Origin of the sequence: Klebsiella sp. M5al (assembly GCF_002090195.1) — a bacterium.
Lineage (GTDB): Bacteria > Pseudomonadota > Gammaproteobacteria > Enterobacterales > Enterobacteriaceae > Klebsiella > Klebsiella grimontii.
Genome location: NZ_CP020657.1, coordinates 5,609,341 through 5,666,185, shown reverse-complemented (window position 1 = coordinate 5,666,185; position 56,845 = coordinate 5,609,341). Strand labels below are relative to the sequence as shown.

The following is a 56,845-nucleotide window of genomic DNA, read 5'->3' as shown; positions in this document are numbered from 1 at the left end:
CGAGATAACGTTCGTCCGTGCCGGTATCGATATCATCAGGGTCAGGAATAGCGCCGAAATCGCCTGCCCAGATAACCTCGCCCTGCGCCTGCCAGGGACGCCAGAAGGTGAGCTTGGAGGGGCCGAAAAGCGCGACCAGCGGCGTACCCAGCGCGGCAGCCATGTGCATTGGCACCGAGTCGACGCCGATAAATAGACGGGCATGATCGATGACGGAGGCCAGCTGGCGCAGGGTGAGCAGCCCGGCGAGGGAGTGCAGGCGAGCATCGGGGCAGCCCGCCATAATGGTGTCGATCATCTGCTTCTCTCTGGCGTCAGGGCCGGAGGTCAGCACGACCGGGTAGCCTGCGTCAGAAAGCGCGTTAATCAGGGCGCTCATCCGCGCTTCGCGCCAGCACTTAAAGAACCAGCGGGAGGTCGGCTGAATGACGATATAGTTATCCTGAAATTCTTCCGGCAGCAGCGCGCGGCTGGCGCGCCAGTCCTGATCGCTGTAGCCCATCTTCGCCGGCGCGTCATCAATAGCCAGCCCAAGCGGCGCCAGAATCGACAGGTTCTGCTGCACGGTATGCTGCTGGTTATGCTGCTCAGTTGAGGCGAGGGCGGTATGGCAAAAACGCCAGGCCGGATGACGACGTTTCGGGAAGTCAAAACCGATGCGGGTGGCCGCGCCGGTCAGTTTGGTGATGATCGCGCTGGGCCACTGATCGGCAAGATTGAGCACCATATCGTAGCGCTGCTGGCGGAGCGTGCGAATCAGACGCCACTCCATCTTTAGCTGATGGCCGGCGCCCTGTTTTTTCCAGCGCCGGTCAATGCCGTAAATGTGGGTGATATCGGTATTCGCTGCGAGCATATCCCGGGTTTCTTCATAAAGCAGCACATCCACGCTGGCGGCGGGATATTGCTGTTTTAGCGCGTGAATAAGCGGGGTTATCAATAGCATATCGCCATGATGGCGCAGCTTGATGACCAGGATTCGCGCCGGGTTCACGCGGCCGGAAGTGCGGGTTTCAGGCGTCATTCTCTGTTCTTCATTCAGGGTCAGGGTTCCGATTCTAGGGGATCAGATAGATTGAGAGAAGCGTTGTCTTGCTCTACCATGACCCGATACGTATGGCCTGAGGACGTTTTCGTGCACAAACCCGCATTTCTCATCACGATTGACACAGAGGGCGATAACCTCTGGCAAAAACATGACAGCATCACCACCGAGAATGCGCGTTATTTACCGCGTTTTCAGCAGCTTTGCGAAAAGTACGGTTTCAAACCGGTCTGGTTGACCAACTATGAAATGGCCATCGACCCGGTTTATATCGAATTCGCTAAGGATGCGATCGCCCGGGGAACCGCGGAAATCGGTATGCATCTGCACGCCTGGAACAGTCCGCCGACCGATCCGCTCACCGATGACGACTGGCGGCATAAACCGTACTTGATTGAGTACAGCGATGCGGCGATGCGGGCGAAAGTCGACTATATGACCCGTCTGCTGGAGGAGACCTTCCAGACCAAAATGGTCAGCCATCGCGCAGGACGCTGGGCCTTTGACGAGCGCTACGCGCGTCTGCTGATGGAGTATGGCTATCTGGTGGATTGTTCGGTTACGCCGCGGGTGAACTGGAAAACGGCGAAAGGCGCGCCGCAGGGCGACGGCGGCACCGATTACCGTCATTTCCCGCAGCACGCCTATTTCCTCGACGAGAACGATATCCGCCGTGAAGGGCAATCATCGCTGCTGGAAGTGCCGATGAGCATTCAGTACAAGCATCCCGCGTGGATGAATAGCCTGAAGCAGGGTTACGATCGCCTGCGCGGTAAAGTGCGCTCGCCGTCCGTTCACTGGCTGCGTCCGATGGGCGGCAACGTCGAGACGATGAAAAAAGTGGTGGAACAAACGTTGACTCAGGGCAATGACTACGTCGAATATATGCTCCACTCTTCTGAGTACATGCCCGGCGGCAGTCCAACGTTTAAAAACGAGCAGGATATCGAGCGTTTATATGCCGATCTGGAGTCTTTTTTCAGCTGGCTGGCGCCGCAGGTGAAGGGAATGACGTTGGCGGAGTATTACCAACAGAAACGCACACAGCGATAAAAGATCACAACCAGGTACCGTATGCGTATCGTGAAGCAGTTTACGCGGAAGAAAAATGCCTTCTTCCGCGAAATTAAGTTTAATTTAATTAACTATCGTTACAGAAATAAAAGCGCGCGCCAGCCCTTTAATCCCGCGAAGATTCAGCATGTTTTATTATTGCGCCTGGATGACAAAGTTGGGGATATGGTCGTGACAACCGGCTGCGCAAAGCTTTTAGCCGACCGGGGCTATAAGGTTTCTGTGCTGACCGGGCCGGTTTGTAAGCAGATGCTTGCCGGCGCGGATTTTCTTGAGCAGGTCTATTTATATCAGCCGCGGATGCCGTTAAATGCGTTGCGCGCGGCAGGATTTGACGCGGTCGTTGATTTTGACGATGTTAAAACCTACGAGCGTTTTAAACTGCTGGCTGATTTGCAGCCCGGCTGCGTTATCGGTTTTAATAAACAAGAATATAAACTTTACGATCACTCCATCCCTTTTCTGGATAGCAGCAGCCATATTTCCGCCCGCTATAAAGCCGTCGCCAGGCTATTTGGCATAGAACACCCTCATTACCACTATCATCTGCCCGGCGATGCTTTTGAGCGGGAAAGAGTTAAAACACTGCTGGCTCAGCAACAGGGTAGCGAGCTCTGCATTGCCATCAACCCGTTTACCGCCTCAACGGATAAAGACTTTTGCCGTCATCAGGTTTCTGCCCTGATTGAGCGCTTATATACGCTCCCTTATAAAATCAGCGTCGTGATGGTCGGGCATAGCGAGAAAATTCGTCAGCTTAATCTGGAAACGGCGCTTCATCTGCCTGATAGCAATATTAATTCAGCGGTTGAGATTGTTCGCCACTGCGATCTGGTGATTACGGCGGATACCGCCATCGTGCATATTGCTCGCGCGTTCGACAAGCCCATGGTGGCGGTTTACAACAAACGTAAACTCAAAGACACCGGATTGCCGGGCTATACCATCTGGGCTCCGGGTTATGACAAGGCCAGACAAATTGTCTGCGAAGAGACTAACGTCGCCGACATGACCATTGACGCGGTCTGGCCGGTGATTAAAGCCCAGGCGGATGCCCTGATCGCCGCTCGCCAGCAGGCATAAATAAAAAGGGCCCGCTGCGGGCCCTTCTCCTTCTCTTAGCGTTTCGCCTTCAGGCCGCCGCTGAGCGCAATGCCCAGCGGTAGCCAAAACAGCGGCCAGCTTTCGCGAGGGTTGCTGATGATAAACATGCCCTGCGAAGCCATAAAAATCAGCGCATAGATAAAAATCGCCAGCCCGTAGCGGCCATCCTGCTGGTTACGCCATGCCTGCCATAACCCTCCGGCAATCACCGCCAGCAGCAGCGCCAGGCCGATTATGCCGCCTTTCAGCAGTGCGCCAAGATAGACGCTGTGGGTGGTGGTGATATGCTCGCCGCTGTAGTTGGTAAAGTTGAGCTCGTAGTCAAAGCCACGACCCAGCCACGGCTGGCTGGCCACTTCCTGGAGCGTATGGTGCCAGATACTGAGGCGCAAACCGCTTTGGGTGCCCAGCTCTTCAAAGCGCGCCAGCAGCAGGTCTCCCGTTGGCGTGAAGAAGAAAAGCGCGCCCAGAACCAACGCTAGCGCGGCGACAATCAGAACATTACGCCGGGTAAAGACGTGCAGGTGCAGGGTGCAAACAAACGCCGCCAGCAGGGCGATAATCGGGCCGCGGCTTTGAGTCAGAAACAGCATCACCAGCATGATCGCCATCGGCACATACAGGAGATGGCTGCCTTTCTCCTTCAGCAGCATGGCGCAAATAAGGATACCGATACCGCAATAACCCGCGAGGTCGATAACGTTCGTCGGGCCGGGATTACCCGGTGATACCAGGCGCTCTTTAAGGACCAGGGTGAAATCGATCGCCATCGTCCAGATGGAGAGCACCGTGATCCCGGCAACGACGCTCAGCAGCGCCAGATGTCGGGTTCGGGGGTCGCCCAGCAGGGTAGTTAGCACCAGGAGATAAAAAAATAAATAGGCGCCGTGCGTCAGCGGCGAGTCGATATGCTGCGGCGTCTGCCCCCAAATGTTGCTCAGGGCATAGTAAACGCAGAATACCACCAGCAGGATATAAACCAGCCACCGCTGGCGGATGCTTTCCGCTAGCGCCTGACGGTTATCGTGGTTAAGCAGTGAAAGCAAAAACAGCAAAATAGATAAATGAAGAAGGTTGTTTGTCCGGGTTGATACGCAAAAAACGGCGCTAAAAAACAGAAATAAAGTGAAGAAAACGGTGTAGCCCTGTCTGGCGTAACTACTTATTTTTAAAGTACTCATCAAAAGAAACCTTTGCGAAAATCGTTTCCGGAACCGCGCTTTCTAAAGAGAAGTTAACGACCCGAATATGGTTTTGTTGCAGCACGTTGGCAGCGTGCGAAAAGGACGGCATGACCAGGTCATCCACCTTATTTGCCAGCCAGGAGGGGAGTTTATCCTGTTCCGTTTCGTAGAAGCGCGGCTGGTTGAAATTACTCATATCCAGACCACTTATCAGAATGGTTTTAAATCCCAGCCACATCAGAATTTGCAGGGCCCAGTAGACCACGGTTCCGGCGTCGAAAATTCCCTGGCGGATATCGGTGCTAAAGCAAATATCCTGCCGCTGCGGGTGAAAGCGTAACGCCGCAACGCCTTTCCAGACCTGCGGTATCGCGCTTTTGGCGACTTTGGGCTGATAAATTTTATAACAGGCGTCTTCAATTAATGCCAAACGACAGCGCAGTTCCGCGCCGTGACGGTCGAGGATTTTGGCGATACCGTGCATGGTGGTGAAGAGCACGAGATCGGGTTGGCTAATCACCGAACGAATCACGTCCGGCTTTTTATCGTAAAACTCCATATCGACAATGGTATAGAGCGAAAATTTAATTTTATCAGAGAGATGCCAGGCGCCATTCACCCCCATCACCGGAACGCTTTTCGGCAGCCGCGTAAAATCAATGCGGCGCGTCGAGGGACCGGTGGCGGTCAGCAGCACCTCGCCCTCGGCACTATCCTTCAGTTCGCTGAGATTAACCAGCGGCACCGTTTTCCCTTTGTATTTCAGGGTGCGGATTTCACCGCTCGCCGCACGCGTGATGTGGGTAAACGGCCAGAGATTTTCGTTATGGCGAAAGGCGCGTCGATGCGTGTAGCGATAGATCTGCTTAAATAATGAACCCATTAAGCCAGTTCCTGAGATTTCAACAGTTGCAGAATCCGGGAGGCGGGAATATCCCCCGTGCTGCTGCCGCTTTCCGGGCGCACCACGTACTGATTTTTACCGTAGCCGCCAATTAGCCCCGGATCGGTCGGGCCGTACAGCGTGAAGTTCGGTTTATCGAGCGCGGCGGTGAGATGGCTCAGGCCGGTGTCGACGGAAACCACCCCGCGCGCGCCTGCCAGTACCTCAGCTACCTGCTCCAGGCTCATCCGCGGCAGGACGTCGACAAAATCGTGCCCCTCCGCCAGGCGCCTGGCCCGCGCTTCTTCATGGGGCGCGCCCCACGGCAGTTTGATGCGTACGCCGCTGTCGGCAAGCAGGGCGATAAGCGCCCGCCAGTTCTCTTCCGGCCAGTGCTTATCATCGCGCGTCGTGGCGTGGAGGAACACCAGATACGCCGCGGCGGACGCGTCATTCTGGCGCAAAAAATGACGGGCGATCGCGTAGTCGCCCTGGGTTTCCGGTTTCGCGTAGCCGAGGCTTTTCGCGAACAGTTCGCGGGTGCGCTCAACGGCGTGCTGCTGTTTAGCAATATGGTAGCGACGGTTGTAAAACAGGCTCGCCAGCGGCTCGCGGGCGGTTTGCCAGTCCATACCGTGCTTCACGCCGCGGGCCAGCCGGGTGACCAGCGCGGCGCTCTTCACCAGCCCCTGGGCATCGATGATCGCGTCGTACTTTTCCGCCCGTACGGCGTCGCGGAAAGCCTTGCGCTCGGTTTTGATCGGCGCGGAAAACCACGCCTTGCGCCAGCGGCGAATCGCCACCGGGATGACCCGGTCAACGGTCTCATGCCAGGAGGGGATCTGTGCGAAGCCTTCTTCAACTACCCAATCGAAACGAATGCCGGGAAAGGCCAGCGCGGCGTCGCTCAGCGCGGGCAGCGTGTGCAGCACGTCGCCCATGGACGAGGTTTTTACGATCAGTACCCGCATCCGCTAGTCTTCCTCTTGTTCCGTTTTTTCCAGCAACAGGTCGTTTAATTCTTCCAGCACGCGCTGCGGCGTAATGTCGATCAAACTCTGATGATAGCCTTCGGCGGCATCGCCTTTACGCACTTTGTGGTAGCCGCTGATCAGGCGGATCACGCGCGCTTTATGCGACAGCGGGGGAGTAAAGTCCGGGCTGCTGGGCCCGTAGAGCGCCACCAGCGGACGGTCCAGCGCGGCGGCGACGTGCATCAGGCCGGAATCGTTGCTGACCACCGCTTTACAGGCGGCGATCAGAATAACGGCCTGCTCAAGCTGGGTTTCCCCGGCCAGATTGCGGCACCATGCCTGCTGTTCGGTATTAAGCGCGGCGAGGATTTCATTGCCCGCTTCGTGGTCTTTCGCGGAGCCAAACAGCACGATCTGAAAGCCTTCGTCGATCAGCTGTTTCGCCAGCTCGGCGTAGTGATAGTGCGGCCAGCGTTTTGCCGGGCCGAACTCAGCGCCGGGGCAGAAGCCGATGATCGGGCGCTCGGTTGAGAGATTAAACGCGCTACAGGCCTGCGATTTTTCGCCTTCATGCACCTGCAGCTGTGGCCAGAGCAGCGGCTGCGGCAGATCTTTCGCGCAGCGCATCACGCCTTTGTCGTAGGCCAGACCGACGTAGCGTTCGACCATCAGCGGCCAGGCGTCTTTATCCAGCTTGCGGGCATCGTTCAGCAGGCCGTAGCGCATCTCGCCGAGCCAGCCGGTGCGATGCGGTATTCCCGCAAAGAACGGCACGAGGGCCGATTTAAACGAGTTAGGCAGAACGTAAGCGCGGTCGTAGCGACGCTCGCGCAGGCTGTGCCCAAGCTTACGCCGTTCGCCGATTTCCAGCGCGCCGTGACCGAGCGGCATCGGGATCGCTTCGTTGACTTCCGGCATGCGCGAGAGCAGCGGACGGCACCATGCGGGCGCCATCACGTCGATGATCGCCTGGGGATAGCGCGCCCTGAGCGTACGATAAAGACTTTGCGACATCATCATGTCGCCCACCCAAGACGGGCCAATCACCAGTATTTTCATGCTTGCTTCTTACGCGTCGCGGTTCAGCCAGGCCATATATTCCGTTACGCCTTCGGCAACGGTCTTAAACGGTTTATCGTAGCCCGCTGCGCGCAGGTTTGTCAGATCCGCCTGGGTAAACGCCTGATAGCGGCCTTTCAGTTTATCCGGGAACGGAATGTACTCGATGCTGCCTTTCTTGTGGTAAGCCAGCGTTGCGTCTGCGACGGCCTGGAAAGACTCCGCGCGGCCGGTGCCGAGGTTGAAGATGCCGGAAACGCCGTTTTCCCAGAACCACAGGTTCACCGCCGCGACGTCGCCGACGTAGACGAAGTCGCGCTTGAAGCCATCGCTGCCTTCAAACAATTTCGGACTTTCGCCATTATTCAGCTGAGTATTCAGATGGAAAGCGACGCTGGCCATGCTGCCTTTATGGCCTTCGCGCGGCCCGTAGACGTTGAAATAGCGGAAGCCGACGATCTGCGAGTTCGCTTCCGGCAGGATCTGACGGACGTATTCATCAAACAGAAACTTGGAGTAGCCGTAAACGTTGAGCGGCTGCTCGTATTCGCGGGATTCAATAAAGTCGCTAGTGCGGCCGCCGTAGGTCGCCGCGGAAGAGGCGTACAGGAACGGAATTTCACGCTCCAGGCAGTAGTGAAGCACCTCTTTAGAGTACTGATAGTTGTTATCCATCATGTACTTGCCGTCCCACTCCGTGGTGGAAGAGCAGGCGCCTTCATGGAAAATAGCGTCGATATCGCCGAACTCTTCGCCCGCCATAATCTGGATCAGAAAGTCTTCTTTATCCATGTAGTCGGCAATGTTCAAATCCACCAGATTGATGAATTTGGTGCCGTCTTTCAGATTATCTACGACCAGAATGTCGGTAATGCCCTGGTCATTCAGCGCTTTAACGATATTGCTGCCGATAAAGCCTGCGCCGCCGGTAACGATGATCATAACTGTAACCTTTGAAGTGGGTAGTCCAGAGACAATCCGGACATGAATACTCCTATCATATCACTACATCGAAAAGGCTTCAGCCATTCGCCGATAAGGTGGAGAGGGACTCGTGATTTATGCTGCAAATAATTCATGCAGTAATGCATCATCTCGTATCAGCGTATAGCTTTAGGTAATATGTGCCAAATTTTGCCGAATCTGGAGAGTTGCAATGCGTGGTGATTTCTACAAACAGTTAACCAATGACCTGGATACCGCGCGCGCGGAAGGGTTGTTTAAAGAAGAACGGATTATTACTTCGGCGCAGCAGGCGGATATCACCGTCGGCGGAAGCCAGGTGATTAACTTCTGCGCCAATAACTATCTCGGCCTCGCGAACCACCCGGAACTGATTGCCGCCGCGAAAAGCGGCATGGATAGCCACGGCTTCGGTATGGCCTCCGTGCGTTTTATCTGCGGGACCCAGGACAGCCATAAAGCGCTTGAGAAGAAGCTGGCCGATTTTCTCGGTATGGAAGATGCGATTCTCTACTCCTCCTGCTTTGATGCTAACGGCGGCCTGTTTGAAACCCTGCTCGGCGCGGAAGATGCGATTATCTCCGATGCCCTGAACCACGCGTCGATCATCGACGGCGTGCGCCTGTGTAAAGCGAAGCGCTTCCGCTACGCCAACAACGATATGGTGGAGCTGGAAGCCCGTCTGAAAGAGGCGCGCGACGCCGGCGCGCGTCACGTGCTGATCGCCACCGACGGCGTGTTCTCAATGGACGGGGTGATCGCCAACCTGAAGGGCGTTTGCGATCTGGCGGACAAATACGACGCGCTGGTGATGGTTGATGATTCTCACGCCGTGGGTTTTGTGGGTGAAAACGGCCGCGGTTCCCATGAGTACTGCGACGTGATGGGCCGCGTCGATATTATCACCGGTACGTTGGGTAAAGCGCTGGGCGGCGCGTCAGGCGGCTATACCGCCGCGCGTAAAGAAGTTGTCGAGTGGCTGCGCCAGCGCTCGCGTCCGTATCTGTTCTCCAACTCGCTGGCGCCAGCGATCGTCGCGGCTTCCATCAAAGTGCTGGAAATGGTGGAAGCGGGCAGCGAACTGCGCGATCGCCTGTGGTCTAACGCCCGTCTGTTCCGTGAAAAAATGACCGCGGCAGGGTTTATCCTCGCGGGCGCCGATCACGCCATTATCCCGGTGATGCTCGGTGAGGCCACCGTGGCGCAGGAATTTGCGCGCGAGCTGCAAAAAGAAGGGATTTACGTCACTGGATTCTTCTATCCGGTGGTACCAAAAGGCCAGGCGCGTATTCGTACCCAGATGTCTGCGGCGCATACCCCTGAACAAATTGAACGTGCGGTGGAAGCCTTTACCCGCATCGGTAAACAACTGGGCGTCATTGCCTGAGGGTGTGAGATGAAAGCGTTATCCAAACTGAAGGCGGAAGAAGGCATCTGGATGACCGACGTGCCGGAACCGGAAGTCGGCCATAACGATTTGCTGATTAAAATTCGCAAGACCGCGATTTGCGGTACCGACGTGCACATCTACAACTGGGATGAGTGGTCGCAAAAGACCATTCCGGTGCCGATGGTGGTGGGCCATGAATACGTCGGCGAAGTGGTGGGCATCGGTCAGGAGGTTCGCGGCTTTAAGCTTGGCGATCGCGTTTCCGGCGAAGGGCATATCACCTGCGGCCACTGCCGTAACTGTCGCGCCGGGCGTACGCACCTGTGCCGCAATACCACGGGCGTCGGCGTCAACCGTCCGGGCTGCTTTGCCGAATATCTGGTGATCCCGGCGTTTAACGCTTTTAAAATTCCGGACAATATCTCCGACGATCTGGCGTCGATTTTCGACCCGTTTGGCAACGCCGTGCATACCGCGCTTTCATTCGATCTCGTCGGCGAGGACGTGCTGGTTTCCGGCGCTGGCCCGATCGGCGTGATGGCCGCCGCGGTAGCGAAACACGTTGGTGCGCGCAACGTCGTGATTACCGACGTTAATGAATATCGTCTGGAGCTGGCGCGCAAAATGGGCGTCACCCGGGCGGTAAACGTTTCTAAAGAGAACCTTAACGATGTGATGGCCGAACTGGGCATGACCGAAGGTTTCGACGTGGGTCTGGAGATGTCCGGCGCGCCGCCGGCGTTTCGCACCATGCTCGATACCATAAACCACGGCGGGCGCATCGCCATGCTGGGGATTCCGCCGTCGGATATGTCTATCGACTGGACCAAGGTGATTTTCAAGGGGCTGTTTATCAAAGGGATTTATGGTCGCGAAATGTTCGAAACCTGGTACAAGATGGCCGCGCTCATCCAGTCCGGTCTCGATCTGTCGCCGATCATCACTCACCGCTTTGGTATCGATGATTTCCAGCAGGGCTTTGACGCGATGCGTTCCGGTCAGTCTGGCAAAGTCATTCTCAGCTGGGATTAATTCCCGCTAGTTTGCATTTTAAAAAAGCGCCTGCGGGCGCTTTTTTGAGAGTTGTCCTACATTTTTATAATACTTAATCCACTCCGCACTTTTTCTAAATCGCTTTCTCGCCTATTCGTTTATACAGTCAGTTTAACCATGGTTTAACCCTACAAAGATTATGATTAAACTTTCTGTATGCTTATTGACCTGTAATTCATCCCGCTTATTACGGGAGGTATTACCACCTTTGCTTAAGGTGGCCGATGAATTTATCGTCATCGACTCAGGCAGCACGGACGCCACGCTGCAGATTTGCCAACAGTTCGGCCTCACCGTTCACTATCATGCTTATACCACTCACGGCACGCAGATGAACTACGCGACCTCCCTCGCCAGCCACGACTGGGTGCTGTGTATGGACAGCGATGAGATCCTTGATGACGAGGTGGCGGCGGCTATTCTGGCGCTGAAGGCGGGGGATGAGCCCGATCCAACCTGCGCATGGCGTCTGCCGCGCTACTGGTTCGTGCTGGGTGAAGAGGTGCGAACTATTTATCCGGTATCCTCGCCAGATTTCCCGGTTCGTTTGTATAACCGTTCTGTCGCCCGGTTCAACGAGCGTCCGGTAGACGATCAGGTTGTCGGTTTTACGCACTCGGCCAGGCTACCGGGATTCGTGCGCCACGACACCTTCTACTCCCTGCATGAAGTGTTTAACAAGCTCAATAGCTACACCACGCGGCTGGTTAAATATCAGAAGATCAGGCCGTCTCTTGCACGCGGAGCGATCAGCGCGATTGGCGCTTTCTTTAAGTGGTATCTGTTTAGCGGAGCGTGGCGAAAGGGCAAGGTCGGCGTGGTCACCGGGCTTTACGCGACCTTTTACAGCTTTCTTAAATACTTTAAAGCCTGGTATGCCCATCAGGACAAGGCGGAATCCGCTGCGGATAAGCACACGGATTCCCGGACGATTTAGTTGGTGGGCTGATCCCAGCCCTGCCACTTCAGCTGATAATACTGCAGCAGCGTACTCTGGGCGATGCTTTCGCTCAGAATGGTAAAGAAGCGGCTGGCGTTGACCGGCTCCGGCGGACGCTTAGATTTGCACTGCTTCACGCCCCGGAATGGATTGCGCGGCGGCTTAACCGGCGGCGCGGCATTCGGCGTGGAGGTATCCACCTGCGGCTCGTTGAGCAGGCTGCTCGGACGCACCAGAGTGATATCCGGCGGCAGGTTATACACCATCTGCTGCAGCACGCGCACCGTCGTCGGGTGCGGGTGGCCGATAGCAATGGCGGAACCGTTGCGCCGCGCCAAAGCGATAGCGCGGTTGAACTGATAGCGGATATCCGCTTCGTTTTGGGTATCGTCGAGGAAAACCTTACGCTTAATCACCTTCACGCCGGTGCCCTGCGCCGCGCGCATGGCCTGGGTATTGCCGATGGTGACGCTATCGAGGAAGTAGAGATTGTAGCGCTCGAGCGCCTGCATCACCTTCTGCATGCCGAAGAGGTTTGACGTCATCGCGCTGCCCATATGGTTATTCAGCCCCACGGCGTACGGGACCTTGCCGTAGGCTTCGCGGATGATGCGCTCTATCTCGCTGCTGTTCATATCCGGACGGAGGGTATCTTTTTCCAGCGGCTGTTTGCTGAGCGGCGCCATCGGCAGGTGGATGAGCACCTCGTGGCCGAGATTATGCGCTTTGATCGCCATTTCGCGGGCGTGGGGCGCATTAGGGAGTACGGCAACGGAGATCGTCGCCGGCAGCGCCAGCACCTGATTTTCCGTTTGTGGACGATAGCCAAAGTCGTCGATAACAATGGAGAGTTTGCCGGCAAATACCGGCGACGCCATAACCAGCGTACCGGTTACCGCGAGTGCGATTCTGCGAAATTGAAGCAAAACTTATCTTCCCAACCACGGCTGTGGATTGACCGCCTGACCCTGGCGGCGAATTTCGAAATAGAGCGACGGACGGCCCTGACCGCCGCTGCTGCCTACGAGAGCGATCGGCTGGCCCGCCCGGACCTGAGTGCCGACGCTGACCAGCGCGCTTTGGTTATAGCCGTAAAGACTCATGTCGCCTTTGCCGTGTTCAACGACCACCACCAGGCCATAGCCCTGCAGCCAGTCGGCGAGAATAACCCGACCATCGGCAACGGCTTTGACCTCGGTGCCTTCAGACGCAGCGATAACCATCCCCTTCCAACGTAGCTCACCCTGCAGCTGTTCGCCATAACGATGGAGAATTGAGCCGCGAACCGGCCAGAATGCCTGGCCGCGCGGTGAGCCAAGCCCGCCGGTGCGGGACATCAGCGAGCGTTCGCTTTCGGTAGGTTTGTAGGTGGTGCCTTTACGCGAGGCTTCCTGCTGGCGATCGCGCACATCCTGCGCTTCGCGGGCTTCGCGATCCGCCCGCGCTTTGGCCGCCGCCGCCGCCTGGGCGATACGACCGCGCAGGCGCGATTCGTTAGCCCGCATTTCGCTGAGCTGCTGCTGACCTTGCTGAATGGAGGATTCCAGGCTGGCGAGGGTCTTTTTACGCTCGTTGCGCGCCTGCTCCAGCTTGCTCTGCTGGGCGCGCTGTTCGTAAACCAGGGTTTGCTGCTGGCTCTGTTTCTCTTCCAGCATGCTTTTTTGCACCGCTACGTCTTCGCGGGTCTTCTTAAGCTCGGCAATGGTTTCCTGGCGCGCCTGGTTCAGATAGCCGAAGTAGGCCTGCATGCGCTGGTTACGCTGCCCCTCTTCGCCGCTAAGGATCATCTGGATGCCGGTATGCGGCCCCTGACGAAACGCGGCATCGAGCTGCGCGGAAAGATTACGCTCCTGCGAGGCGCGCTGACGCTCCAGCTTCGCAAGGGCGGCGTTCATTTCATCGATCTGCTTATTTAGCTGATTCAGCGTTTCCTGGGTTTCACGCAGCTTGCGCGCGGCGGCGGAGATGGCCTCCTCCTGCGCTTTAAGCTGCGCGACCAGGGAAGCGCGCTGCTGCTGCTGCTGCTTAATCGCCCTCTGTTTAGCGGCGATATCGGCCTGAATGGATTTAAGCTGGTCGCGGTCGTCGGCGTGAGCAGATGCGGCGCACAGCAATACGCCAGCGCTAAGCGCGCTGGCGTAAAGGACGGATCGAACTGCCGTTGCGATCCATGTAGTTGAATAAGTCGCCTTTCCCCTCATGGGGAAGGATTATTCCACGATGAACAGCGGCTTGCCAGTCATCTCTTGCGGGATTTCCATTCCCATCAGCGTCAGCATGGTCGGCGCGATGTCGGAAAGTTTGCCGCCGTTAACCGCTTTGACGTTTTTATCGCCAACGTAAATCAGCGGAACCGGCAGGTTGGTGTGCGCGGTGTGTGCCTGACCGGTGGCCGGGTCGCGCATCTGCTCGGCGTTGCCGTGGTCTGCGGTGATCAGCAGCTGTCCGCCAACGGATTCAACGGCTTTGCTAACCTGGTCGATGCAGTGATCCAGCGCTTCCACCGCTTTAACGGCGGCTTCCATCACCCCGGTATGACCAACCATATCGCCGTTCGGGTAGTTACAGATAATGGTGTCGAACTGACCGCCCTTGATGGCGGCAACCAGTTTTTCGGTCAGCTCGGCGGAGCTCATTTCCGGCTGCAGATCGTAGGTCGCGACCTTCGGCGAGTTGATCAGAATGCGCTCTTCGCCTTTGAACGGCTCTTCAACGCCGCCGTTGAAGAAGAAGGTGACGTGAGCGTATTTTTCGGTTTCGGAGATGCGCAGCTGGGTTTTGTCGTTCTTCGCCATCCATTCGCCGAAAGTATTGGTCAGAGACGCCGGCGGATAAGCACAGGCGACTTTAATGTCGGCGGCGTATTCGGTCAGCATGATGAAATCGAGATTCACCACTTTCTTACGGGCGAAGCCGTCGAAATCGGCGTTAACGAAGGCGCGGGTAATTTCGCGGGCGCGGTCGGCGCGGAAGTTCATGAAAATCAGCGCATCGCCGTCTTCCATCGCCGCATCGGCCTGGCCTGCGGCGCGAATAACGGTCGCTTTCACAAACTCATCGTTCTCATCGCGCGCATAAGCGGCCTGCAGGCCCGCAACGGCGGTATCGGCCTGGAACTCGCCTTTTGCCAGGGTCATCAGATCGTAAGCCTGCTCAACGCGATCCCAACGGTTGTCGCGGTCCATGGCGTAATAGCGGCCAATGATCGAGGCGACGCGGCCTTTGCCCAGTGCGGCAAATTTGTCTTCGAATTTCGCCAGCGTTTTTTCAGCGCTGCGCGGCGGGGTATCGCGGCCGTCAAGGAAGGCGTGCAGATAGATTTTATCCGCGCCGCGCTCGGCTGCCAGTTCAACCATCGCCATGATGTGATCTTCGTGGCTGTGGACGCCGCCCGGCGACATCAGGCCCATGATATGCACGGCTTTGCCCGCGGCGACGGCTTTATCGACCGCGCCGGTCAGTACCGGGTTGGCGAAGAAGGTGCGTTCTTTGATTTCAACGTCCAGGCGGGTCAGATCCTGGTACACGATGCGGCCCGCGCCGAGGTTGACGTGGCCCACTTCAGAGTTGCCCATTTGACGATCCGGCAGACCGACTTCCAGGCCTGAAGCATCGATCAGAGTGTGCGGACGTTTCGCCCACAGTGCGTCCATAACAGGGGTTTTGGCGCTATAAATAGCGTTATCCTGCTGGTCTTCACGGTAGCCATAGCCATCCAGAATCACCAGTACCATAGGTTTTTTAGAAACCGACATTGCGACAACCTCATGCTCAAAGACAGAAAATTTGCGTAATTTTACTACAGCTGAATCGATCAAATCACCGTAAAAGATCAAAGAAAGAGGGCGGCCAGAGCGCATCGCTGCGGCGAGAGCGGTTTTTTTTCGTGACGGGCCGCAGAAAATACATTACATCGCGCTCACTGGCTGTATTTGCCGCAATGCACAGGTATACTCCTTCCCTGGTTTTTTTATCACTTAGTCGGGAGTTGTAACCCCCCATGCAAGAAATTATGCAATTCATCAGCCGTCACCCCGTCCTGAGCATCGCGTGGGTCGCGCTGCTGGTGGCAGTGCTGTTCACCACCTTTAAAGGGCTGATGTCGAAAGTTAAAGTCATTACCCGTGGTGAAGCGACGCGCCTGATCAACAAAGAAGATGCCGTGGTTGTCGACCTGCGTCAGCGTGACGATTTCCGTAAAGGCCACATTGCGGGTTCTATTAACCTGCTGCCGAGCGATATCAAAGCAAATAACGTCGGCGAGTTGGAAAAGCACAAAGCACAACCCATTATAGTAGTAGACGGCTCAGGTATGCAGGCGCAAGAACCCGCCAGCGCGCTGAACAAAGCCGGCTTTGAAAAGGTCTTCGTACTGAAAGAGGGCATCGCTGGCTGGAGCGGCGAGAACCTTCCGCTGGTACGCGGTAAATAATTTACCCGCGTCTTTATGGCGTAGCGCGGTTTCCCCTGCGGCAGCTATTCGCCAGCGGGAAAACAGCGACTGCGGCGTGAAACTCTCGGGGGTAAAAACAGGAGTGAAGTCATGGCCAATATTGATATCTATACCAAAGCGACCTGCCCGTTCTGCGTACGTGCAAAAGCGCTGCTGAACAGCAAGGGCGTGACGTTCAACGAGTTGCCTATCGATGGCGATGCTGCGAAGCGTGAAGAGATGATTCAGCGCAGCGGTCGGACGACGGTTCCGCAGATTTTTATTGATGCGCAGCACATTGGCGGCTGTGACGACTTGTATGCGCTTGATTCACGTGGTGGACTCGATCCCCTCCTGCGCTAATTTTTGCGCTCATCCCCATTGGACGGGCGTACTTAAGGACAACACGAAAGGGTTTTACTATGTCAGAACAAAACAGCACCGAAATGACTTTCCAGATTCAGCGCATCTACACCAAAGATATCTCTTTTGAAGCGCCGAACGCGCCGCAAGTTTTCCAGAAAGATTGGCAGCCGGAAGTTAAACTTGATCTGGATACGGCTTCCAGCCAGCTGGCTGAAGGCGTGTATGAAGTGGTGCTGCGCGTAACCGTAACCGCCTCTCTGGGCGAAGAAACCGCATTCCTGTGTGAAGTACAGCAGGGCGGCATTTTCTCCATCGAAGGCATCGACGGTACCCAGATGGCGCACTGCCTCGGCGCATACTGCCCGAACATTCTGTTCCCGTACGCGCGCGAGTGCATCACCAGCCTGGTTTCTCGCGGTACCTTCCCGCAACTGAACCTTGCGCCAGTGAACTTTGATGCGCTGTTTATGAACTATCTGCAGCAGCAGGCTGGCGAAGGTGCTGAACAACATCAGGATGCCTGATGAACGCGCTTAACGCTGCAATGACTGTGATCGGTGCCGGCTCTTACGGCACCGCTCTTGCCATCACCCTGGCAAGAAATGGCCACGAGGTTGTCCTCTGGGGCCATGACCCGAAACATATCGCGACGCTGCAGAACGATCGCTGCAACGCTGCGTTCCTTCCCGATGTTCCATTCCCGGATACGCTGCACCTTGAGAGCGACCTGGCAACGGCGCTTGCCGCCAGCCGCGATATTCTCGTGGTGGTGCCCAGTCACGTCTTCGGGCAGGTTCTGCGCCAGATTAAGCCGCTGATGCGCCCCGACGCGCGTCTGGTATGGGCGACAAAAGGTCTGGAAGCCGAAACCGGACGCCTGCTGCAGGACGTGGCGCGTGAAGCGCTGGGCGAGGCTATTCCGCTGGCGGTGATTTCCGGCCCAACCTTCGCCAAAGAGCTGGCGGCAGGCCTGCCGACCGCGATCTCGCTGGCGTCTACGGACCCGCAGTTCGCTGACGATTTGCAAAGCCTGCTGCACTGCGGCAAGAGCTTCCGCGTCTATATCAACCCGGACTTTATCGGCGTGCAGCTCGGCGGCGCGGTGAAAAACGTCATCGCTATCGGCGCTGGCATGTCTGACGGCATCGGCTTTGGCGCCAACGCGCGTACCGCGCTGATTACCCGCGGGCTGGTTGAGATGTCCCGCCTCGGGGAGGCGCTGGGTGCCGATCCGGAGACCTTTATGGGGATGGCGGGCTTAGGCGATCTGGTACTGACCTGCACCGATAACCAGTCGCGTAACCGCCGCTTCGGCATGATGCTCGGTCAGGGCATGGACGTGCAAAGCGCGCAGGAGAAGATTGGCCAGGTGGTTGAAGGCTACCGCAATACCAAAGAGGTTCGCGTTCTCGCGCAGCGTTTAGGCGTCGAAATGCCAATAACCGAGGAAATTTATCAGGTATTGTATTGCGGAAAAATTGCGCGCGAGGCAGCATTGACCTTATTAGGTCGTGCACGCAAGGACGAGCGTAGCAACTAACTGCGATGGAACCTGGATCACCTGAATGACCCGGCCAGCAAAGAACTGGCCGGTCATTATTATATCGTCTGGAGTCAGCAATGCCGTGTGAAGAACTGGATATCGTCTGGAATAATATTAAAGCTGAAGCTCGGGCTTTAGCTGACTGTGAGCCAATGCTCGCCAGTTTTTACCACGCCACGCTACTCAAGCACGAAAATCTCGGCAGCGCCCTGAGCTATATGCTGGCTAACAAGCTCGCCTCTCCGATCATGCCCGCCATCGCGATTCGTGAAGTGGTGGAAGAGGCCTACGCCGCCGACCCGGAAATGATCGCCTCCGCCGCCTGCGATATTCAGGCGGTGCGTACCCGCGACCCGGCGGTGGACAAATATTCGACGCCGCTGCTCTATCTGAAAGGGTTCCACGCGCTGCAGGCCTATCGTATCGGCCACTGGCTGTGGAATCAGGGGCGTCGGGCGCTGGCAATCTTCCTGCAGAATCAAGTGTCCGTATCGTTCCAGGTGGATATCCACCCGGCGGCGAAGATTGGTCGCGGGATCATGCTGGACCACGCCACCGGCATTGTGGTCGGCGAAACGGCGGTGATTGAAGACGATGTGTCGATTCTGCAATCCGTGACCCTTGGCGGTACCGGTAAAACCAGCGGCGATCGTCATCCGAAAATTCGCGAAGGCGTGATGATTGGCGCCGGGGCGAAGATCCTCGGCAATATCGAAGTCGGACGCGGGGCTAAAATCGGCGCGGGTTCGGTGGTGCTACAGCCGGTGCCGCCGCATACCACCGCCGCAGGCGTTCCCGCCCGCATCGTGGGTAAGCCGGAGAGCGATAAGCCCGCGATGGATATGGATCAGCACTTTAACGGCATACACCATACCTTCGAGTACGGCGACGGTATCTGATTGATTTCCCGGAGGCGATGCTGCGCATCTATCCGGGCTACAAAACCGAGCGCTGTCTGGTAGCCCGGACAGGCGCTACGCGCCGCCATCCGGGAAGAGCGCAGGCTAGCTGCGCAGTACCGCGCCGGGATATCCCAGCTGGCGCCAGGCTTCATACACCACCACCGACACCGCGTTCGACAGGTTCATGCTGCGGCTGTCCGGCATCATTGGAATACGAATTTTTTGCTCTGGCGGCAGGGCATCGAGAATGCAGGCTGGCAGGCCGCGGGTTTCCGGGCCAAACAGCAGAAAATCGCCATCCTGATAGCTCACCGCGCTATGCGCCGGGGTACCTTTGGTGGTCAGGGCGAACAGACGCTGCGGCTTTGCGCTTTCAATAAAAGCGGCGTAATCACGATGGCGCTGGACGGCGGCGAACTCATGGTAATCCAGCCCGGCGCGGCGAAGACGCTTGTCGTCCCAGGCAAAACCCATGGGTTCGATAATATGCAGATTGAAGCCGGTGTTAGCGCACAGGCGGATGATATTCCCGGTATTTGGCGGGATTTCTGGTTCGAATAAGACGATGTTCAGCATACTGCCCCCTTAATTGCGGGGGGCAGAATAGCAGATATTTGGTCAACCCTCACCCCGCCTGCCGGACGGCTCCCTCTCCCTGGGGAAGAGGGGGTCACTGCCGGGTTTCCTGCTGCGATCGTATCAAAGGTCCGTAGCGCATCGGCGTTCTGGACTAAAGATTCACGGCTGATTTCGCCGATGGTTTTCGCGCCGGTCAGCGTCATCGCCACCTTCATCTCTTTCTCGATCAGGTTCAGCAGATTGGCGACCCCCTGCTTGCCGTGGGTGGCGAGCGCATACAGATAAGCGCGGCCCAGCAGCACGCTGTCGGCGCCGAGGGCGATCATACGTACGACATCGAGACCGTTGCGGATGCCGCTATCGGCGAGGATGGTAATGTCGCCTTTAACCGCATCGGCAATCGCGGGCAGGGCGCGGGCGGAAGAGAGCACGCCATCAAGCTGGCGGCCGCCGTGGTTGGAAACCACGATCCCGTCAGCGCCGAAGCGCACCGCGTCGCGGGCGTCTTCCGGATCGAGGATCCCCTTGATCACCATCGGGCCATCCCAGAAATCGCGGATCCACTCAAGGTCTTTCCAGGAAATCGATGGATCGAAGTTATTCGCCAGCCAGCCGATGTAATCTTCCAGGCCGGTCGGTTTGCCGAGGTAGGCGGAGATATTGCCCAAATCGTGCGGCCGACCGTTTAATCCGACGTCCCATGCCCACTGCGGATGGGTCACCGCCTGCCAGTAGCGGCGCATTGCCGCATTCGGGCCGCTCATCCCGGAGTGAGCGTCGCGATAGCGCGCGCCGGGGGTCGGCATATCGACGGTAAAGACCAGCGTTGAACAGCCCGCCGCCTTCGCCCGCTCCAGCGCATTGCGCATAAAACCGCGGTCGCGCAGGACGTACAGCTGGAACCACATCGGGCGCTTAATGGTCGGGGCGACCTCTTCAATCGGGCAGACGGAAACGGTAGAGAGGGTGAATGGAATGCCTTTCTCATCCGCCGCGCCTGCCGCCTGCACTTCACCGCGGCGCGCGTACATTCCGCACAGCCCAACCGGCGCCAGCGCCGTCGGCATCGCCAGCTTCTCGTTGAATAAGGTGGTTTCCAGGCTCAGGTCTGACATATTGCGCAGAATACGCTGGCGGAGCGCGACGTCGGAGAGGTCTTCAACGTTGCGACGCAGGGTGTGCTCGGCGTAAGCGCCGCCGTCGATATAGTGGAACAGGAACGGTGGCAGGATACGCTGTGCGGCGGCGCGGTAGTCGCTGGCGGCGGAAATAATCATCACAAGTTCTCCCTGGTATTTTCGTTATGGTCACCGGGCAGGCGGGTAATTCGCGCCTGGCGGGCCTGGTCTTCATCAAAACGTTTGATCGTGGCGTGAACGAAGGCCAAATGGGCCATCATCGCCTGTCTGGCGCCTTCCGGGTCACCGGCGATAATCGCCTCCATGACCGCCTGGTGCTGTTCGGTCAGGCGAGCGAATACCGGCGGGACGAGATACATCCGCTGGCGGCTCTCCTTGACTGAGGACTGTAAGAGGTCGAAAAAACCGCGCATGGTTTGCAGCAGCACTACGTTGTGCGAGGCTTCGGCAATCGCCAGGTGGAAGCGGACGTCGGCCTGCGAAGCCAGGTCAGGGTCTTCGCTTTGAGTGGCTTCAAAGCAGAGGCGGATTTTCTCTTTTTCGGCATCGGTTGCCCGCATCGCCGCATGCCAGGCGGTACTGGCTTCAATGGCGTGACGGGCTTCAAGGATATCAAAACTGTAATCGGGGTCGTCGGAGAGCAGCGTCTTCAGCGGCTGGACGATGTTTTGCTCCGACCACGCTTCATGCTGCCAGCGCACGAAGGTGCCGCCGCCGCGACGGCTGAGCAGCACGCCTTCGTTGACTAACATCGCCAGCGCTTCGCGCAGCGAATTGCGCGATACGCCCAGCTGCGCCGCCAGCTGACGTTCGGCGGGCAATCGCATGCCCGCCTCCAGCTTTTGTTCTTCAATCAGCGCCCGCACGCGACGGGCTACATCGTCGGCAAGGCGTTTTGGCATCACTATCACGGGATCATCCAGGTTAAGACGTAGGCCTGCAGGGTAGTGATCACGCCGACCATGCAGGTGAAAATCAGACTATGTTTCACGGTAAAGCGGAACAGGTCCGACTCTTTCCCCACCAGACCGACCGCCGCACAGGCGATGGCGATAGACTGCGGGGAGATCATTTTCCCGGTCACGCCGCCGGTGGTGTTGGCGGCGACCAGCAGGATATCGGAGACGCCAATCTGCTGGGCCGCCGTCGCCTGCAGCGCGGCAAACAGCGCGTTCGACGAGGTATCCGAACCGGTCAGGAATACCCCCAGCCAGCCGAGGAACGGCGAGAAGAAGGTAAACGCGTGCCCGGTATGCGCCAGCGCAAGGGCCAGCGTTGAGGAGAGACCGGAATAGTTAGAAATAAAGGCGAACGCCAGCACCATGCCGATGGAGTAAATCGGCAGCGCCAGTTCTTTCAGCATGCTGCCGAAGGTTGAGATCGCGTCCTTCGGCTTCATGCGCAGCCAGACGATGGAAAGCAGCGCGGCGAACAGGATGGCGGTGCCGGTGGCGGAGAGCCAGTCAAACTTATAGACCGCGGCGTAAGGCGTCGCTTCGTTGACCACCGGCGGCATGCGGGCCACCATTTTGTCGAGGAACGGCACGGAAATATTAATCACAAAATCGTACATCGCGCCGCCCGGGGCGAACAGCGCTTTGAACGGCGGCACGCTCCACAGGGTCACGGTTGCGGTCAGAAACAGGAACGGCGACCAGGCGCGAATCACCTGTCCCGGCGTGTAGCGGGTGCGCGCCAGGTTCATATCGACCTGCGATGCGCCCATATCGCCGAAGCGGAAGATGCGAACCGGCTGCCAGCGTTTGAGGAACAGCGTCAGGCAGACCAGCGATACCAGTGAAGAGATAATGTCCGGCAGCTCCGGGCCGAGGAAGTTAGAGCTGAGGTACTGAGCGATAGCAAAAGAGCCGCCGGCGACCATAACCGCAGGCCAGGTCTCTTTAATGCCGCGCCAGCCGTCCATAATTGCCATGATCCAGAACAGCACGATGATGGTCAGGAACGGCAGCTGGCGGCCAACCATCTGGCCGATTTCGAAGCTGTCGAGGCCCGTCACCTGTCCGGCGACCAGAATGGGAATGCCCATCGCGCCAAACGCGACCGGCGCGGTGTTGACGATCAGGCACAGACCCGCCGCATACAGCGGGTTAAAGCCGAGACCCACCAGCAGCGCCGCGGTAATGGCGACCGGCGCGCCAAAACCCGCAGCCCCTTCGAGGAACGCGCCGAAGGAGAAACCGACGATCAGCATTTGCAGACGCTGGTCCGGGGTAATCGACAAAATCGATGAGCGGATAATGTCGAACTGCCCGGTTTTCACCGAGATTTTATAGACGAAGACCGCGGCGATAATAATCCACGCGATTGGCCACAGGCCGTAGAAGAAGCCGTAGACGACGGAGGCCAGCGCGTGGTCGACCGGCATTTTGTAGAACAGCAGGGCGACGGAGAGCGCAATGACCACGGTCCAGGTCGCGGCGACGTACCCTTTCAGCTTGAGCTTAATCAGGGCAAAGAAGAAAAACAGAATCGGTAGCGATGCGATAAGACTCGATAGCCAGATATTGCCGGCCGGATCGTAATTTTGTTGCCAGAGGTTCATGCAGGTCTCCATCGGGCCGTCATGATGGCGTGCTGAGTCTTACGCTCTTAGCAGGTCACATCATTTGTAAAATTGGCCCAGCCAAATTGCGATTGTAGGATTAACGACAACGAATGGTTAATCAAATGTTATTGATGAGCAATATGTCTGTGACGAAAAATGATGGATATGTGAACCATTGGGCGATTTAAGAAATAATTGGTAGGGCCAATTAGCGGGAATATGGCGTTTGAAACAGAGCCTGTCCCGGAGGCGATGCTGGCGCATCTGTCCGGGCTACCGGCCCGCAGGTGGCGGTGAACCCGTAGCCCGGGCAAGGCGCGTCAAGCGCCGCCCCCGGGGACGACAGGATTAGAAAGCGGTTTTGGCGAAGCCGGTCATCTCTTTGAGGCCCATTTCGCGGCCCAGCGCGGTCATCGGGTGAACAACAACCAGACCGCGCACGCTTTTCTTGAGCTTGCCCATATCGGCCTGCTCTTTTTTGGTGATGGCGCGGCGATGCGGCATGTCCATCAGCTTTTGCGCTTCTTTGCTCAGCTTCTGGCCCTGAACCTCACGCAGGCGGATGATTTCTGCCTCAATGGTGGTTTTCTCTTTTTCCAGTTCGGCGTATTTTTCTGCGGCTTCAACCAGGGAGAGATCGGCCTGCTGGTGGCGGATGGCGTCAAGGCGATCGCTCAGACGTTTAATTTCGTTTTTTTCGACTTCTTTCATGATGGCTTAATCTATTAAGAAAGGGGCATTATCAGACTATAGTATGTGCTGTCGCTTGGGTTGTGGGTAGTTATTTATCAAAACGTCGCCGTTTTTTGGTCATAACAGCCGTAGCGGCATATTATAACTTGTTGAACATAAAAATCATTTTAAGCCAGAGTTGGCGAATATTCATTTCTGTGAAGCCTGTCGGTCATTAAGCACGTTTTCCTCATCTGAAACCCTGTTTTTGGCTAATCCTTAATAAGATCATTCCCGAGCAGAGGAGAGCGTGATGGCGAAAATCGGCGACGGCGTACCGCGTATTATTGACAAGGCCGTAGATTTTATGGCTTCAAGTCAGGCTTTTATGGAATATCTGAAAAAATCTCCGCGTTTGCAGCATATACCGCCGGATATTCCGGCTGATAAGGAAGCGCTATTTCTGCGGCGTCTTGAGTATTATCGTCAGCTTTATCGGCCGACGTGCGACCAGCAAGAGCCAGAATCAGAGCGTTGATTTTTGAAAGGCTTTTTTTAAGCTGATTTTAGAAATCAGCTCGGTCAGAGATAGCATCATCGTTGAACGTACGACCTGCTGGTAGCGCAGCTTTTGCATTGCCAGCAGGTCCGCATCGCTCTCATCAAATAGCGGCGTTGGCGGCAGAGCGGCCACGCAGTGCAGTTCGCCAAACGGCCCAAGGATCTCATCGTCGGTAAAGCTGTACTCATTACCGTCGTGGTTCAGCTCTTCGCGCAGGGCCATCAGCAGTTCAGCGTCTTCATATTCGGCGCGGCTAATCACCCCAAGGCCGTAAATCAGCTTCAGGCGTACAGAAAGGTCGCCAAGCGGCCCGTCGCCGTCCAGCAACGGCTCCACTGCGTATTTCACCGCGTAGTCGTCTTTACGGAATACCTGAAGCACCAGAATATTGACCGCTTCCGTCAGCAGTTCAACGGTGGCGATCAGGAAGCTTCTTACGGTTTTGCCAGCATTCAGACGTTCAAGCACACGGTTTTCAAATGCCTGTGTTTCTTCCATTATTGCCTGCATATCTGACATGAGTAATGGGCGCGGTTCGGACCGCGCCAGGTCTTGCCTCATTTGGTGGCGCTGTAGTCGTTAACGGCCTCCGCCACCACTTCGCTTGCCGCGTCCAGACCCGAAATCTGCGCCAGCGCCGCCTGCGGGCCTTTCTCGGCAATCAGCGCCGCCAGTTCCTGCGCCTGCGGGTCCTCTTCGCTGCGGAAATGCATCGCCGCGGCGATCCCTTTCACCAGATTCCGGTGCGGCAGGCCATATTCCAGCGTACCGAGCAGCGGCTTAATTAAGCGATCCCCCGCGCTCAGTTTGCGCAGCGGCTGGCGGCCAACGCGCTCAACGTCATCTTTCAGATACGGGTTCTCAAAACGACCAATAATTTTCTGGATGTATGCAGCGTGCTTTTGCGCATCAAAGGCATAGCGTTTGATCAGCACCGCGCCGCTCTCTTCCATCGCCCCTTTGACCACGGCGCGAATATTCTCATCAAGAATCGCGTCGCGAATCGTCTGGTGACCCGCCAGTTTTCCGAGGTAGGCGGTTATAGCATGTCCGGTGTTTAAGGTGAATAGCTTACGTTCGACAAATGCCATCAGGTTATCGGTTAATTCCATACCCGGGATGTCCGGCAGCTCGCCTTTGAACTGGGTCTTGTCGACAATCCACTCGCTGAAGGTTTCCACGGTGACTTCCAGCGGATCGTGAGTGGCGGAAGCGGACGGCGGAACGATGCGGTCAACGGCGGAATCAACGAAGCCGACGTTGGTTTCAACCCAGGCTTTATCCTCTTCGGCCAGGGCGTTAAAAACGTGGCCCTTAAGCTGGCTGGTGCCGCGAACCATATTCTCGCAGGCGATGATATTCAGCGGGGCCGTAACGCCCTGCGCCTTGCGTTTAGCCAGGCCTTTGGCAATCGCCGGGGCGATGCGCTCCAGCACGACCGGGCCGACGGCGGTGGTCACCAGATCCACGCTGGCAATCAGCTCTACAACTTCGTCGCCGATGCTGCTGACGGCGTCAACGCCGGAAACGGTATCGACCTGCTCGTTCTCGCCGACCACGTGAACCTGATAGCTATGACGGGCATTCAGGGCATCAAGCACGACCTGATTTACATCCGCAAACGTCAGCTGTATCCCCGCGTCCGCCAGCAGTTTGCCGATAAAGCCACGACCGATATTACCTGCGCCAAAATGTAATGCTTTCATAGAATTAACCTTCAATTAATGTTTTTACCTGAGAGGGCTGGGGTGAGGCTTTTCCCTCACCCAAACCCTCTCCCCATGACTCAGGAGAGAGGGGGGGGCGTTTCCCGGCGTACCGCCGGGAGACAAATTACCCTTTCAGCAGCGTCAGAACTTCATCAACGCTGGTGGTTTTCGTCAGACGCTCAATCACCGACTCATCGTCCAGCGCGTTAGTCAGGCTGGTAATGACCTGAATATGCTCGTTATTACGAGCCGCGATACCGATAACCAGGCGAGCCACCTCGTCCTCTTCTTCGCCGAAGCGCACGCCTTCCGGATACTGGCAGAAGACGATGCCGGTTTTCAGGACGCGATCTTTGGCTTCAATAGTGCCGTGCGGTACCGCGATGGACTCACCCAGATAGGTGGAGGTCAGCTTTTCACGGTCCAGCATCGCCTGGACGTATTCCGGCTCAACGTAGCCGCCTTTCACCAGCTGCTCGCCGGCAAACAGAATCGCTTCTTCTTTGGTCGCCGCTTTACGGCCGAGGAAGATGTTCTCCGCGCCGAGTTTGAACAGGTTGGTGTCAGCCGCGTCGAAGCTGTCTTTCAGGCTATCGCGGACTTTCTCTTCGTTGTCAGTATGGCGCTGCGCCGCCACCAGACGTTCGGTCAAGCTGGTGTACAGGCCGCTGTCGAGGAAGTTGGTTAGCGAAATATGCTGTGCCTGCGGCACCTGACGCATCGCGCGCTCGGTCAGATCGCGATGGGTGATGACCAGGTCCACATCCGGCGGCAGGTTGTTAATTGCACAGTTAGTCACGGAGATGTTGCTCAGCCCGGCATCCTGCACTTTTTTACGCAGCACGCCTGCGCCCATGGCGCTGGAGCCCATACCGGCGTCGCAGGCGACGATGATTTTACGCACGTGGCTCAGGTCGTTCGCGACATCGCCAGCGGCCAGCGGAGTCGCGCCGCCTTTGGATTCGGCTTTCATATCGTGCATGCGACGGGTCGCGGCTTCGATATCATCTTCTTCTTTCACTTTGCTGGTTTTCAGCAGAACCGCTGCGACCACGAAGGAAACGGCCATCGCGGCGACAATCGCGGCGATGTTAGCGAAGTAGGCGCCCTTCGGCGTCATTGCCAGCACGGCCAGGATGGAGCCCGGAGAAGCCGGAGAGACCAGACCACCGTTGAGGATGGTCAGCGTGAACACGCCGGTCATCCCGCCGAGGATAACGGCCAGAATCAGGCGCGGGTTCATCAGCACGTACGGGAAGTAAATCTCGTGGATACCGCCGAGGAAGTGGATGATTGCCGCACCGCCCGCGGACTGTTTGGCGCTGCCGCGGCCGAAGAACATATACGCCAGCAGGACGCCCATCCCCGGACCCGGGTTAGCTTCGATCAGGAAGAAGATGGATTTGCCCAGCTCGTGGGATTGCTGAATACCCAGCGGCGAGAAAATACCGTGGTTAATGGCGTTGTTGAGGAACAGGATTTTCGCCGGTTCAACAAAGATAGACGCCAGCGGCAGCATCTCGTGTGCCACCATGAAGTTAACGCCTGCGGCCAAAATTTTCGACAGGATTTCAACCGCCGGGCCAATGCCGAGGAACGCCAGAATGGCGAGGATCATACCGATGATGCCTGCGGAGAAGTTATTCACCAGCATCTCAAAACCGGATTTAATCTTACCGTCTACCCAGACGTCGAATTTTTTAATTGCCCAGCCGCCCAGCGGGCCGGCGATCATGGAGCCGAGGAACATCGGCATATCCGCGCCGACGATAACGCCCATGGTGGTAATCGCGCCGACTACGCCGCCGCGCTCGCCGCCAACCAGCTTACCGCCGGTATAACCGATCAGCAGCGGCAGCAGATAGGTGATCATCGGACCAACCAGCTTCGCCAGCGTTTCGTTCGGTAACCATCCTGTCGGAATGAATAGAGCGGTGATAATACCCCACGCGATAAACGCGCCGATATTTGGCATCACCATATTGCTGAGGAAACGACCAAAGCTTTGCACTTTGATCTTGATATCGGATGACATAAAACACCCCTTCTTCTGTTTTTGCTATCGGCAGGCTGAAAGCCCGAGGCTTGTTGTTAATAAGGCGGCAGAGGTAGCCGGGCCCTGAGTGATAGTGCGAAATCTGGCACTGAATCGTTAAGCTGTCTAGTCGATGGATTTTTATGTGATACAGATCACATGAATATAGGGCAATGATGGTCTTTTGTGGTGATCTTCATCACAAAATAGGTGTGTAAAAAAACAACAGACCGGGTTTTTAGGGGGGGTTATGCATTTTTATATGATGAAGATCACAAATTTACTTTGGCATTTTGTTATTTGTTTGTGATGTATATCACAAAATATTTTCACCCGGATTTAACCTGGTGTGATCTCGCGCAGGTTATGCCGCGTTCCGCTTGCCGATGCGTCATTCAGCAACGCGATCTGCTCAAGAACATTTTAGTCGTCAATGGCGAAAATGAAACGGGTGAATTATGCTCAGTTTGTCGGCCATTTTTTTATCCGGCCCGACACACATCTTAAAAATAATTAGCGTAAATCCGAGGAAATTATGTTTCTCAATTATTTTGCGCTCGGCGTTCTGATCTTTGTATTTCTGGTGATTTTTTATGGAATCATCATTCTCCATGATATTCCTTACCTGATCGCGAAGAAACGTAATCACCCGCATGCCGATGCGATTCACGTCGCAGGCTGGGTGAGTCTTTTTACGCTGCACGTCATCTGGCCGTTTTTATGGATCTGGGCCACGCTTTATCGGCCTGAACGCGGCTGGGGCATGCAGCACGGGCGGGATGGGGCGCCGTCTGAGGCGGCGGAAGAGGAGGGCGAAATCAGCGAACTGCGCCAGCGGGTTATCGCGCTCGAGCAGCAAATAACCGGTCTTCGACTGTCAGCTCAACCTCCTTCGGTGGAGAAATAACTCATGGATCTACTGATTATTTTGACCTATGTGGCGATTGCCTGGTCGATATTTAAAATATTTAAGATCCCGGTAAATAAATGGACGGTTCCCACCGCGGCGCTGGGTGGCGTATTTATTGTTAGCGCGCTTATCTTATTAATGAACTACAACCACCCATATACCTTTACCGCGCAAAAAGCGGTTATTTCTATTCCTATTACGCCGCAGGTCACCGGGGTGGTCAGCAGCGTCACGGATAAAGCCAATCAACGGGTTAAAAAGGGAGAGGTGCTGTTTACCATCGATCCGGCGCGTTATCAGGCCCGGGTGGACAGGCTACAGGCCGACCTTGTTACCGCGCTGCACAGTATTAATACCCTTAAAGCCCAGCTTTCTGAGGCTCAGGCCAATACCACCCGCGTTTCGGCGGAGCGCGATCGCCTGTATAAGGATTATCAGCGCTACCTGAAAGGAAGCCAGGCGCGGGTCAATCCGTTTTCGGAAAGCGATATCGATAATGCCCGGCAAAATTATCTGGCCCAGGATGCGATGGTGAAAGGGTCGGTCGCGGAGCAGGCGCAGATCCAGAGCCAGCTCGATAGCATAATAAACGGTGAGCAGTCGCAGGTGGTTAGCCTGCGCGCGCAGCTGGCGGAGGCGAAATATAACCTCGATCAGACGACCGTACGCGCGCCCAGCGACGGCTATATCACCCAGGTGTTAATTCGTCCTGGGACCTATGCCGCCTCGCTGCCGCTGCGTCCGGTGATGGTCTTTATCCCCCAGCAAAAACGGCTGATTGTGGCGCAGTTCCGGCAAAATTCGCTGCTCAGGCTGGAGAAGGGCGACGATGCCGAAGCGGTGTTCAACGCGCTGCCGGGCCAGGTCTTTCGCGGCAAGCTGGTGAGCATCCTGCCCGTCGTGCCGGGGGGAACGTACCAGGCGCAGGGCACGCTGCAGGCGTTGACGGTGACGCCGGGCACCGACGGCGTGCTGGCGACCATTGAGCTGGAGCCCGACGCCGCCGTAGATGCCCTGCCTGACGGTATTTACGCCCAGGTGGCAGTCTACTCCGATCATTTCACCCATGTTTCAGTGATGCGCAAGGTGCTGCTGCGGATGACCAGCTGGATGCACTATCTCTATCTGGACCATTAGCGGGGTCGGTCTGGCATGAGGTGATTTCTCTCTCTGCTATTTGCCTGCGACTGCGCCATACTGACTACTTTGTTGGCGAAAGGAGCAGGCAATGAAACTGATCGGCAGCTACACCAGTCCCTTTGTGCGCAAAATTTCCATCATACTGCTGGAAAAAGCGATTCCCTTCGAGTTCGTCAACGAATTCCCTTACCACGAGACCAACGGCGTGGCGCAGTACAATCCGCTGGGAAAAGTACCCGCGCTGGTCACCGATGACGGTGAATGCTGGTACGACTCGCCCATTATTGCGCAATATCTGGAGCAGCTCGGCATCGCGCCGGATATGCTGCCTGCGGCGCCGAAGGCTGCGCTGAAATTGCGTCAAATTGAAGCGCTGGCTGATGGCGTGATGGAAGCTGCGCAAATGCTGGTACGGGAGAAAACGCGCCCTGCGGCCCAGCAGTCGGAAAGCGAACTGCTGCGCCAGCGTGAAAAAATCGCGCGCGGTCTTGATGCGCTGGAAGGGTATGCGAATGACGGCACGTTACGTCCTGAGGAGGTCAATCTGGCGACCATTTCGACCGCCTGCGCCATCGCTTATCTCAACTTCCGCCGCGTCGCGCCGGGCTGGTGCGCCACCCGACCGAAGCTGGTTCGGCTGGTGGATTCCCTCTTTCAGCGCGCCAGCTTTGCGCGCACCGAACCGCCGGTGAGTTGACCCAGACGGGTAACAGTTTTTGCGCGGAGGTATTACAATTGCCGCTCATTTGTTGACTCCCTCTCCCGGCGGGAGGGGGGAAAATAGGTTCATTCATGACTAGCGAAATTCGTGCGCTTTATACCCGGCTTCCGGCCATCGACCGTTTACTCCGCGACCCCGCATTTTCACCGCTGCTGATGCAATATGGTCACTCCCAGACGGTGGCGCTGCTGCGTCAGATGCTGGACGAGGCGCGGGAATATATCCGTCTGAACCAGGCGCTGCCGGGCTGGTGCGAAGCGTGGCTGATGGAGACCTCGCGTCGTTTGAGCCAAACGCAACAGAGCGCGCTGCGCCCGGTGTTCAACCTGACCGGCACCGTGCTGCACACCAATCTTGGCCGGGCGATTCAGGCGGAAGCGGCGGTGACGGCGGTTGCCCAGGCGATGCGCGCGCCGGTGACGCTGGAATACGATCTTGATGATGCCGGACGCGGCCACCGCGACCGCGCGCTGGCCGACCTGCTTTGCCGGATCACCGGCGCGGAGGATGCGTGTATCGTCAACAACAATGCTGCAGCAGTGCTGCTGATGCTGGCGGCAACCGCCAGCGGCAGCGAGGTGGTGGTGTCGCGCGGCGAGCTGGTGGAGATCGGCGGCGCGTTCCGTATTCCTGACGTAATGCGCCAGGCGGGCTGCGTCCTGCATGAAGTCGGAACCACGAACCGCACCCATGCGAAAGATTATCGTCAGGCCGTTAATGACAATACCGGCCTGCTGATGAAGGTGCACACCAGCAACTACAGCATCGAGGGCTTTACTAAAGCAGTCGATGAGGCGGCGCTGGCGGAGATTGGCCGCGAACTGAATATCCCGGTGGTCGCCGATCTCGGTAGCGGCTCGCTGGTGGATTTAAGCCAGTACGGCCTGCCGAAAGAGCCGATGCCGCAGGAGATGATTGCCGCCGGCGTCAGCCTGGTGAGCTTCTCCGGCGATAAGCTGCTGGGCGGCCCGCAGGCGGGAATTATTGTCGGAAAGAAAGCGCTGATCGCCCGTTTGCAGAGCCATCCGCTCAAGCGCGCCCTGCGGGCGGATAAAATGACCCTCGCGGCGCTGGAGGCCACGCTGCGCCTCTATCTGCACCCGGAAAAGCTGGCCGCTGAACTGCCGACCCTGCGGCTGCTGACCCGCCAGGCGGAGGCGATCCGCCAGCAGGGCGAGCGCATTCAGGCCGCGCTGGCTGCGCATTATGCTGATTTTGACCTGCAGGTTGAGCCATGTCTGTCGCAGATCGGCAGCGGTTCGCTGCCGGTAGACCGCTTGCCCAGCGCGGCGTTGACCTTTACTCCGCGCGATGGCCGCGGCAGCCGGCTGGAAGCCCTGGCGGCGCGCTGGCGTCTGTTGCCCGTGCCGGTTATTGGCAGGATCTACGATGGACGCCTGTGGCTGGACCTGCGCTGTCTTGAGGATGAACCCCGGTTTATGGAGATGTTATTGAGATGATTATTGCCACCGCCGGACACGTTGACCACGGCAAAACCACGCTGCTACAGGCGATTACCGGCATCAACGCCGATCGCCTGCCGGAAGAGAAAGCGCGCGGGATGACTATCGACCTGGGCTACGCCTACTGGCCGCAGCCCGACGGGCGGGTGCTGGGTTTTATCGACGTCCCCGGCCACGAAAAGTTTTTGTCCAATATGCTGGCCGGCGTCGGCGGTATCGATCACGCGCTGCTGGTGGTGGCCTGCGATGATGGGGTGATGGCGCAGACGCGCGAGCATCTGGCGATCCTCCAGCTCACGGGGAAGCCGACGTTAACCGTGGCGCTGACCAAAGCGGACCGCGTAGAAACGGCGCGGGTTGAGGAAGTGAAGGCGGAGGCCGAGGCGGCGCTGGCGGAGTTCGGCTTTACCGGCGCGACCCTGTTTACCGTCGCGGCGACGGAAGGCCTGGGTATCGCCGGGCTGCGCGATCATCTCCTGCAGCTTTCCGCGCGCGCTCACCCACAGCATCAGCGTTTTCGCCTGGCGATCGACCGGGCGTTTACCGTCAAAGGCGCGGGGCTGGTGGTCACCGGGACGGCGCTTTCCGGCGAAGTTAACGTTGGCGATACGCTGTGGCTGACCGGCGTCGATAAACCGATGCGCGTGCGCGGGCTGCACGCGCAGAATCAGCCGGTGGCGAAAGCGTGGGCCGGTCAGCGCATCGCGCTGAATATTGTCGGCGATGCGCAAAAGGAGGATCTTAACCGCGGCGACTGGCTGCTGGCGGTACCACCGCCGGAAGCCTCTGAACGGGTCATTGTCGAACTCCAGTGCCATACGCCGCTTAGCCAGTGGCAGCCGCTGCATATCCACCACGCCGCCAGCCATATTACCGGCCGCGTGTCGCTGCTCGAAGGCGCGCTGGCGGAGCTGGTTCTCGATACGCCGCTGCGGCTGGCGGATAACGACCGTCTGGTGCTGCGCGATATTTCCGCGCGCCTGACGCTGGCCGGCGCGCGAGTGGTGACCCTCAATCCGCCGCGCCGGGGCAAGCGTAAGCCGGAGTATTTACAGTGGCTGCATGCGCTGGCCGCCGCGCAGGGCGATGACGTCCAGGCGCTGGATATTCACCTTCAGCGCGACGCGGTGCGCCTCGATGATTTCGCCTGGGCGCGTCAGCTCAGCGACGAGGGGCTGAAGGCGCTGATTAACCGTCCTGATTACCTGCAGGCGGGCAATAGTCTGCTGAGCGCCCCGCTTGCCGCGCGCTGGCAGCGGAAACTGCTCGACGCCTTGGCGCGTTACCACGACCAGCATCGCGATGAGCCCGGGCCGGGCCGCGAGCGGCTGCGGCGTATTGCGCTGCCGATGGAAGATGAGGCGCTGGTGCTGCTGTTGATTGAGCAGATGCGCGAAAGCGGCACTGTTCACAGCCACCACGGATGGCTGCATCTGCCGGAGCATAAAGCGGGCTTTACCGACGAGCAGCAGGCCATCTGGCAGCGGGTGGTCGGGCTGTTTGCCGATGAGCCATGGTGGGTGCGCGATCTGGCGCGGGAAGCCAACGTGGAAGAGTCGTTAATGCGAGCGGTATTACGCCAGGCGGCGCAGCAGGGGATGATTACCGCGATCGTCAAAGATCGCTACTATCGCAACGATCGGATTGTGGCGTTTGCCAAAATGATCCGCGAGCTGGATCTGGAGAGGGGATCAACCTGCGCGGCGGATTTCCGCGATACGCTGAACGTCGGGCGCAAGCTGGCGATTCAGATCCTCGAGTATTTCGACCGTATCGGCTTTACCCGCCGTCGCGGTAATGACCATATCCTGCGCGATAAGGCGCTGTTTCTTTAGCATAAGCAGGTTGTCCCGGGTCGCGGCGTGAACGCCTGACCCGGGCTACGATAAGGCACAAACCTTGTTGCCCCGGTAAGCGCAGCGCCACCGGGGAATCCTCACACTTACGCTTCCGCTTCGTTCACCCAGATACGCATCTCGCCTTCGCCGCGGTTGGCCCAGCTAAACCACGGGATGAAGGTCAGCAGGTGCGGCTGACGGCTGGACGGCGCGCGATCGTAACGCCACAGCGCCTGCTGCTCGGCATCTTCCGCCGTTTGCTTATAGCCCGGCGCCTGGAGAAGTATCTTGCGGGCAAAAATCCCTTTGCCTTCTACAGTGATAAATCGGGCGTCGCGCGGCAGCTGCAGGTTATGCAATTGCTCGCCGTTATCCGCCTGCTCCAGGCAGTAAACCAGCGGGCCGCGCTGGACGGCGACCTGACCTGCCTGGTGGCGCACCAGCGGGTTACCATAAATGCGGCGCACCGGCATCGGCAGGGTTAACAGCAGCGTGTCGCCCTCCTGCCAGAGATGGCTGATGTACAGATACCCTTTGCGTACGTCCTGCGTAACCGGCGCGCCGTTGAGCGTCACCTGCGGCTTATCGCACCAGTCCGGCAGGCGCAGGGCCAGGGTATGATGCACAGGTGACGATGAATCGATGACTATCTGCACCTGTTCCTGCCACGGATAGTTGCCGCTGATGCGCAGGCGCAGCGCCTCATTGCCCACCGGGATCTCCGCGCTATTGCCGATATACAGGTTGATGTACAGGGCATCGTCGTGCGGCGTGTAGATATAGTGTCCCAGCGAGGTCAGCACGCGGGCAATATTCGGCGGGCAGCACGCGCAGCCGAACCAGCGCTGGCGGACGGGCTTAACGTGATCGTAAATATGGTTGAATTTTAAGGATTTTGGATGCACTTCCAGCGGATTGACGTAGAAGAAGTGCTTGCCGTCGAGCGCCATGCCGCCCAGCACGGTGTTATACAGCGCGCGCTCCATCACGTCGGCATATTGGCTGTCGGCTTCCATCTCCAGCATCCGGCGGGCAAACATCATCAGGCCAATGGAAGCACAGCTTTCGGCATAGACCGTGTCGTTTGGCAGGTCATAGTCGCTGCTGAAGGCCTCCCCGCTGCTCTGCGAGCCGATGCCGCCGGTGATATACAGCTGACGCTGGGCCATATTTTTCCACAGGCGCAGGCAATCCTGGCGCTTGCCCTCGTCCTGACTTAAACGGGCGAGGTGGGCAACGCCGGCCATCAGATAGACGAAACGCACCGCGTGGCCGATGGCGACCGGCTGTTCGGAAATCGGCTGATGCGCCTGGCTGTAGGGCTTATCCATCACCATCCACGCCGGACCGTAGGTGTTCCAGTAAGAGGTTTTGCCGCGCTTCTCATATTCGATATCGTAAAAATGCGGCTGCGTGCCGCGCGCCTCAACGAAGTACTTCACCAGCGCGATATAGCGTGGCTCCTGAGTGACGTCGTACAGGCGCATTAACGCCAGCTCGATTTCCGGATGGCCAGGGTAGCCGTGCAGCTGGTTCTCTCCGGGGCCAAACACGCTATCGATGTGGTCAGCGAGGCGGCAGACGACTTCCAGCAGACGACGCTTGCCGGTGGCCTGGAAGAAGGCGACGCCCGCTTCAATCATGTGGCCGGCGCAGTACAGTTCGTGGCATTCGGCGAGGTTAGTCCAGCGCTCCTCGGGCGCTTTGACCGTGAAATATGTATTCAGATAGCCATCTTCACACTGGGCGGCCGCGACCAGTTCAATTACCTCGTCGGCGGTTTTTTCCAGCTCGGCGTCCGGCTTCTGACACAGCGACCAGGCCACCGCCTCCAGCCATTTCGCCACGTCGCTGTCCTGAAAGACCATGCCGTAGAATTCGCCCTCCTGTCGCCCGGCGGCGATGCGGAAGTTCTCTATCGCATGGCTAGGATCCGCCTCTTCGATGCGGTCGTTAAGCGCATCCCACTGGTAGGGGATCACCACATCGCGCACCAGCTGCTGGTACTGGCCGAGGAACGGATCGTTGATTTTCAGTTTGTGCAGATCGACTTCCATAACGGGCATGACGGACTCCTTAAGGCTGAACGTGACGCGTGCGCAGGTCGCTGGCAATGCGCGCCATCATCGGATTGTTAAGCTTGCAGGCGCGAATAGTGAAGGCCAGCAGCAGATGGAACAGGGCGGGCAGCAGGGTCTCCATTGAGGAGATGCCCGCCAGGGATGAGGCCGTTTGGTTTTCCACGCCCGGCTGGTAAGCCACGTAGATAAACACGACGCTGATAATGCCGGCGCTGGAGGCCCATGCCAGCTTGATAAAGAACAGGTTAAAGGCGAAGTTCATACCGGAAGAGCGCACCCCGGTTTTCCATTCGCCGTAGTCGTCGGAGAAGGCCATCAGCGAAAAGTGCAGCGGCAGGGTGAAGCCGAGAATAATGCCGTTGCCGAGGATGACGATCAGCCACAGGGTCTGGTATGCCGCCCCGATTGGTAAAAACCACATCGCGACGGCCAGCGCAGCCAGCGCCAGGTTGGTGTAATAGTAGAGTTTGACGGTATCGAAGCGGCGCGACAGCAGATTGATGATCGCGGAGCCCGCAATCGAGGCGAAGGTCACCATGGTGAAGAATAGCGAGGTGTAGCCGGTGGAGCCGCCCAGCACGTAGGTGATGAAGTACATATAGCCGCCGCCGCGGATATTAAAAACGTTGATCAGCAGGAACGACATCACCAGCATCAGCAGCAGCTGGTCATTATTGCGCAGGCCGGCGATGTGCTCGCGCAGGGTAAATTTGCCCATCACATCCAGCGAGACGCGTTCGCGAACCCAGAAAAAGCAGCACAGGAACATCGCCACCGCGATGGCGCAGAGTACGGCGACGCCGTACTGATAGCCCTGCGCGGTATCGCCCTTACCGAGCGCTTTCACCAGCCACGGCAGCCCAACGGAGACTAAGAAACCCGCCACGCCGCACAGCACAAAACGCCATGCCTGACATGAGATAACCTCGGTATGGCGCGTGGTCATGGTGTTGATCAGCGCGCAGTAGGGGACGTTAATCGCGGTGTAGCTCACCGAGAGCAGCAGATAGGTGCCGAACGCCCAGGCGATTTTTACCCCCATGCTGGCATCGGGCACGGTAAACGTCAGAACGCCGATAACGCCGATCGGCACGGCAATCCACAGCTGCCAGGGACGAAAGCGCCCCCAGCGGCTTTGGGTACGGTCGGCCAGCACGCCCATGATAGGATCGGAAACGGCGTCAAAAACGCGCAGGGCCAGAAACAGGGTTCCGACCAGCGCGGGCGTCAGGCCGAAGACATCGGTATAGAAAAAAGTCAAAAAGTTCATGATCAGGCAGGTAATCACCGTCCCGCCCGCGTCGCCAAGTCCGTAGCCTATTTTTTCCCGTAGGGATAGTTTGTCGTCCTGGACGCGCCGTGCTAAATCGCTTGTAGTAATCGGAGCCGAAGTCATAAATAACTCCCGGAGATGATGTGCGGAATAATATCCCGCTGAGGCGCGGGCTTTAATTGTGTTATTTGCAAATTACGTTATTTATTCTGCACGAAATATGGGGGGCAACAAGGGAATGAAAAAGTATAAAAAGAGGACGATTCCGACCTGATGATAAAAATGTGATTTCGATCCGGCAGCACCCTATTTTATCGTGAATAATCAATGGCAATGAGAGGTTATTTATGATGAAAAAAGCGGAATGTTGAATATCTATGCTTGAATTATCCATGTCACTTCCGATTAAGGTGCAGAACGGCGGGTTGTTTATTTCCCGCGGCGTCGGCAGCCATCCGGCTCGTCAGCTTCACTCCTGGGAAATAATCTTTGTGGAAAAAGGGACATTAACGATTCGCGAAAACAACAAAGTTTTTAGCGTGAATGCCGGGGAAAGTTTGCTGCTCTGGCCGCAGCGATTACATGTGGGGATCGGACTGTTTCCGTCAGATTTAAAATTCTACTGGCTGCATTTTGAAGTGACGTCGGGTGAGGGTGATGCGCTGCTTTCTATTCCACAACATATGCGCGTTAATGACCCGCAGTATATTATTTCACTGTTCCGTCAATTCTTACGCGAGCAGGAAAATATTCATCGTAGCGTGGCGCTGGAGCTGATCCTGCTGCTGATTTTGCAGCAAATTTCGGCGGCAGCAGGCGAACAGCCCGCCGACAGTCCCGGCAACGCGCTGGCGTGGAGAGCGCAGCAAATCATTCGTACCCGGTTTCATTTGCCCCTTTCCGCATCCACGCTGGCGCAGGAGCTGCACTGCAACGCGGATTATCTGGGGCGCGTTTATCGCCATGCTTTCCGGCTGACGTTAACCGAAGCGCTGCACCGTCAGCGGGTAAGGGCGGCGGAAAAGCTGCTTATCAGCGATTCCCTGTCGATTACCGAGGTGGCGATGAAATGCGGGTTTAACGATGTCGGCTATTTTCGCAAGATTTTCCGCAAGCACACCAGCCTGACGCCGGCGGCGTGGAAGCGTCGTTACTGCAAGGAACATATTAATTCGGCGTAGGGTTGATGGGTTTTCCCGCCGGCGCGGTGCTGACCGCAGAGCGCCGGGGACGCGTAGCCCGGACAGATGCGCAGCATCGCCTCCGGGAAAGTTCAGCAACATCCTGCACGCTTCCCCCGGGGGCGGCGCAAAGCGCCTTATCCGGGGAGTTCCGCGGGACTAGTTTTGCCCGTAATAGGCGTTCGCGCCGTGTTTACGCAGATAGTGTTTATCGAGCAGTTCAGACTGCATATCCGGCAGCTGTGGCGCCAGCTGGCGCGAGAAGAGGCCCATGTAGGCGCACTCCTCCAGCACCACGGCGTTATGTACGGCGTCGGCGGCGTCTTTACCCCAGGCAAAGGGGCCGTGTGAATGGACCAATACCGCCGGGATTTGCGCCGGATCCAGGCCGCGCTGTTCAAAGGTTTTGATAATCACCTCGCCGGTCTGATACTCATACTCGCCGTTAATCTCCTCAACGGTCATCCGTCGGGTACAGGGGATCGCGCCATAGAAGTAGTCGGCGTGGGTGGTGCCCCAGGCGGGGAGATCGAGCCCGGCCTGCGACCAGATCGTCGCGTGGCGGGAGTGGGTATGCACGATCCCGCCGATCTGCGGATAGCGGCGATAAAGCGCCAGATGCGTTGGCGTATCTGAAGAGGGTTTTTTACCGCCTTCAACGACTTTACCGCTGGCCATCTCTACGACCACCATATCGTCGGCGGTCATCACCTCATATTCGACGCCGGAGGGCTTAATGACCATCAGCTTGCGCGTTTCATCGACCGCGCTGACGTTGCCCCAGGTAAAGGTGACCAGGCCGTGTGCGGGGAGGGCCAGGTTTGCCGCCAGTACCTCGGCTTTCAGTTGTTCTAACATGTGAATCCCCCTTCCTGCATCCGTGATTCGATCCAGCGCCGGGCCTGGATAATCTCCAGCACCGGCTCGCTGGCTTTCTCCGTCCACATCTCAATCAAAAATGAACCGCGGTAGTTCAGCTCGCGCAGCGTCTTAAAAATGCCGACAAAATCGACGCATCCTTCGCCGAACGGCACGTCGCGGAACTGGCCAGGGCTATCGTCGGTCACGGGCAGCGTATCTTTCAGGTGGATGGCGGCGATACGATCGATGCCCAGCTTCAGCTCGGCGGTGACGTCGTTTCCCCAGGCGCTGAGGTTGCCGACGTCCGGGTAGACGGTAAACCACGGTGACGAAAGCATCTCGTCCCACTTTTTCCATTTGCTGATGGAGTTCATAAAGGCGGTGTCCATGATCTCCACCGCCAGCATTACCTGCGCGGCGGCGGCCTGTTCTACCGCCCAGGCCAGCCCTTCGGCAAAACGCTGCCGGGTGCCTTCATCATGCTCTTCGTAATAGACGTCGTAACCCGCCAGCTGGATGGTGCGGATCCCCAGATCGCGCGCCAGGCGGATGGCTTTGGTCATAATCTCTCGCGCCCGATCGCGTACCGCTTCATCGCGGCTGCCAAAGGGGAAACGGCGATGGGCGGACAAGCACATCGAGGGAATGGCGACGCCGGTTTCCAGCATCGCGCTCACCAGCGATGCGCGCTGGGCCGGGGTCCACTCCAGGCGCGAAAGGCGTTCATCGGTCTCGTCCACCGACATTTCGACAAAATCAAAACCGCAGCTTTTGGCCAGTACCAGCCGCTCAGGCCAGCTGAGATCCTTCGCCAGCGCTTTTTCATAAATACCTAACGGGTGGTTACGCATGCTGTTCTCCCCAGATAGCGTCGATTTGCGCGTGGAATTCGGCGGCAACCCGCGCCGGATGGGCGGCGCCTGCCAGCGCGCGCCCGGCAATAAAGGCTTTGACGTTGATATCTTTGAACAGCGGTAGATCGGCTGGGGTAATGCCGCCGGTAATCGATAGCTCAAGGCCAATATCGGACAGCGCTTTCATGCGCGCCAGATCCGCCTCCCCCCACTGCTGCCCGCTGGCCTGGGCATCGCGTCCGCGATGGTAAATCGCCTGATGGACGCCGGTACGGTACCAGGCGCGGGCGTCATCCAGCGTCCAGTTGCCGAACAGCTCCATCTGAATTTCACCGCCGCAGGCCTGGGCCACGGCGTGGCCTTTCTCGACCGTGGCGAGCGGTGCGGCGCAGATGATGGTCATCCAGTTGGCGCCAGCGCCAAAGGCCTGCTGCGCCAGGGTTTCACCGGCGTCGGCGACTTTCCAGTCGGCGACGATGATCTTCCCCGGACACTGGGCGCGCAGGGCTTTAACCGCGCTAAGCCCTTCGGTTAAGCAGAGGATGGTTCCCGCCTCCACAATATCAACGTGATCCTGTAGCAGGGCGACATCGCGCTGCGCAGCCTGAAGGCTGGTATGGTCGAGCGCCAGCTGCAGTAATGGTCGGCTCATAATGCGTGCTCCTTAATACGGGCGTGATAGCCCTGTAGTGCTTCAATCAAATGCAGGTAGTGGCGGTATTTGCGCTGATAGCGCGCGTGGGCGGTCATATCGGGCAGCAGCGTGCGCACCGGGTGCTGCCGGGCGCGCCGGGCTTCGCTAAAGCTGCGGTATACGCCGGTGCCGACGCGAGCGGCGAGGGCCGCGCCAAAGCAGCCGGTCTCTTCCACCTGCGGGAGTTCAATGCGTAAGCCGCTGACGTCCGCCAGCATCTGCATCCAGACGTCGGAGTGCGCCGGGCCGCCGGTGACGCGCAGGGCCTGAACGTTTGTAAAGCGTTCGCGCATACGGCTGAGGTGGGTCATATGGCTAAATACCACGCCTTCATAAACCGCCTGCAGCAGGTGCGCGCGGGTATGCAGCGCCTGCATGCCGTAAAAGCCGCAGGTCATCTCCAGCCCGGCGTTGCTGCCATAGAGAAACGGCAGAAAAAACAGCTCGCTCCCGGCTTTCGGCAGGCTGGCGACGGCCTGATTGATCTCATCAAACGAGAGATCGCCCCACTGGGCGGTAAACCATTCGAGGTTGCCGGATGAGGTCGGGCTGGCTTCGTGAACGATATACTGGCCGTCATTGACGTAGCGGCCATAGACGTAAGGGTGGGCCTCATGGTCGCGCAGGCCGTGAGCGATACCGCTAGTGACGGCCCAGGTCCCCATCACCGCATTGAGGGTCGACTCATCCTCAATCCCGGCGCAAAGGGCGGTGGAGACCACGTCAAACAGGCCGCCAACGACGGGAGTACCCGCCGCCAGACCGGTTAAAGCGGCTGCCTGAGCGGTGATCTCCCCGCAAATTTCGGCTGACCCTACAACGGGGGGCAGCGCGCTATCGATTTCACCGATGCCCAGCCACTCGGTCAGGCGCGGGTCGTACTGGCCCATGGCCATGTTGTAGAGGTTGGACTCGGAGATGTTGCTCTCCTCGCAGCCCTTCGCGCCGGTTAAGCACCAGCGCAGATAGTCATGCCCCATCATCACGCAGCCAATTTGCGCGTAGCGCTGGGGTTCATTCTCTTTTACCCAGCGCAGCAAAGAAGCCGGATGTCCGGTCCACAGCGTCTGGCGGGTAACGGGATAGAGCCGTTCGGGAATACGGTCCCGCTGCCAGCGCTGAACGATTTTCAGCGCCCGACGATCGGAGGAGAGGATGGCGTTACCCAGCGGCCGATCCTGCTTATCGAGGAGAAAGAGGCCCTTACCCTGAGCGGAGATGCCCACGCCTTTAATCTGTTCGCCGGATACACCTGCCTGCTGTAATAGCCCGGCAATGGTCGCCGCGCAGTGTTGCCAGAGCTGGCGCATGTCGCGTTCGGCGTAACCCGGCAGGGGCGACATCGTCCGTAGCGCTTGCCGCACAATGCCATGTTCATGACCTTCGGCGTCATATAAACCGGCTTTCAGATAGGTGCCGCCGCAATCAATACCCAGCCAGAAGGCCTGTTTCTTGCTCATCTTTCGCATCTCATTGTTACCGGGTGAACCCGGCATATTTCGCAGGCCCGGCAGGCGCAGCGCCGCCGGGCTCGAGTTTACGCAGTGCGTTTATGTGGATTTATCGTCTTTACCGGCGCAGCACCGGCATCGCATTTCGCCGGCAGCAGCAGCGCCATCAGCGCGGCCAGCGCCAGGGAGATCGCCAGGCAATAGACGCCAGCGTCTTTGCTGTACAACGTGATCAGCACCCCGACCGCATAAGGGCCACAAAATCCGCCGAGGTTGCCAAGCGCGTTGATAACCCCGCGCGCGCCGCCCGCCATTTCCGCGCTGAACAGACGTGCCGGGATGGTCCAGAACACGCCAGCCGCCGATTGCAGGAAGAATCCGCAGCCGACCAGCGCGGCATAGGAGAGCCAAATTTGGTTTTTCAGCGCCACCGACAGGAACATGCACAGAGCGAAGCCAATCAGCGGCAGGCAGACGAACAGCTTGCGTTTACCGGTTCGGTCTGAAAGGGAGGAAAACAGGAACATCCCAGCAATGGCGCCGACGTACGGCAGAATGGCAAGCATGCCGACCTGCCCCATGCTGCTATGGGTCAATTCTTTCAGAATGGTGGGTAGCCACAGGGTGTAGCCGTAAATGCCGGTCTGGTAGAAGAAGTTCAGGGCGATAAGCTGCCACATGGTTTTGTCGGAGAGAACGGCGCTCAGAGAGGCGTTTTTCACCTCGGTGCCGGCAATGGCTTTTTGCTCCGCGGCCAGCGTCTCGACCAGATAGCGCTTCTCTGCTTCGGAAATCCAGCGCGCTTCCTGCGGACGGTCATAGATGGTGTATGCCCACAGAACCAGAACAACCAGCGAGAGCAAACCTTCGATAATAAACAGCCAGCGCCAGTCGAGAACCGTGATAATCCAGCCTGAGAGTGGGGCGGTGATAATCCCGGCAATCGGCACAAACATAATGACAATCGCGTTGGCGCGACCGCGTTCAGCGTCGGGGAACCAGTTACTGATCATCGTGAGAACGACCGGCAGCATACCGCCTTCCGCCACGCCCAGTAAGAAGCGCAGGGCCAGCAGCTGGTACTGATTGGTAATTAACCCCGTCAGCACGGAGATGACCGCCCAGGCGACCAGCGACCAGCCGATAAATTTCTTACCGCTACCGTGAACGGCAATTTTCCCGCCGGGAACCTGTAAAAATAGATAACCGATAAAGAAAATACCGCCCGCCAGCCCCGCCATGGTGGCGGAAATACCTAAGTCGGCATCCATACCTCCGGGCATCGCAAAGGCAATATTGACCCGGTCCATATAAGAAATAATACAAGTGATCAGTATAGGCGGAATGATTCTTAACCAGCGCTGGCGCGGTATATCTTTGGTTGTAGAGTTAGAGGTTATATTCATCTTTATAGTCTCGTAATATTAAAAATATTCTGGTGATGAAGGTGATTATTATTATTGTGCTTGTTTTAGCGCGGAGATGCCGTCGCGTAATATCGCGATGCGATGATCAACGTTTGCGCTGGCATTAATTTCCAGTAATTTAATGCCTGAAAATTGCAGGGGGGCGGTTCCTGCGCAGGCAAATAATTCACGAGCGTGTTCGGTGGTCATCAGGCTCTGCGGGCAGAAAGGCGCGAACGGCGCGTGTAAATCCTGCCATTCGCCGTACTCGCCGGTTTGCGTCGTGCCAGAAAACATCAGCGCGCCGAGCTTTCCTGCCCGTTTTACCTGCTGCGTATGGGTGAGCGGTAGCACGGTATTCCGCCCTTCAATGGCCGAACGCGCCCAGTTAATACAAATGCTAACGTCATAATCGGCAATGGCTTCCAGCACGTTTTCTAACGGCAAAAATCCTTTGCGCGGCGCGCTGCCGGTCATCGCGTCGCAGTGCTCCAGCACCAGCTCGCAGGACCAGTCCCAGCGGGTAATTTCTTTTAATGAACGGGCAAAGGCGTCGGTAGCCTGAGCCACGTTGGCATTGCCCGCCAGCGGGGCGGCGTGAAGCTCAAGGGCAATGACCTTTCCGGCGGTATTGCCATTGATTTTAGCGATCTTCTGCTGCAGGTGGCGATAGTACTCCACGCAGGCTTTGCGCTGCGTTTCGTCGCTGGACGCCAGCCCAAAGCCGCCGTTTTCACCGCGGCGGCGCATGGTTTCCATGATGGCGGTAACGACAATCTGCCAGTGTCCCGGGGTATGGCGCAATAACCACTCGTCGCCGAGCGGATGAAGATGTTCAAGGCAGGGTTGCTCCAGCCCGCGAATATCCGGGGTGTCGGAGAGCTGCCGCCAGAATTCCATCTCTTCCTCTTCACTCTTTTGGTGAAATGAGGGTGCACAGGGGTACGCACCGATAATGTAACCGGTATTATTCGAATTCATTTTGTGCTCCTTCTTATAAAACTGAAATAGCGACTTTAACGACTATTTTGCGGATCGGCGTGGCTACAGTTTTATTACATCCAGGACGATGAACATCTTGCGGGAAAAATATCGCATAGTTGCCTGGCGTCATTTCAAAGAACGATTCATGTTCGCTGTCGTGATAGAAAATAATATCGCGCTGTTCTAATAAAGATTCGCTGATTTGATTATTGCCGGTATCAATGGCGATACCGATTTTTTCTTCGCCCGATGCCAGAAACTGGATATCCAGATAGCGACGGTGGACCTCCGGACGATTTTCAGCGGCATCGCGAGTGGTTAAGTCGATAACCTGCGCGAAGATGTTTTGGCCGTCGATTTCCACGACGCCGGGTGCCAGCGCGTGGAAATCCGTCGTGCGCAGGAAATCAAGCGCCCGCTCAATGGCCGCGGGCAGACGACACGGATTAGGTTGAGCAATATGACCAAAAATCATGGGTGAGCTCCTTACAGCGCCTGAATTTTGGCCCATACGCTGTCATCGACGGTAATGCCGTTGCGGCGGTTTTCATCCAGCAGACGGGTAAATTCATGGCCAGGAAGACGGACCGCCACATTTTCATCGGCGCGCTCGGCGGTGGTGATGAAATCCATAATCCGTTGCAGCTTGGCGTCGCGGGTTGCGCCGTCGATCAGCTTATCCACTTCAATAGCGATGAAGATCTGCGAAACGCCATATTCATCGCTGTTTTCCTGGGTCACTTCTGCAACCGACGATCCGTTGGAGAGGAGGGTGGCAATCATATCCAGCACGATCGACAGGCCGGAACCTTTCCAGTAGCCCATGGGTAATATGCGGCGATTTTTCTCGATCGTCCCCGGCTCTTTGGTCAAACGACCGTCATCGTCGAATCCGCCGTCCACGGGCAGTTCGCGGCCGGCAAGGCGGTTAACCTCCAGCATGCCGTAGGAGAACATCGACATCGACATATCCACCATGGTGATCGGCGTCGACGGAATGGCGACGATCAGCGGGTTGGTACCGATACGGCACTCTTTAGCGCCCCATGGCGGCATAACGGCGATGGAGTTGGTCCAGCAGATACCGATGTAGCCTTTTTCCGCCGCCTGCCAGCCGTAGCTGCCGCCGCGCATCCAGTGGTTAGCATTACGTAAGGCGACCAGGCCGATACCGTGATCGGAGGCCAGCTCAATGGCCCGATCCATCATCTTTTTCGCCGTCAGGTTGCCGATGGAACGCTGAGCATCCCACTGTTCGATGGCGCCGAGGCTGGTCACCCGCTGCGGTTGAGCCTCAGGGATAATGTCGCCGTTATCCAACTGCTGGATGAAGCGAGGAAAGCGGTTCACGCCGTGAGAATAGACGCCGGATTCGGTGGTGCGGGCAAACATTTCTGCGCAGGCATCGGCGGTTTCCGCGGCGACGCCACGCGCCAGCAGTACCCGATTGAATGCCTCTTTTAACTGCTCAAACGTGACTTTCATTGCTGTTTTCCTGGTCAGAGTTGATCGCTTTTTTATCTCTAAATTTCACTATGCGAAATCTGATTTCAAATATAGCGATCAATTTTTGTCAGATCAACGGGCAGCGTTATTTTTAAAAATCATAAAAATCATAAAGTTGTGTTTTTTCGGTTCAGATCGTGAACTGAAACACACTTTGCGCTACCATCTGAACGCGACAAAAATGGGAGCGGAAGCGATGGGCACAAAAGAAAGCGAGAACACGCAAGATAAAGAGAGGCCTGCCGGAAGTCAGAGCCTTTTTCGTGGGTTGATGCTAATTGAGATCCTGAGTAATTATCCAAATGGCTGTCCGCTGGCGCATCTGTCGGAACTGGCGGGACTGAACAAAAGTACCGTTCATCGCTTATTACAGGGGCTGCAGTCCTGCGGGTACGTGACGCCTGCCCCGGCGGCGGGGAGCTATCGTCTGACGACAAAATTTATCGCCGTTGGCCAAAAGGCGTTGTCGTCGCTGAATATTATCCACGTCGCGGCGCCGCATCTTGAGGCGCTTAACCTGGCCACCGGCGAGACGGTGAACTTCTCCAGCCGTGAAGATGACCACGCGATCCTGATTTATAAGCTGGAGCCGACCACCGGTATGCTGCGTACGCGCGCCTATATTGGCCAGCACATGCCGCTGTACTGCTCGGCAATGGGCAAGATTTATATGGCGTTTGGCCATCCTGACTACGTTGAGAGCTACTGGAATTCACACCAGGAGATTATTCAGCCGCTGACCCGTAATACCATTACCGGCTTGCCTGCGATGCATGATGAACTGGCGCAGATCCGCGAGCGAAATATGGCGATGGACAGGGAAGAGAACGAGCTGGGCGTGTCGTGCCTGGCTGTCCCCGTTTTTGATATCCATGGGCGCGTGCCTTATGCCATTTCTATCTCTCTATCAACATCGCGCCTCAAGCAGGTGGGAGAGAAAAATTTACTCAAGCCGCTACGCGATACGGCAGAGGCGATTTCTCGCGAACTGGGCTTTTCCGTGCGGGAAGGTTAAGGCAAATGACCAGATAATCCCGGACATCTGAGAGAAAACGCCGCTGACTCCATTCAGGATCAAGGCGCGGAAGCGGTTTTTTCTGGCACTCTGCGTTTTTATCCCCAATGGAGCAAGGATGAATCGGTTTATTCTCGCGGATGCGGAAAAGTGCATCGGCTGCCGTACCTGTGAAGTCGCCTGCGTGGTGTCCCATCAGCAGGACCAGGACTGTTCTGGCGTCTCCGCCGCGCGCTTTGCGCCGCGGATCCGCGTGGTGAAAAATGATGAACTCTCGACGGCGACGCTGTGCCGCCAGTGCGAAGATGCGCCCTGCGCCAACGTCTGCCCCGAGGGCGCAATCCGCCGAGAAAATTCGGTCTGGCGCGTAGATCAACGCCGCTGCATCGGATGCAAAAGCTGTATGGTAGCGTGCCCCTATGGCGCGATGACCGTGATGCGGGTGGAGGAGGGCGTACAGGCGCTGAAGTGCGATTTATGCAGCCATCGCGACGAAGGCCCGGCCTGCGTGGCGGCGTGCCCGACCCAGGCGCTGCGCTGCATGGAGCCGATGGAGCTGGAAAGAATAGCCGCTGAACGTCGCCAGCGGATGGCGCTGGCGACGTAGCGTGTTTCCCGGAGGCGGCGCTGGCGCGCGTGTTCGGGCTACGGGACGTGTAGCCCGGCTAAACGCAGTGCGAGCCGGGAATAGATCTGGCTTATTCGGGCCTATGACGGGTCCTGTTCACGCCAGGCGCGTTCAACTTCTTCGGCGAGAATCCTCACGCCCGCTTCAATTTTCTCCGGGTCCGGCACGTAGTTCATGCGCATGCATTGATGCGTGTGTGGCCATGGCTTATCCAGGCCCGGGAAGAAGTAGTCGCCCGGCACCATCAGAACGCCGCGCTTTTTCAGGCGCTGGTACAGCAGCTCGGTAGAAATCGGCAGATCCTTAAACCACAGCCAGAGAAAAATCGCCCCTTCCGGCTTATGAATCAGGCAGCGATCTTCCGGCAAATAGCGGCGAATAATGGCGATAGTCTCCTGCACGCGCTGATAATAGAACGGCTTTATCACCGTTTCTGACAGGCGCAGAAGATCGTTGCGCTTAATCATCTCGCACATCATGGCCGGCCCCATTCCACCGGGGGCGAGACTGATAATGCCGTTCATATTGCTGATGGCGGTGATGATTTTTTCGTTAGCGATGATAATCCCGCAGCGGCTGCCCGGCAGGCCCAGCTTGGAGAGGCTCATGCACAGCACGATATTCGGATTCCACAGCGGCCTGGCGTCGCTGAAAATAATCCCCGGGAACGGAACGCCGTAGGCGTTATCAATCACCAACGGGATGCCGTGCTGGTTGGCCAGCGCATCCAGCTTGATCAGCTCATCGTCGGTGATCACGTTACCGGTTGGGTTGGTGGGGCGGGAAACGCAGATCATTCCCGTCTCGTCCGTGACCTGCAAATGTTCGAAATCCACGTGGTATTTAAACTGTCCCTCCGGCAGCAGTTCAATGTTCGGGCGAGTGGCGACAAACAGATCTTCTTCGAGGCCGGAATCGGCGTAGCCAATGTACTCAGGCGTCAACGGAAACAGCACTTTACGGGTGGTTCCATCCGCACGACGGCCTGCGAAGAGGTTAAACAAGTAGAAAAACGCGCTCTGGCTGCCATTTGTCAGTGCAATATTCTGTGGTTCGATCTCCCATCCCAGTTCGTCGCGCAGCATTTGTGCCAGCAGGGTCAGCAGCTCGCTTTTACCCTGCGGACCGTCATAATTACAAAGCGCATCAAGGGCTTTGCCGCTGTTCAGCATGTCGGCCAGCAGGCTATGGAAGTAATCATTCATTTCCGGAATCTGCGCGGGATTGCCGCCGCCCAGCATGATGGCGCCCGGCGTACGCAGGCCGTCATTGAGGTCTTCCATCAAGCGGGTGATGCCCGAATGACGGGTAAATTTGTCGCCAAAAAGTGAAAATGTCATCGCGATTAGTCTGTCGGTATTCCAGGAAAGTGGGTAACCATAACGCCAGCGCAGACAGGGTGCAAATCGAGGTATCAGGAAGATATTTTGTTTTTATTCTGTGAGAGAAAACATTTTTGGATGTTTATCCTGAAAAGGCTCCCCGGACGCCTGGGGAGCCGTGGGTCAGAAAGCTACTGCTGACCTGCCCATACCACCATCACTTTGTCATCGCCGTTCTCGCGAATAAAGCCGTAGCCTTTCGCCATCGATAGCGTGGTTTGTTTACCCATGCCGATCGCCGGGTGACGGGCGCGGAACTGGCCCAATTTCTCCCAGTGGGTCACGCTGCGCGCGGCTTTGCCGCTGACGTCCTGCCAGTTCATATCTGAACGCGTACCCTGAAGCGGATCGGAACCTGTCGGGCCGAACGGCCGTGAGGATTCATCGCCGTAGAAGATCTGCACTGCGCCGGGCGCGAGCAGCAGCAGTTCCGCCGCCGTGCTGCCGCCTTCGCGGAACAGGCTGGTATCATGCGAGGAGAGGTAGCTTAACACGTTGAAATCCTGAAGCTTATCCGCCATATGTTGCCAGGTCAGGTCGATATTCGCCAGGCAGCTTGTCGCTTTTGCCGCCTGATCCTGATAATCAAAGTTCAGCATGGCGTCAAAGCCGTGGCGATAGTAGTCGCTCTGCATCACGCCGTGGCCCCAGGCTTCGCCGGTCATCCAGAACGGCGCGTTATCCAGCGCTTTGTCCGGGTTCGCTTTCTTCCATTCTGCTAGCGCTTCGGTGGCCTGAGTTTTTAACTGCAGCCAGGCCGCCTGCTCGACGTGCTTGGCGGTATCGACGCGGAAGCCGTCGATGCCGTAGTCGCGTACCCATTGGCTCAGCCAGTGGGTCAGATAATCGCGCGGCGTGTAGCCTGGGATCGCTTTGGCCGCGGTATCCGGCTTATGGCGATAGAAGTTCGGCAGGCCCGATGGCTCCGTGGATTCGGTTTTAAGATCCGGCAGGAAGGCCAGCGACATGGTCAGGTCGTCAAAGCCGGGGTTGTCGTAGTCGCCGATATCGGTGCGGATCCATTTTTTACCCCACCATTTCTCCCATCCGGCTTTATCGCTAAAGTTGATGTAATCGTTAAAGCTGTGCCAGCTTTGTCCCGCGCGGGGCTTCCAGTCTGTCCAGCGCTCTCCGAGGGTCTTTTTCAGTTCATCCCCCTGGATGTACAGCGAGCCAAACTGAAACTCCTGCATATCGGCCAGGGTCGCGTAGCCGGTGTGGTTCATCACCACGTCGAACAGAATGCGGATCCCACGCTTGTGGGCCTCATCGACGAGGCGGCGCAGATCGTCTTCCGTCCCCATATTGGCATCCAGCTTCGTCCAGTCCTGGATGTAATAGCCGTGATAGGCGTAATGCGGGAAATCGCCTTTCGTACCGCCGCCGACCCAGCCGTGGATTTGTTCCAGCGGCGAACTGATCCATAGCGCGTTAACGCCGAGCTGCTGGAGGTAATCCAGTTTGCTGGTCAGGCCCTGGAGATCGCCGCCGTGGAAGGTGCCAATTTCCTGCATGCCGTCTTTATGGCGACCATAGCTATTGTCGTTGGCCGGGTTGCCGTTGACAAAGCGATCGGTCAGGACGAAATAGACGGTGGCGTTATGCCAGTTGAACGGCGCGGCGGCTTCCGTATCCGCGCGTTCAAGCAGCAGCAGACCATTGCTATTAAACGCCGGCTGGAGGGTAATTTTACCGCCGCTGACGGTCGCGATATTGCCGCTGTAGAAGTCGCGAACTTGACTGCCTTCGGCAAAGGATTTGCTGACGTCAATGGTGAGCGGCTTGCCATCCCATTTCGGGCACTGCTTGATCTGCGGCGCGGCGGCGGTGGAGGTCTGTTTCTCTTCCAGAGAGACCATCAGGGTTGGCGTACCTGAACGGGTATCGACTTCCAGGGTATAGCGGCCATCGCGGAAGACGCGCCACTGCGGCGCCGGATCGCGGCAAGGCTCCATAGAGAGCATCTGGTTGAGCTTGATCGCGCCGGCAGGCTGCCAGCACTGTTGGTCAAACGTAATCCGCAGAGGGCGCGTACCCTTTGCTACCTCGTTTTGACTGATAAATCTGCCGGTGCCTTCTTCGGTAAAGGCGGGGAAATCTGCGGTAGTCCAGGCGGCGAAGGCCATCCCAGGCACCAGCAGCGACGCAAGCGCAGCGAGTTTCATTCCGGAGTCCTGTGTGCGGTTTTTTGTTCAGTTTGCGCGTCCAGTAGTTCCATGAACTCATCCCAGCGGCGCTTTTCCAGGGAGGATGGAAAAGGGTGAGTGATCGCGTTCAAAAAATGAGCAAAAAATGAGAGGGTAGTCGCATTTTTGTACTGTTGTCAGGAGGCGGAAACCGATTTCAGATGACAGCTTTTCGGAATTGGACTATTTCTGTGGGTGCGTCATCTGGGTATTTTTGATACTATTCGCGATTCAACTATCGATTTTTTGTGAAAAACAAGGCGTTGGAATGATTGCATCCGACCAGGAGACCTAATGATATCGACTCCCATTCGACGATATGGGGCCGCGATACTCATGTTACTTACCTGCATATTTTCAGGTAGTGTGCTGGCAACAACACACACAGCAACAACGAGTCATAAAGCCCCAATCGTTAAGAAGAAAAGTACCGTTAAAGTAAGCAAGGTAAGCAGTAAACAAGAGTATTCTCGCAATAGTGTAAAGAGCAGTTCACTTCCTGATTTGCGAAAATACCCTTCCGGGACACCAAGGAAAAAAGCGTTTCTCCGGACGGTAATGCCTTATATTACGAAACAGAATCAGGTGATTACCGCCGATCGTAACTGGCTTGTTTCCAAGCAGTACGATGCGCGCTGGTCGCCGAGCGAGCGTACGCGGCTGAAAGAGATCGCCTCTCGCTATAAAGTGAAGTGGTCCGGCAATACTCGCCATATTCCATGGAACTCGCTGCTTGAGCGCGTCGACATTATCCCGAATAGCATGGTCGCTACCATGGCAGCGGCGGAAAGCGGCTGGGGAACGTCAAAGCTGGCGCGGGTGAACAACAATCTGTTTGGTATGAAGTGTGGCGGTGGAAACTGCCGCGGCGCGGTGAAGGGCTACTCCCAGTTTGATTCGGTGGAAGAGTCCGTTCAGGCCTATGTCAGAAATCTGAATACGCATCCGGCCTACTCGTCGTTCCGTAAATCGCGTGCGCAGCTGCGTAAAGCCGATCAGGAAGTGACCGCCAGCACGATGATTCATAAGCTGAAGGGCTATTCGACCAAAGGGTCAAGCTATAACAACTATCTCTTCGCGATGTATCAGGATAACCAGCGGTTGATAGCCGCACACATGTAATTGCTCTTGCATGTCACCATTAATGCCCGGCGCGTAAGCCCGGGCATTTTTCTTTGCGCGCTACATCATCACTTCGCTGTGCCGGTCGCGGTACTCCTTCGGCGTCACGTCGTACTCTTTCTTAAACACCGAGTAGAAATACTGCAGCGAGGGATAGCCGCACATCTGCGAGATTTCGTTAATCGAAAGGGTGGTCGATACCAGCAGGCTACGGGCTTTTTCCAGTTTTTCGCTGTGGATCACCGTATGAATGGTCTCGCCCACTTCTTCTTTGAAGCGCTTTTCCAGATTCGAGCGGGAAATGCCGACGGCGTCCAGCACCTGCTCTACCTTAATCCCTTTACAGGCGTGGTTACGAATATAGTGCATCGCCTGAATAACCGAGGGATCGGTGAGCGAGCGGTAGTCGGTGGAGCGGCGCTCAACCACGCGCATCGGCGGGATAAGCTGGCGCTGAAGCGGTAGCTCTTCATTCTCCAGCAGGCGATGCAGCAGCTTTGCCGCCTGATAGCCCATCTGGCGTGTGCCCTGCGCAACGGAAGACAGCGCCACGCGCGACAGGTAGCGAGTAAGCTCTTCGTTATCTATGCCAATAACGCACAGCTTTTCCGGTACCGGAATATGCAGGCGCTCGCAGGCCTGTAATACGTGGCGGGCGCGGGCGTCGGTAACGGCGATGATGCCGGTTTGCGGCGGCAGGGTTTGCAGCCAGTCGGCGAGGCGATTTTGCGCATGCTGCCAGTTTTCGGGCGCCGTCTCTAGACCCTGATAGACCACGCCGCGATATTTCTCTCTGGCGACCAGCTGGCAAAACGCGTGTTCGCGCTCGGCGGCCCAGCCCTTACAGCTGGAAGCGGGCAGGCCGTAAAAGGCGAAGCGGTTGATGCCTTTTTCTTTGAGGTGCAGAAAGGCGCTCTCGACCAGTGCGGCGTTGTCGGTGGCGATATAGTGAACCGGCGGATAGCATTCCGGCCGGTGGAAGGAGCCGCCAACGCCGACAATCGGCACATTGACGTCGATCAGCAGATTTTCAATTTCCGGATCGTCATAATCAGCAATGACGCCGTCGCCTAACCACTCCTTAATGTTTTCAATCCGCGCCCGAAAATCTTCCTCAATGAAGATATCCCATTCCAATTGCGATGCCTGGAGATATTCGCCAACGCCCTCAACGACCTGACGGTCATAGGCCTTGTTGGCGTTGAATAACAGCGTAATACGGTGACGCTTTTCAAACATAGTGTTGTTCCTGGTCTCTCTTGCAGGCCATACAATACCGGCCAATGCCCGGATTATTTCAAGTTACTTGTGCCTAAGTTTGGCTGTAGCGCAAATAATTCGGGCATTTTTTTTCATTGTCCTCAGTTCCGACGTTTAGTGGCTGAATCCATCCACACCGCGAGCAATAAAATGACCCCTTTGACGATGTACTGCCAGAAGGTGGCGACATCCATCATGCTCATGCCGTTATCCAGCGCGGACATGATGAAAGCGCCCATGACCGCGCCCGCGACGCTGCCGATGCCGCCGGCCAGGCTGGTACCGCCGATCACGCAGGCGGCGATGGCGTCCAGTTCGGCGATGTTGCCGGCGGAAGGGGAACCGGCGCCCAGGCGCGAGCTGAGAATCAACCCGGCGATCGCCACCATCAGGCCGTTAATGGCGAACACCGCCAGCTTGGTGCGCTCCACGCTGATACCGGATAAACGCGCGGCCTCCAGATTGCCGCCGATGGCGTAGATGCGCCGCCCGAACGCGGTACGGGTGGCCATAAACATGCCCGCCAGCAGCAGCGCGGTGAGAATCAGTACCGGCGTCGGGACGCCGCGATAGTCGTTTAACAGCCAGATGGCACCCAGCACGATAACGGCGGTGATCGTCTGGCGGCCGACGGTTGAGGCGGAGGCGGGCGTGGAGAGGCCAAGAGCCTGGCGTCGCATACGGCCGCGCCACTGCCAGATAATAAACGCCGCCATACCCAGCACGCCGATGCCAAAGCCAATACCATCAGGCAGATAGCTCTGGCCGATTTGCGACATCGCCGGACTGGTGGGAGAAACGGTGGTGCCGTTGGTGATGCCTATCAGAATACCGCGAAATGCCAGCATCCCGGCGAGCGTCACGATAAACGAGGGGACCTTACGATAGGCAACCCACCAACCGTTCCAGGCCCCCAGCAGCAGACCCAGGACCAGGGTAACCACAATCGTCAGCGGTAGCGGCCAACCGAGCCAGACGTCAAAAATCGCCGCCGCGCCGCCGAGCAGGCCCATCATTGAGCCCACGGAGAGATCGATTTCGGCGGAAATAATCACAAACACCATGCCGACCGCGAGAATGCCGGTGATAGCGGTCTGGCGCAGCAGGTTGGAGATATTACGCGCGCTCAGATAGGCGCCTTCGGTGGTCCAGGTGAAAAACAGCATAATGGCCACGATAGCGGCGATCATCACGAATACCTGGAGGTTCATCCCCTTCAGCCCTGACAGCGCGCCGGCGGCAGGCGGGGTGAGTTTCATTTCAGACGACGTGTTCTTCGACATGGCGTTCGCTCCTCAGTGCGGCTTCCATTACCTGTTCCTGGGTCAGGCCCTGGTTGATCAAATTAGCCTTCAGTTTGCCCTCATGCATCACCAACACACGGTCGCTTAGGCCAAGCACTTCGGGCAGCTCGGATGAAATAACAATGACGGCGATCCCCTGCTGCACCAGCTGATTAATCAACTTGTAGATTTCGTACTTGGCGCCGATATCGATGCCGCGAGTCGGCTCATCGAGTATCAGAATGCGCGGGTTCAGCAACAGGCAGCGGGCGAGGATCGCCTTTTGCTGATTGCCGCCGCTCAGACGACCGATCGCCAGCTCCGGCGACGAGGTTTTGATCTTCAAACGCTGGATGGATTGCTGAATACAGAGCTGCTCTCCGGCATCGTCAAGGCTGCTCAGCGGACCGGTAAACTGGTTTAACGCGGCGAGGGTGATGTTTTTACCCACCGCCATAACCGGCACGATGCCGTCTTTCTTTCTGTCTTCCGGCACCATGGCAATGCCCTGGGCGATAGCCTGCTGGCAGGTGTGAATCGTCACCGGTTGACCATCAATAAAGATTTTTCCCTGCCAGCGGCCCGGCCAGACGCCGAACAGACACTGCACCGCTTCGGTTCGGCCCGCGCCGACCAGCCCGGCAATCCCCAGAATTTCGCCGCGCCGCAGCGAGAAGGAGACGTCATTGACGCGCTTAATGTGGCGATTCACCGGATGCCAGGCCGTCAGGTTCTCCACCCGCAGGATTTCATCGCCGCAGCTGTGGGCTTCGCTCGGGTAGAGGGCGGTAAGCTCGCGGCCGACCATCATGGTGATAATGTCATCTTCGCTCATGCCGTCAGCGTTGCGGGTGCCGATATGCTGCCCATCGCGGATCACGCAGATGGTGTCGGAGATGGCTTTGACTTCATTGAGCTTGTGGGAAATGTAAATGCAGGCAATACCGTGATTTTGCAAATCGCGAATAATATTCAGCAGAATTGCCGTCTCTTGTTCCGTTAATGAGGCGGTGGGTTCGTCGAGAATTAACAACCGCACCTGCTTGTTCAGCGCTTTTGCTATTTCAACCAGCTGCTGCTGACCAAGGCCTAAATCGCCGACGCGGGTGTCGGGTGATATGGCTAAATTGACCTGGGCCAGCAGCTTCTCGCAGCGCAAAGTCATGGTTTCATAATCCAGCAGACCGTGGCGGGAGATCTCCGCGCCGAGAAAAATGTTCTCCAGCACGGTCAGATGTTTTACCAGCGCCAGCTCCTGATGAATGATGGCGATACCTTTGCGCTCGGTATCGCGAATATGGCCCGGCTGCAAAGTTTCCCCGGAAAAAATAATTTCCCCCTCATAGCTACCGTGCGGATATATTCCGCACAGTACCTTCATGAGCGTCGATTTCCCGGAGCCGTTTTCTCCGCACAGCGAGACGACTTCCCC

The 56,845-nt window shown here is 57.2% G+C and carries 52 protein-coding genes (2 of these 52 running past the window's edge); 20 read left to right on the top strand and 32 right to left on the bottom strand.

What is annotated here, in order from left to right; all coding sequences use genetic code 11:
• Positions 1-1,024, bottom strand: the 5' portion of a protein-coding gene (gene rfaQ, locus BWI76_RS27295; protein ID WP_004137731.1) for a putative lipopolysaccharide heptosyltransferase III. 53 nt of this gene lie to the left of the window's left edge; only the first 1,024 of its 1,077 coding nucleotides appear in the window; it begins with the start codon at positions 1,022-1,024; the stop codon falls past the left edge of the window.
• A gap of 111 nt (positions 1,025-1,135) precedes the next feature.
• Between rfaQ and BWI76_RS27290 the strand changes: the two genes are divergently transcribed.
• Together BWI76_RS27290 and BWI76_RS27285 are read left to right on the top strand one after the other, a co-directional pair.
• Positions 1,136-2,098 (top strand): polysaccharide deacetylase family protein, encoded by a 963-nt coding sequence (locus BWI76_RS27290; RefSeq protein ID WP_004137733.1) that lies wholly within the window; start codon positions 1,136-1,138, stop codon positions 2,096-2,098.
• 21 nt (positions 2,099-2,119) lie between these two features.
• The gene (locus BWI76_RS27285) at positions 2,120-3,202 is read left to right on the top strand and encodes a glycosyltransferase family 9 protein (RefSeq protein ID WP_004137734.1); all 1,083 of its coding nucleotides are present in this window, start codon (positions 2,120-2,122) and stop codon (positions 3,200-3,202) included.
• Between the two features lie 35 nt (positions 3,203-3,237).
• Here the strand turns inward: BWI76_RS27285 and BWI76_RS27280 are convergent, their stop codons facing one another.
• From BWI76_RS27280 to rfaD, 5 genes are read right to left on the bottom strand one after another with little or no spacing between them, the layout of a single operon-like run.
• On the bottom strand, positions 3,238-4,404 hold the full coding sequence (locus BWI76_RS27280; protein ID WP_049089292.1) for an O-antigen ligase family protein: 1,167 nt from the start codon (positions 4,402-4,404) through the stop codon (positions 3,238-3,240).
• Positions 4,382-5,290, bottom strand: a complete 909-nt coding sequence (locus BWI76_RS27275; protein WP_004137736.1) for a hypothetical protein — start codon at positions 5,288-5,290, stop codon at positions 4,382-4,384. Before BWI76_RS27275 ends, BWI76_RS27280 begins: the two co-directional genes overlap by 23 nt.
• The gene (gene rfaC / locus BWI76_RS27270) at positions 5,290-6,261 is read right to left on the bottom strand and encodes a lipopolysaccharide heptosyltransferase RfaC (protein WP_004137737.1); all 972 of its coding nucleotides are present in this window, start codon (positions 6,259-6,261) and stop codon (positions 5,290-5,292) included. Before rfaC ends, BWI76_RS27275 begins: the two co-directional genes overlap by 1 nt.
• 3 nt (positions 6,262-6,264) lie before the next feature.
• The gene (gene rfaF, locus BWI76_RS27265; protein ID WP_004137738.1) at positions 6,265-7,323 is read right to left on the bottom strand and encodes an ADP-heptose--LPS heptosyltransferase RfaF; all 1,059 of its coding nucleotides are present in this window, start codon (positions 7,321-7,323) and stop codon (positions 6,265-6,267) included.
• 9 nt (positions 7,324-7,332) lie between these two features.
• Positions 7,333-8,265, bottom strand: a complete 933-nt coding sequence (rfaD, locus tag BWI76_RS27260) for an ADP-glyceromanno-heptose 6-epimerase (protein ID WP_024359722.1) — start codon at positions 8,263-8,265, stop codon at positions 7,333-7,335.
• Between the two features lie 214 nt (positions 8,266-8,479).
• Between rfaD and kbl the strand changes: the two genes are divergently transcribed.
• From kbl to BWI76_RS27245, 3 genes are all read left to right on the top strand, one after another.
• Entirely contained in the window at positions 8,480-9,673 is a 1,194-nt protein-coding gene (kbl, locus tag BWI76_RS27255; RefSeq protein WP_024359723.1) for a glycine C-acetyltransferase, read from the top strand.
• Positions 9,674-9,682: 9 nt separating this feature from the next.
• Entirely contained in the window at positions 9,683-10,708 is a 1,026-nt protein-coding gene (gene tdh / locus BWI76_RS27250) for an L-threonine 3-dehydrogenase (RefSeq protein ID WP_004137740.1), read from the top strand.
• Positions 10,709-10,868: 160 nt separating this feature from the next.
• Complete coding sequence (locus BWI76_RS27245) at positions 10,869-11,666, top strand: glycosyltransferase family 2 protein (protein ID WP_004137741.1); 798 nt, start codon at positions 10,869-10,871, stop codon at positions 11,664-11,666.
• Here the strand turns inward: BWI76_RS27245 and BWI76_RS27240 are convergent.
• Genes BWI76_RS27240 through gpmM form a run of 3 tightly spaced genes read right to left on the bottom strand, consistent with a single transcriptional unit; the run spans position 11,663 to position 15,424 of the window.
• Entirely contained in the window at positions 11,663-12,595 is a 933-nt protein-coding gene (locus BWI76_RS27240) for a divergent polysaccharide deacetylase family protein (RefSeq protein ID WP_049089294.1), read from the bottom strand. The two genes, BWI76_RS27245 and BWI76_RS27240, sit on opposite strands and share 4 nt — an antisense overlap.
• A 3-nt stretch (positions 12,596-12,598) precedes the next feature.
• The gene (gene envC, locus BWI76_RS27235; protein ID WP_049086978.1) at positions 12,599-13,870 is read right to left on the bottom strand and encodes a murein hydrolase activator EnvC; all 1,272 of its coding nucleotides are present in this window, start codon (positions 13,868-13,870) and stop codon (positions 12,599-12,601) included.
• Positions 13,871-13,879: 9 nt separating this feature from the next.
• On the bottom strand, positions 13,880-15,424 hold the full coding sequence (gpmM, locus tag BWI76_RS27230; protein ID WP_024359727.1) for a 2,3-bisphosphoglycerate-independent phosphoglycerate mutase: 1,545 nt from the start codon (positions 15,422-15,424) through the stop codon (positions 13,880-13,882).
• A gap of 245 nt (positions 15,425-15,669) precedes the next feature.
• On the opposite strand from gpmM, the gene BWI76_RS27225 reads away from it, so the two are divergent.
• From BWI76_RS27225 to cysE, 5 genes are all read left to right on the top strand, one after another.
• The gene (locus BWI76_RS27225) at positions 15,670-16,101 is read left to right on the top strand and encodes a rhodanese-like domain-containing protein (protein ID WP_004126582.1); all 432 of its coding nucleotides are present in this window, start codon (positions 15,670-15,672) and stop codon (positions 16,099-16,101) included.
• 111 nt (positions 16,102-16,212) lie between these two features.
• Entirely contained in the window at positions 16,213-16,464 is a 252-nt protein-coding gene (gene grxC, locus BWI76_RS27220; RefSeq protein WP_004106850.1) for a glutaredoxin 3, read from the top strand.
• A 59-nt stretch (positions 16,465-16,523) separates the two neighbouring features.
• Positions 16,524-16,991, top strand: a complete 468-nt coding sequence (gene secB / locus BWI76_RS27215; protein WP_004106849.1) for a protein-export chaperone SecB — start codon at positions 16,524-16,526, stop codon at positions 16,989-16,991.
• Positions 16,991-18,007 carry an NAD(P)H-dependent glycerol-3-phosphate dehydrogenase gene (gene gpsA / locus BWI76_RS27210; protein ID WP_024359728.1) on the top strand — a complete coding sequence of 339 codons (1,017 nt, stop codon included), beginning with the start codon at positions 16,991-16,993 and terminating at the stop codon, positions 18,005-18,007. The genes secB and gpsA overlap by 1 nt, the downstream gene beginning before the upstream one ends.
• Positions 18,008-18,087: 80 nt before the next feature.
• The gene (gene cysE, locus BWI76_RS27205) at positions 18,088-18,909 is read left to right on the top strand and encodes a serine O-acetyltransferase (protein ID WP_004106845.1); all 822 of its coding nucleotides are present in this window, start codon (positions 18,088-18,090) and stop codon (positions 18,907-18,909) included.
• Between the two features lie 105 nt (positions 18,910-19,014).
• Here cysE and trmL read toward each other — a convergent pair whose 3' ends face one another.
• The 5 genes from trmL to BWI76_RS27180 form a co-directional block, all read right to left on the bottom strand.
• On the bottom strand, positions 19,015-19,488 hold the full coding sequence (trmL, locus tag BWI76_RS27200) for a tRNA (uridine(34)/cytosine(34)/5-carboxymethylaminomethyluridine(34)-2'-O)-methyltransferase TrmL (RefSeq protein WP_004137752.1): 474 nt from the start codon (positions 19,486-19,488) through the stop codon (positions 19,015-19,017).
• Positions 19,482-20,768 (bottom strand): FMN-dependent L-lactate dehydrogenase LldD, encoded by a 1,287-nt coding sequence (gene lldD / locus BWI76_RS27195; protein ID WP_004137753.1) that lies wholly within the window; start codon positions 20,766-20,768, stop codon positions 19,482-19,484. The genes trmL and lldD overlap by 7 nt, the downstream gene beginning before the upstream one ends.
• The gene (lldR, locus tag BWI76_RS27190) at positions 20,768-21,541 is read right to left on the bottom strand and encodes a transcriptional regulator LldR (RefSeq protein WP_004137755.1); all 774 of its coding nucleotides are present in this window, start codon (positions 21,539-21,541) and stop codon (positions 20,768-20,770) included. Before lldR ends, lldD begins: the two co-directional genes overlap by 1 nt.
• Positions 21,538-23,193 carry an L-lactate permease gene (gene lldP / locus BWI76_RS27185; protein WP_004137756.1) on the bottom strand — a complete coding sequence of 552 codons (1,656 nt, stop codon included), beginning with the start codon at positions 23,191-23,193 and terminating at the stop codon, positions 21,538-21,540. Before lldP ends, lldR begins: the two co-directional genes overlap by 4 nt.
• A 351-nt stretch (positions 23,194-23,544) precedes the next feature.
• Positions 23,545-23,907 (bottom strand): YibL family ribosome-associated protein, encoded by a 363-nt coding sequence (locus BWI76_RS27180; protein ID WP_004137762.1) that lies wholly within the window; start codon positions 23,905-23,907, stop codon positions 23,545-23,547.
• Positions 23,908-24,181: 274 nt separating this feature from the next.
• Here BWI76_RS27180 and BWI76_RS27175 point away from each other — a divergent pair, with 274 nt between their 5' ends.
• Positions 24,182-24,406 carry a hypothetical protein gene (locus BWI76_RS27175; protein WP_004126554.1) on the top strand — a complete coding sequence of 75 codons (225 nt, stop codon included), beginning with the start codon at positions 24,182-24,184 and terminating at the stop codon, positions 24,404-24,406.
• Here BWI76_RS27175 and mtlR read toward each other — a convergent pair.
• The 3 genes from mtlR to mtlA form a co-directional block, all read right to left on the bottom strand.
• Positions 24,395-24,991: a mannitol operon repressor MtlR gene (gene mtlR / locus BWI76_RS27170; protein WP_004137764.1), complete on the bottom strand. Its 597-nt coding sequence runs from the start codon at positions 24,989-24,991 to the stop codon at positions 24,395-24,397. The genes BWI76_RS27175 and mtlR overlap by 12 nt on opposite strands.
• On the bottom strand, positions 24,988-26,136 hold the full coding sequence (gene mtlD, locus BWI76_RS27165) for a mannitol-1-phosphate 5-dehydrogenase (RefSeq protein WP_049086982.1): 1,149 nt from the start codon (positions 26,134-26,136) through the stop codon (positions 24,988-24,990). Before mtlD ends, mtlR begins: the two co-directional genes overlap by 4 nt.
• 127 nt (positions 26,137-26,263) lie before the next feature.
• Positions 26,264-28,174, bottom strand: a complete 1,911-nt coding sequence (gene mtlA / locus BWI76_RS27160; RefSeq protein WP_004137768.1) for a PTS mannitol transporter subunit IICBA — start codon at positions 28,172-28,174, stop codon at positions 26,264-26,266.
• 535 nt (positions 28,175-28,709) lie between these two features.
• Here mtlA and BWI76_RS27155 point away from each other — a divergent pair.
• The 5 genes from BWI76_RS27155 (at position 28,710) to selB (ending at position 34,243) form a co-directional block, all read left to right on the top strand.
• The gene (locus tag BWI76_RS27155; RefSeq protein ID WP_004137769.1) at positions 28,710-29,081 is read left to right on the top strand and encodes a DUF3302 domain-containing protein; all 372 of its coding nucleotides are present in this window, start codon (positions 28,710-28,712) and stop codon (positions 29,079-29,081) included.
• A gap of 3 nt (positions 29,082-29,084) precedes the next feature.
• Positions 29,085-30,221 carry an HlyD family secretion protein gene (locus BWI76_RS27150; protein ID WP_004137771.1) on the top strand — a complete coding sequence of 379 codons (1,137 nt, stop codon included), beginning with the start codon at positions 29,085-29,087 and terminating at the stop codon, positions 30,219-30,221.
• Positions 30,222-30,312: 91 nt separating this feature from the next.
• Entirely contained in the window at positions 30,313-30,921 is a 609-nt protein-coding gene (locus BWI76_RS27145) for a glutathione S-transferase (RefSeq protein ID WP_024359734.1), read from the top strand.
• A 95-nt stretch (positions 30,922-31,016) separates the two neighbouring features.
• The gene (gene selA, locus BWI76_RS27140; protein ID WP_024359735.1) at positions 31,017-32,405 is read left to right on the top strand and encodes an L-seryl-tRNA(Sec) selenium transferase; all 1,389 of its coding nucleotides are present in this window, start codon (positions 31,017-31,019) and stop codon (positions 32,403-32,405) included.
• Complete coding sequence (gene selB, locus BWI76_RS27135; protein WP_004137775.1) at positions 32,402-34,243, top strand: selenocysteine-specific translation elongation factor; 1,842 nt, start codon at positions 32,402-32,404, stop codon at positions 34,241-34,243. The genes selA and selB overlap by 4 nt, the downstream gene beginning before the upstream one ends.
• 107 nt (positions 34,244-34,350) lie before the next feature.
• On the opposite strand, the gene BWI76_RS27130 is transcribed toward selB, so the two are convergent.
• Positions 34,351-36,312, bottom strand: coding sequence for a glycoside hydrolase family 127 protein (locus BWI76_RS27130; protein WP_004137777.1), 1,962 nt, complete (start codon positions 36,310-36,312; stop codon positions 34,351-34,353).
• Positions 36,313-36,322: 10 nt separating this feature from the next.
• Entirely contained in the window at positions 36,323-37,723 is a 1,401-nt protein-coding gene (locus BWI76_RS27125; protein ID WP_004137779.1) for an MFS transporter, read from the bottom strand.
• 254 nt (positions 37,724-37,977) lie between these two features.
• Here BWI76_RS27125 and BWI76_RS27120 point away from each other — a divergent pair, with 254 nt between their 5' ends.
• Entirely contained in the window at positions 37,978-38,781 is an 804-nt protein-coding gene (locus BWI76_RS27120) for an AraC family transcriptional regulator (protein WP_004137781.1), read from the top strand.
• A 159-nt stretch (positions 38,782-38,940) separates the two neighbouring features.
• Here the strand turns inward: BWI76_RS27120 and araD are convergent, their stop codons facing one another.
• From araD to yiaK, 8 genes are all read right to left on the bottom strand, one after another.
• Positions 38,941-39,639, bottom strand: a complete 699-nt coding sequence (gene araD, locus BWI76_RS27115) for an L-ribulose-5-phosphate 4-epimerase (protein WP_004137783.1) — start codon at positions 39,637-39,639, stop codon at positions 38,941-38,943.
• On the bottom strand, positions 39,633-40,493 hold the full coding sequence (locus BWI76_RS27110; protein WP_024359740.1) for an L-ribulose-5-phosphate 3-epimerase: 861 nt from the start codon (positions 40,491-40,493) through the stop codon (positions 39,633-39,635). Before BWI76_RS27110 ends, araD begins: the two co-directional genes overlap by 7 nt.
• Complete coding sequence (gene ulaD / locus BWI76_RS27105) at positions 40,486-41,148, bottom strand: 3-keto-L-gulonate-6-phosphate decarboxylase UlaD (protein ID WP_004137786.1); 663 nt, start codon at positions 41,146-41,148, stop codon at positions 40,486-40,488. Before ulaD ends, BWI76_RS27110 begins: the two co-directional genes overlap by 8 nt.
• The gene (locus BWI76_RS27100; RefSeq protein WP_049086987.1) at positions 41,145-42,650 is read right to left on the bottom strand and encodes an FGGY-family carbohydrate kinase; all 1,506 of its coding nucleotides are present in this window, start codon (positions 42,648-42,650) and stop codon (positions 41,145-41,147) included. The genes ulaD and BWI76_RS27100 overlap by 4 nt, the downstream gene beginning before the upstream one ends.
• Positions 42,651-42,727: 77 nt before the next feature.
• Positions 42,728-44,047, bottom strand: coding sequence for an MFS transporter (locus BWI76_RS27095; RefSeq protein WP_004137789.1), 1,320 nt, complete (start codon positions 44,045-44,047; stop codon positions 42,728-42,730).
• A 51-nt stretch (positions 44,048-44,098) separates the two neighbouring features.
• Positions 44,099-45,028, bottom strand: a complete 930-nt coding sequence (locus BWI76_RS27090) for a DUF4862 family protein (RefSeq protein ID WP_024359743.1) — start codon at positions 45,026-45,028, stop codon at positions 44,099-44,101.
• 13 nt (positions 45,029-45,041) lie between these two features.
• Entirely contained in the window at positions 45,042-45,506 is a 465-nt protein-coding gene (locus BWI76_RS27085) for a YhcH/YjgK/YiaL family protein (RefSeq protein WP_049086991.1), read from the bottom strand.
• 11 nt (positions 45,507-45,517) lie between these two features.
• A complete protein-coding gene (yiaK, locus tag BWI76_RS27080) occupies positions 45,518-46,516 on the bottom strand; it encodes a 3-dehydro-L-gulonate 2-dehydrogenase (RefSeq protein WP_004137795.1) in 999 nt (332 codons plus the stop codon).
• Between the two features lie 202 nt (positions 46,517-46,718).
• Here yiaK and yiaJ point away from each other — a divergent pair, with 202 nt between their 5' ends.
• Complete coding sequence (gene yiaJ / locus BWI76_RS27075; RefSeq protein WP_128804969.1) at positions 46,719-47,552, top strand: IclR family transcriptional regulator YiaJ; 834 nt, start codon at positions 46,719-46,721, stop codon at positions 47,550-47,552.
• A gap of 118 nt (positions 47,553-47,670) precedes the next feature.
• A complete protein-coding gene (locus tag BWI76_RS27070; RefSeq protein ID WP_004137798.1) occupies positions 47,671-48,159 on the top strand; it encodes a 4Fe-4S binding protein in 489 nt (162 codons plus the stop codon).
• A gap of 101 nt (positions 48,160-48,260) precedes the next feature.
• On the opposite strand, the gene avtA is transcribed toward BWI76_RS27070, so the two are convergent.
• Positions 48,261-49,520 (bottom strand): valine--pyruvate transaminase, encoded by a 1,260-nt coding sequence (gene avtA, locus BWI76_RS27065; protein ID WP_004137799.1) that lies wholly within the window; start codon positions 49,518-49,520, stop codon positions 48,261-48,263.
• Between the two features lie 173 nt (positions 49,521-49,693).
• Entirely contained in the window at positions 49,694-51,727 is a 2,034-nt protein-coding gene (locus tag BWI76_RS27060; protein ID WP_004137801.1) for an alpha-amylase, read from the bottom strand.
• A 315-nt stretch (positions 51,728-52,042) separates the two neighbouring features.
• On the opposite strand from BWI76_RS27060, the gene BWI76_RS27050 reads away from it, so the two are divergent.
• Positions 52,043-52,870 carry a protein bax gene (locus BWI76_RS27050; protein ID WP_071530269.1) on the top strand — a complete coding sequence of 276 codons (828 nt, stop codon included), beginning with the start codon at positions 52,043-52,045 and terminating at the stop codon, positions 52,868-52,870.
• Between the two features lie 60 nt (positions 52,871-52,930).
• On the opposite strand, the gene xylR is transcribed toward BWI76_RS27050, so the two are convergent.
• The 3 genes from xylR to BWI76_RS27035 all read right to left on the bottom strand — a co-directional run.
• Positions 52,931-54,109 (bottom strand): D-xylose utilization transcriptional activator XylR, encoded by a 1,179-nt coding sequence (gene xylR / locus BWI76_RS27045; RefSeq protein WP_004126484.1) that lies wholly within the window; start codon positions 54,107-54,109, stop codon positions 52,931-52,933.
• 122 nt (positions 54,110-54,231) lie between these two features.
• Positions 54,232-55,413: a xylose ABC transporter permease XylH gene (gene xylH, locus BWI76_RS27040; protein ID WP_004137802.1), complete on the bottom strand. Its 1,182-nt coding sequence runs from the start codon at positions 55,411-55,413 to the stop codon at positions 54,232-54,234.
• Positions 55,391-56,845, bottom strand: the 3' portion of a protein-coding gene (locus BWI76_RS27035) for a xylose ABC transporter ATP-binding protein (protein ID WP_049086993.1). It continues 87 nt past the right edge of the window; 1,455 of the gene's 1,542 nt are visible here — the last part of the coding sequence; the start codon falls outside the window, past its right edge — the gene reads right to left on this strand; it ends in the stop codon at positions 55,391-55,393. The genes xylH and BWI76_RS27035 overlap by 23 nt, the downstream gene beginning before the upstream one ends.

What these genes read in the sequence shown, in the direction of transcription:
- gpsA (WP_024359728.1), top strand. Translation starts at nt 16,991, where the DNA reads ATGAACGCGCTTAACGCTGCAATGACTGTGATCGGTGCCGGCTCTTAC.
- BWI76_RS27100 (WP_049086987.1), bottom strand. Translation starts at nt 42,650, where the DNA reads ATGAGCAAGAAACAGGCCTTCTGGCTGGGTATTGATTGCGGCGGCACC.
- ulaD (WP_004137786.1), bottom strand. Translation starts at nt 41,148, where the DNA reads ATGAGCCGACCATTACTGCAGCTGGCGCTCGACCATACCAGCCTTCAG.
- yiaJ (WP_128804969.1), top strand. Translation starts at nt 46,719, where the DNA reads ATGGGAGCGGAAGCGATGGGCACAAAAGAAAGCGAGAACACGCAAGAT.
- gpmM (WP_024359727.1), bottom strand. Translation starts at nt 15,424, where the DNA reads ATGTCGGTTTCTAAAAAACCTATGGTACTGGTGATTCTGGATGGCTAT.
- BWI76_RS27175 (WP_004126554.1), top strand. Translation starts at nt 24,182, where the DNA reads ATGGCGAAAATCGGCGACGGCGTACCGCGTATTATTGACAAGGCCGTA.
- xylR (WP_004126484.1), bottom strand. Translation starts at nt 54,109, where the DNA reads ATGTTTGAAAAGCGTCACCGTATTACGCTGTTATTCAACGCCAACAAG.
- lldP (WP_004137756.1), bottom strand. Translation starts at nt 23,193, where the DNA reads ATGAACCTCTGGCAACAAAATTACGATCCGGCCGGCAATATCTGGCTA.
- araD (WP_004137783.1), bottom strand. Translation starts at nt 39,639, where the DNA reads ATGTTAGAACAACTGAAAGCCGAGGTACTGGCGGCAAACCTGGCCCTC.
- xylH (WP_004137802.1), bottom strand. Translation starts at nt 55,413, where the DNA reads ATGTCGAAGAACACGTCGTCTGAAATGAAACTCACCCCGCCTGCCGCC.
- BWI76_RS27050 (WP_071530269.1), top strand. Translation starts at nt 52,043, where the DNA reads ATGATATCGACTCCCATTCGACGATATGGGGCCGCGATACTCATGTTA.
- BWI76_RS27285 (WP_004137734.1), top strand. Translation starts at nt 2,120, where the DNA reads ATGCGTATCGTGAAGCAGTTTACGCGGAAGAAAAATGCCTTCTTCCGC.
- selB (WP_004137775.1), top strand. Translation starts at nt 32,402, where the DNA reads ATGATTATTGCCACCGCCGGACACGTTGACCACGGCAAAACCACGCTG.
- lldD (WP_004137753.1), bottom strand. Translation starts at nt 20,768, where the DNA reads ATGATTATTTCCGCCGCCAGCGACTACCGCGCCGCCGCACAGCGTATC.
- rfaF (WP_004137738.1), bottom strand. Translation starts at nt 7,323, where the DNA reads ATGAAAATACTGGTGATTGGCCCGTCTTGGGTGGGCGACATGATGATG.
- BWI76_RS27275 (WP_004137736.1), bottom strand. Translation starts at nt 5,290, where the DNA reads ATGGGTTCATTATTTAAGCAGATCTATCGCTACACGCATCGACGCGCC.
- BWI76_RS27280 (WP_049089292.1), bottom strand. Translation starts at nt 4,404, where the DNA reads ATGAGTACTTTAAAAATAAGTAGTTACGCCAGACAGGGCTACACCGTT.
- rfaC (WP_004137737.1), bottom strand. Translation starts at nt 6,261, where the DNA reads ATGCGGGTACTGATCGTAAAAACCTCGTCCATGGGCGACGTGCTGCAC.
- mtlR (WP_004137764.1), bottom strand. Translation starts at nt 24,991, where the DNA reads ATGAGGCAAGACCTGGCGCGGTCCGAACCGCGCCCATTACTCATGTCA.
- BWI76_RS27245 (WP_004137741.1), top strand. Translation starts at nt 10,869, where the DNA reads ATGATTAAACTTTCTGTATGCTTATTGACCTGTAATTCATCCCGCTTA.
- selA (WP_024359735.1), top strand. Translation starts at nt 31,017, where the DNA reads ATGACTAGCGAAATTCGTGCGCTTTATACCCGGCTTCCGGCCATCGAC.
- grxC (WP_004106850.1), top strand. Translation starts at nt 16,213, where the DNA reads ATGGCCAATATTGATATCTATACCAAAGCGACCTGCCCGTTCTGCGTA.
- secB (WP_004106849.1), top strand. Translation starts at nt 16,524, where the DNA reads ATGTCAGAACAAAACAGCACCGAAATGACTTTCCAGATTCAGCGCATC.
- BWI76_RS27090 (WP_024359743.1), bottom strand. Translation starts at nt 45,028, where the DNA reads ATGAATTCGAATAATACCGGTTACATTATCGGTGCGTACCCCTGTGCA.
- BWI76_RS27060 (WP_004137801.1), bottom strand. Translation starts at nt 51,727, where the DNA reads ATGAAACTCGCTGCGCTTGCGTCGCTGCTGGTGCCTGGGATGGCCTTC.
- BWI76_RS27130 (WP_004137777.1), bottom strand. Translation starts at nt 36,312, where the DNA reads ATGCCCGTTATGGAAGTCGATCTGCACAAACTGAAAATCAACGATCCG.
- kbl (WP_024359723.1), top strand. Translation starts at nt 8,480, where the DNA reads ATGCGTGGTGATTTCTACAAACAGTTAACCAATGACCTGGATACCGCG.
- BWI76_RS27150 (WP_004137771.1), top strand. Translation starts at nt 29,085, where the DNA reads ATGGATCTACTGATTATTTTGACCTATGTGGCGATTGCCTGGTCGATA.
- cysE (WP_004106845.1), top strand. Translation starts at nt 18,088, where the DNA reads ATGCCGTGTGAAGAACTGGATATCGTCTGGAATAATATTAAAGCTGAA.
- BWI76_RS27225 (WP_004126582.1), top strand. Translation starts at nt 15,670, where the DNA reads ATGCAAGAAATTATGCAATTCATCAGCCGTCACCCCGTCCTGAGCATC.
- trmL (WP_004137752.1), bottom strand. Translation starts at nt 19,488, where the DNA reads ATGCTGAACATCGTCTTATTCGAACCAGAAATCCCGCCAAATACCGGG.
- rfaD (WP_024359722.1), bottom strand. Translation starts at nt 8,265, where the DNA reads ATGATCATCGTTACCGGCGGCGCAGGCTTTATCGGCAGCAATATCGTT.
- BWI76_RS27180 (WP_004137762.1), bottom strand. Translation starts at nt 23,907, where the DNA reads ATGAAAGAAGTCGAAAAAAACGAAATTAAACGTCTGAGCGATCGCCTT.
- BWI76_RS27110 (WP_024359740.1), bottom strand. Translation starts at nt 40,493, where the DNA reads ATGCGTAACCACCCGTTAGGTATTTATGAAAAAGCGCTGGCGAAGGAT.
- mtlD (WP_049086982.1), bottom strand. Translation starts at nt 26,136, where the DNA reads ATGAAAGCATTACATTTTGGCGCAGGTAATATCGGTCGTGGCTTTATC.
- BWI76_RS27155 (WP_004137769.1), top strand. Translation starts at nt 28,710, where the DNA reads ATGTTTCTCAATTATTTTGCGCTCGGCGTTCTGATCTTTGTATTTCTG.
- avtA (WP_004137799.1), bottom strand. Translation starts at nt 49,520, where the DNA reads ATGACATTTTCACTTTTTGGCGACAAATTTACCCGTCATTCGGGCATC.
- yiaK (WP_004137795.1), bottom strand. Translation starts at nt 46,516, where the DNA reads ATGAAAGTCACGTTTGAGCAGTTAAAAGAGGCATTCAATCGGGTACTG.
- tdh (WP_004137740.1), top strand. Translation starts at nt 9,683, where the DNA reads ATGAAAGCGTTATCCAAACTGAAGGCGGAAGAAGGCATCTGGATGACC.
- BWI76_RS27070 (WP_004137798.1), top strand. Translation starts at nt 47,671, where the DNA reads ATGAATCGGTTTATTCTCGCGGATGCGGAAAAGTGCATCGGCTGCCGT.
- BWI76_RS27145 (WP_024359734.1), top strand. Translation starts at nt 30,313, where the DNA reads ATGAAACTGATCGGCAGCTACACCAGTCCCTTTGTGCGCAAAATTTCC.
- BWI76_RS27085 (WP_049086991.1), bottom strand. Translation starts at nt 45,506, where the DNA reads ATGATTTTTGGTCATATTGCTCAACCTAATCCGTGTCGTCTGCCCGCG.
- envC (WP_049086978.1), bottom strand. Translation starts at nt 13,870, where the DNA reads ATGAGGGGAAAGGCGACTTATTCAACTACATGGATCGCAACGGCAGTT.
- mtlA (WP_004137768.1), bottom strand. Translation starts at nt 28,174, where the DNA reads ATGTCATCCGATATCAAGATCAAAGTGCAAAGCTTTGGTCGTTTCCTC.
- BWI76_RS27125 (WP_004137779.1), bottom strand. Translation starts at nt 37,723, where the DNA reads ATGACTTCGGCTCCGATTACTACAAGCGATTTAGCACGGCGCGTCCAG.
- BWI76_RS27120 (WP_004137781.1), top strand. Translation starts at nt 37,978, where the DNA reads ATGCTTGAATTATCCATGTCACTTCCGATTAAGGTGCAGAACGGCGGG.
- BWI76_RS27095 (WP_004137789.1), bottom strand. Translation starts at nt 44,047, where the DNA reads ATGAATATAACCTCTAACTCTACAACCAAAGATATACCGCGCCAGCGC.